The sequence below is a fragment of the Streptomyces sp. NPDC002564 genome (genome assembly GCF_042889645.1).
Lineage (GTDB): Bacteria > Actinomycetota > Actinomycetes > Streptomycetales > Streptomycetaceae > Streptomyces.
Window position 1 is genome coordinate 367704 of sequence record NZ_JBIARE010000005.1, and the last position, 56939, is coordinate 424642.

Below are 56939 nucleotides of genomic sequence, written 5' to 3' on the forward strand. Positions count from 1 at the left end.
GGGGGGGGCCCCCCCCCGGCCCCCCCCGGGGGGGGGGGGGGGGGCGCCCCCCCCCCCCGGGGGGGGGGGGGCCGGCCCGGGCCGCCGGGCCGGCCCCCCCCCCCCCCCCCCCCCCCCGGCCGTGGTCCGCACCGGTCACGCGGATTCGAGGCCTCCGGAGCAGGCGGCACCCGGCTCCGGAGTCTGCGGGCCCTGCACGTACTTGCTGAAGAACTCGCCGACGCGGGGGTCGGACGCGCTGTCGACGGTGATCTGGTGTCCCCAGGCGGAGAGCATGATCGGGTCGCGCTGTGCGTCGACCGGACTCATCAGGCTGTACGGGGTGCCGGTGACCTTCTCGCCCAGCTTCTTGACGTCGGCGTCGGCGGCCTTGCCGTTGTAGGTGACCCAGACCGCGCCGTGTTCGAGGGAGTGCACGGCGTTCTCGTCCGGTATCGCCTTGTCGTAGACCTTGGCGTCGCAGGTCATCCACGCCTGGTGGTGGTCGCCGCCGACCGGCGGTGTCATCGGGTAGGAGACGGCCGCCTCGACGTGGTCGCGGCCCAGCTTCTTCGCGTCCCAGGTCTTCTCGCCCCGCACCGGCTTCTTGGCGGCGGCGGCGTTCCGCTTCTCCTTCTCGTCGGCGCTGTTGAGCGCGTAGGCCCCGAAACCGATGAGCCCGGCCACCACGGCGGTGGCGACCGAGACGGTGAGGACGCGGTTGCGCCGCTCGCGGGCCTGCTCGGCGCGGCGCATCGCCTCGACGCGGGCCTTGCGTTCGGCGGCGGCCGCCTTCTGGTGCGGTTTGTGGGCCTTGGCCTTGGCCATGGGTGTTCCTTGTCCCCGCCGCGCGGGGGCGCGGCGGTGGTGGCGGAGTGATGGGGGATGCCGACGGCGGGGCAGGCCGATGGCGCGGGCCGCCCTGCCGGGTTCCGCCTAGGTCCGCTGCACCTGGAGCATGTGGAGGTCGGGCGAGCCGCGGTTCGACGGGTCCGCCGCCGCGGGGCCGGGTGCCGCAGGGGGCTGCGGAGAGGGCATCCGGTGCCGTACCGCGGACAGTGCGGGGGCCCCGGGGGCGGGCACGGCGCGTGTGCCGTGGGCCATGGGGGCGCAACAGCGGTCGGGAGGCGGGCAGTCGGCGGTCACGGGTGCCGTGCAGTCCTCGAAGGACAGCGCCTCGGCGACGGCGGTGACGTGCCCGGTGCCGTGGTGGCCGCCGTCGGGCGCGACAGGACCCAGACACAGGAACAGGGTGACGAGGAGCGAGCCGAGCGCAGCGGCCAGGGCCGCCCGGCACGGGGCGTGCCGGGCGGCTCCGGACCACTGCGTCTGTCTCATCGCAGCGCATCGTAGCGACCATGCCCCACGCCGACGACGGCCGCCCCGGCCGGACTTCGGCGGCGGATCCTGCCCCTGCCCCTGCCCCTGCCCCTGCTCCTGCTCCTGCTCCTGCTCCTGCTCCTGCTCCTGCTCCTGTCCCTGTCCCGCGCGACCTAGCGGGGCACGGTCGCCGTCACCAGCAGGGCCGTGCTGCGCAACCGCAGCGCGCCGTCGGCCTCGTGGGGGCGCAGGAGTTCCGTCAGCCGGATGCGGGCACGCTCCCGGGCCGCGGGGGAGACCTGTCCGGCCAGATGGCGCCCGGGCCCCGAGCCGAGGAGGAATGCGGCGGCGTCGGCGGCGTCCCGGCCCCACGTCCCGTACGCCTCCACGCGCCGCGTCCCGATGTCGGCGAACCCGGCGGCGGACAGCACGGCACGCGTCCCGTCGGCGTCCGCCAGCGAGAACATGCCGGGCCCGCCCGGCACGCCGAAGTCCCCGACGGGCAGGATGCCGCGCAGTGCGGCGAACGCCTGCAGCCATTCGTTGTCCCGCGGGTACGCGCCGCAGAGGAACGCCGCCCGCCCGCCGGGACGCAGTGCCCCGGCGATGGTGCCGAAGCCGGCCACCGGGTCCGCGAAGAACAGCACGCCGTAGCGGCTGATGGCGACGTCGAACGAGGCCGGGGGCAAGGGGTGGACCTGGGCGTCCCCTTGCTCGAAGGAGACGTTGGCGAGGCCCTCCTCGCGTGCGGTGCCGCGGGCGCGCGCCAGCATCGGGGCCGACAGGTCGAGGCCGAGGGCGTGGCCGTGGACCGCCCGGCGCGCGGCCAGCCGGGTCGTCTGACCCGCGCCGCAGCCCACGTCCAGGACGCGGTCGTGCGCGCCGATCGACGCGGCCGCCAGGAGCGGGGAGTTGAAGCCCCCGTTGACCGCGTCCCAGCGGTCCTGGTTGTCGGCCCAGTGCTCCCCCTCGTAACCGTTCCACGCCTGTGCCTGCTCGGTGTTGACGACGTTCTGCACTTGGTGCCCCCTGACGCATGGCGGATGGGACGCCCTCCACGGCTAGAATGGGCGCCCGCCCAAACAGTATGGGCGAGCGCCCATTCTGGCAACGGGTTCTGCGCCGGGCGGCACCGGATCCGGCGTCGGGGCGCCCTGTCGCGTACGAGGAGAAACCCATGTCACCGCGCGGAGTTGCGATCCCCGACCTTCGCGAGCGGCTTTTCGACGCCGCCGAGCGCATCGTGGCCCGCGAGGGCGCGGCGGCGCTCACGAGCCGGGCCGTCACCGGCGAGGCGGGGTGCGCGAAGGGCGTGCTGCACACGCACTTCGGCGGTGTGGACGCGTTCGTCGCCGAGCTCGTGCTCGACCGGTTCGCGCGCGGCGCGGCACAGGCGCAGGGGCTCCCCGACAGGGCGGGGCAGGACACGGTCGCCGCGAACGTGACCCGAGTCGCCCTCGGGCTCCTGGATTCTTTCGACCCACGGGTCGTCGGCCTGGCCATGAGCAGCGACGCCACCGCCCGGCAGATCCGTGCCGCCCTGGCGGACGGCGCACCGGGCTTCACCGCGATCCAGGACGCCCTCGCCGCCTACCTGGACGCCGAACGGCGGCTCGGCCGCCTGCCCGAGGGCACCGACACGGACACGACGGCGCTCGCCCTGGTCGGCACCGTCCACCACCTCCTGATGACCGGCGGCTGGCCGGGCGCGCCCGACCCCCGCGAACAGGCCGGGAAACTGGTGGCACTCCTCGTGCCGTAGGGCCGTAGGGTCGTAGAGCCGCGCACGGGCCGGGGGTGTTCACTCGTCGCAGCAGGCCGCCACGGACTTCGTCAGCCGGGGACCGGCGAACCGGGTGCCGCTGACGAACCGCATCGCGGGCCCGAAGGCCGCAACGGCGGACGGTCCGGTGAAGTGCAGGCCGGGCACGCTGGAGGAGAACCCCTTGTCCAGTACGGGGTAACCGCCCACCCGTATGAGGTCGGCGCGCAGTTCGGGGGAGAGGAAGTCCAGCGCCTCCAGGTGGACGCGGTAGCCGGTGGCGGCCAGGACGTGGTCGGACTCCACGGTCTGCGTCCGCCCGTCCGGTGTCGTGGTCCGCAGGCTGACCGCACCGCCGCGGGCCTCCGCCGCCGTGATGTGCCGTTCGGCGAGGACCGGCACGCTGCCCTCGAACCGGTCCTTCAGCCACCACGCCCCGCGCGGCCGCCCCGCGCCCTCGGCGATCCGGAGCCGGGCGGCGGCGGGCAGCCGCCGGAACGCGGCGGGATGCCGGGTGAGCCCGTACAGCGACCACGAGCGGCCCGCCGGCGTGTCCGGCCGCCAGTGCGGTCCGGACGACGGCGGCGCCTCGAACCGGACCCGCGCGCCGCGCGCGAGCACCTGGACGTCGGCGCCCGCCTCGTGCAGCAGGGCCGCACTCTCCAGCGCTGCCTGCCCGGCCCCGACGACGGTCACGCTGCGCCCGGCGAAGTCCCGCGGGTCGGTCTGCTGCGAACTGTGCGAGATCAGGCCGAGCGCCGAGGGGCCGCCGGCGGCCGCCGCCGCGAGGGGCGCCGGCAGATGGGCGAAGCCGCTGAGGCCGGTGGCCACGACGACGGCGCAGGACCGGATCACCTCGCCCGACGACAGCTTGACGCGGAAGCCGTCCGGGGCCCGGTCGACGGTGGCCACCCGCTCGTCCTCGACGCGCGGCACCAGCCGGTCGCGGAACCACGTGCCGTACCGCAGGAAGAGCCCGACGGGCACCTGGTCGTCGGCGCCCAGCCTGCGCTCCCCAACGTCGCGGCAGTAGTCGTGCAGCGTGAAGCCCTCGCGCGGGGTGGCGAGGACGGAGGCGGCGGGCGAGGTCCGCAGGAGCATCCCGGCGGGCATCCGCCGCGACCAGCTCGCCACGGGCGCGCCGAAGATCCGCACGGGCAGCCCGCGGGCCCTCAGATGGGCGGCTGCGGACAGGCCGTACGGGCCCGCGCCGATGACGACGACGGTCTTGGACATGGGGGTCCCTCCTGGCGCCGCGCCCCGCGGGGCCGTCCGGGGACGGCTCGGGGCGGCACCGGAATCTGCGGTGGGGCGTGCGGGGTCGGGGGTGCCGGATCCGCTCCCGTCCCCGTGCGTCGGCGCGCCGGGCGCGCGTCGGTACGGGTCAGACGGAGAGCGGCGGGCACGCCGGGGGACCCCGTCGTACGACCGCGTTCGCGAGGAGGAGGGGCAGCCGCCGCGCACGCGTGGGCCGACCGGGACCGCGGGGCGGCACCGGGCGCGGCGGTGCGGCGGCCGGCGGCTCGTGCACCGGGCGCAGCAGGCGGGCCAGGAAGGCGCACAGCAGACGCAGCACGCGCAGCAAGGAGCCGTACGCCGAACGCGGTTCACGCGGCGCACCGTGCGGGCCGCCGTGCGGCGCCCGCGCGGACCGGGCCAGCTCCGACGGCCGCGCGGCGGCCGGTCGCCGGCCGTGCGGACGCGGGCGGGGCGTCGGTCTCGACATCTCCATGACCCACCCATCATGGGGCGTCACCTCACGGCCTGTCACCCCGGCGCGGACCGGATCCGGTCGGGAACCGCCATCACCCGTGGTCGGAACCGGCACGGTCCGAAAGGGAGTTGTCGGGAAGCAGCCGGAGGCGGGCGCCGCGGGGATCGCCGCGCACCGGCTCAGCGCTTGAGCACCGCCTCCATGACCGCCTTCGCGATGGGCGCCCCCAGCCGGCCGCCCGCGATCTCCGAGCGGGAGATGTCCATGTCCTCGGGGTCGACCAGGACCGCGACGGCCACCGGCGAGGTGCCGTCGGCCTGCTTGGCGTACGACACGAACCAGGCGTAGGGGCGTTCGTCGCGGACGTCGGCGCCGTGCTGCGCGGTGCCGGGCTTGCCGCCGACCGTGACGCCCGGTATCCGCACCTTGTCCGCCGTGCCGTCGGTCACCGTGTGCTCCATCATCGCCTGCACCTTCTCGGCGGTGTCCGCGGAGACGGCCTGCGCCAGCTCCTCCGGCTCGGCCTTCTCGATCAACCCGAGATCGGGGCCGCGCAGTTCCTGCACCATGTACGGCTTCATCACCTTGCCGTCGTTGGCGAGCCCGGCGACGGTCATGGCCATCTGCAGCGGCGTGCTGGTCACGCTGCCCTGGCCCATGCCGGTCAGCGCGGTCTGCGGCTTGTCGAGTTCCTCGGGGTAGCTGCTCGCGGCGGACCGCACGGGCGTGAACTGCTCCGCGTTGAAGCCGAACTTCTCCGCCGTCTCGCGCATCTTGTCCTTGCCGGTCTTCAGCGCGGCGTCGAGGAAGACGTTGTTGCAGGACCACTGCATGGCCGTCTTCATCGACACCTTGTCGCACTGTGAGTTCGGCACGACGTTGCCGATCTCCGTGCTGCTGAGCGGCAGCCGGTAGGGGGCGCGGGCGCCGGACGGCGCGTCGATGTCGGTGACCGTGCCGTGCTCCAGGGCGGCGGCCGCGGTGAGGATCTTGAAGGTCGAGCCGGGCGGATACGTCTCGCGCGTCGCCCGGTTGTTCAGCGGCTTGTCCTTGCGGCGGTCGAGCTTCTGGAACGCCTCGCCGTCCTTGCGGGAGATGCCGGCGAAGACGGAGGGATCGTACGAGGGGGTGCTCGCCATCGCGAGGATCCGGCCGGAGCGGGGGTCGAGGGCGACGACCGCGCCCTTGGCGTCGAGATCGGTCAGCCCCTTATAGGCGGCCTTCTGCGCCCTGGGGTCGATGGTGGTGATGACGTCGCCGGGGCGGGGCTTCTCGCGGGTCAGCACGTCCAGCGGACTGCCGAGCAGTCTGCGGTCCTTGCCGCTGAGCACGTCGTTCTCGACGCCCTCCAGGAACGTCGCGCCCTGGCCCTGCGAGAAGTAGCCGGTGACGGGCGCGTACATCGGGCCGTCGGTGAAGACGCGCTTGTACCTGAGGTCCGACCCCGGCGTCGCCACGGAGGAGGTGACCGGATCGCCGCCGACGATGATGTCGCCGCGCGGGCGGGAGAACGTGTCGATCTGCACCCGCCGGTTCTTCTCGTGGTCGGCGAGGCTGTCGCCCCGGCTGAACTGTACCCAGGTGGCCCGCACCAGCAGGGACAGCACAAGGACCCCACAGAAGACGGCTATGTGCCGCATTGTCCTGTTCATGGCCCGAGAAGAGCAGCTCCGTGCGCCGCATGTCCAAGATGGATATGAGCAATGGATCGATCAATCTGCGATATCGTCCCTGTTCGTGGACCTGATACTGCACCTGCGGTGCTTCGTGGCTGTTGCAGAAGAGTCACACTTCGGCCGTGCCGCGGCCCGCCTCGGCACGGCCCAGCCGCCGCTGTCGCAGCGCATCCAGCGCCTGGAGCGCGAGCTGGGGGTACGGCTCTTCGAGCGCAACAGCCGCCAGGTGACGATCACCAAGGGCGGCACGCTCCTGCTGGCCGACGCGCGCGAGCTGCTGGCCCGCGCGGAGGCCCTGATGGCCACCAGCCGCCGCATCCGGGACGGCGACGCCGGACTGCTGCGCGCCGCGCTGCCGCCCGACATCGCGGGCGAGACGGTCGCCGAGATCCTGGCCGAGTTCCAGCGGCGGCACGCGGACGTCGAGCTGGAGCTGCACGAACTGTCCACGTCCGAACAGCTCGCCCGGTTCGCCGCGCACGACCTGGACGTCGGCCTCATCCACCACCCCTGTGACGTCACCGGGCTCGGCCTCGGCCCGGTGCTGCGCCGCGAACTCGGCGTCCTGCTGCCACGCGGGGCACCCGCCGCCGCCCTGGACGAGGTCCCGCTCACCGCCCTCGCCGACCACGACCTGATCCTCTTCCCGCGCGCCGACGCCCCGGCCCTGCACGACGACCTGCTCACCACCTGCGCCCGCAACGGCTACAGCCCCGCCGCCATCCGGCACGGCAAGGGCCCGAGCTTCATCCGCGGCCTGATGCGCTCCGCCAACTCCGTGGCCTTCCGGCCCCGCGAGCCCCGGTCCCTGGACGCCGCCGACGCCACCGACGCCCCCGACGGCCCGTATGCCCCCGACGGCCCGGAGATCGTCTGGCGGCCGCTGGCCGGGGCGCCGCTCGCCCTGCGCCACTCGGTGGCCTGGCCGCAGGGACACAGCGACGCCGCCGTCACCGCCTTCGCCGAGGCGACCACCCACGCCCTGTGGAAAACTGCCGCGGTGACCACCGACCTGCCCTCGCACCCCGTGCACCTGCGCCCGGCGGCGGAGTACTTCCTGTGAGCGGCGCGACCGGCCTCCTGCGCAAGGCCTTCGCCGAAGCCGGGGTGACCGGGCGGCTGCACGCCCTCGACATCGACTCGGGGGCGGACCTCGACGACGGCGCCGACCGGCCCGTCGTCACCGCGAGCGTGCACAAGCTCTGCCTGCTCGTCGCCCTGCACCGGCAGGCGGCGGACGGCGCGCTCGACCTCACCGAGCAGACCGAGTGCCCCGCGGCGGGACGCACCCCGGGCCCGACCGGCCTGGCCGCCATGCTCGACCCCGTCCGCATGTCCCTGCGCGACCTCGCCTTCCTGATGATGACCGTCAGCGACAACACCGCGGCCGACGTACTCCTGGCGCGGGTCGGCCTGGACGCCGTGAACGCCACCACCGCGGCGCTCGGCCTCGACCGCACCCACGCGCGGCACACCTTCGGCGAACTCCTCGCCACCGTGCGGCAGGACGCGGGCCCCGGCGGCGCCCGGGCCCTCGTGGACCCGCACGTCATCGGCCGCCTGCGCGCGCTGGACCCGGCCCGCACCAACCACAGCACACCGCGCGACATGACCCGCCTGCTCCGCGCCCTCTGGCGCGACGAGGCCTGCACCCCCGAGCACGGCGCGGCGATCCGCCGCCTCCTCGGCCTCCAGGTGTGGCCGCACCGGATGGCCTCCGGCTTCCCCTTCGACGACGTGCACGTCGCCGGCAAGACCGGCAGCCTGCCCACCCTGCGCAACGAAGTCGGCGTCATCGAATACCCCGACGGCGGCCGGTACGCCGTCGCCGTCTTCACCCGCGCCGCAAGCCCCGCCGCCCTGCTGCCCGCCGCCGACGCGGTCATCGGCACCGCCGCGCGGATCGCCGTCGACGCACTGCGCGCACAGCCCGCGCGGAACACGCGCGAGGGAATCGGCTGACCCGTCCCGCGGGCGCGGCGGCCGGACCACGCGACCCGTACGGGTCACCAGAACGCGCCGCCACCCGGCACCCCGGCCTTGAATGGACGGGTGACCGCGCCCCCGGACGACTGCCTCGCGCGCAACGAGTGGATCTGCGGGGAGTACCTGAGCACCCGCCGCCAGATCCTCCTCGACGCCGTCGTCCAGCACCTGCAGCTGACGGCGCTCTCCGTGCTGATCGCGCTCGTCATCGCGGTGCCGCTGGCCGTGCTCGCCCGCCGCTGGGGCTGGGCCGCCGGACCGGTCCTCGCGCTCACCACCGTCCTCTACACCATCCCGTCGCTCGCGATGTTCTCGCTGCTGCTCCCGGTGTACGGGCTCTCCGCCTCACTCGTCGTCGCGGGCCTGGTCCTCTACTCGCTCACCCTGCTCGTACGGAACATCCTCGCGGGACTGCGAGCCGTCCCCGAGGACACCCGGCAGGCCGCCCGCGGCATGGGCTACGGGCCCGTCCGCCTGCTGCTCACCGTGGAACTGCCCCTCGCCCTGCCCGCCGCCATGGCCGGGCTGCGCATCGCCACGGTCTCCGCCGTCTCCCTCGTCACCATCGGCGCGATCGTCGGCTTCGGCGGACTCGGCAACCTCATCTACACGGGCATGAACACCTACTTCAAGGCGCAGGTGCTCACCGCCTCCGTGCTGTGCGTCGTCATCGCCGTCGCCGCCGACGTGCTGCTGCTCGGCGTGCAGCGCGTCCTGACCCCCTGGACGAGGGCGGTGCGCTCATGAAGACCCTCGGCGACGCCTGGGCCTGGCTCACCGACTCCGCGCACTGGGCCGGCGACGACGGCATCTGGCACCGGCTCACCCAGCACCTCGTCCTCACCGTCGTCTGCCTGCTGCTCAGCTGCCTGATCGCCCTGCCGATCGCCCTCGTCCTCGGCCACCTCGGCAAGGGCGGCGCGCTCGCCGTGAACATCTCCAACGTCGGCCGCGCCGTGCCGACCTTCGCGGTCCTCGTCCTGCTCCTGCTCACCCCGCTCGGCTCCTGGGGCGAGGGCCCGACCGTCGTCGCCCTGGTGCTGTTCGCCGTGCCCCCGCTGCTCACCAACGCCTACGTCGGGATGCGCGGCGTCGACCGCAGCGTCGTCCAGGCCGCCCGCGGCATGGGCATGACGGGGCGGCAGATGCTCTGGCGGGTCGAACTGCCGCTCGCGCTGCCGCTGGTGCTCAGCGGGGTGCGCATCGCCGCCGTACAACTGGTCGCCACCGCCACCATCGCCGCACTCGCGGGCGGCGGCGGGCTCGGCCGGATCATCACCGCGGGCTTCAATCTGGCGAGCACCCCGCAGGTCGTGGCCGGCGCGGTCCTCGTGGCCGTGTTCGCGCTGCTCGTGGAGGGAGTCTTCGAGGTGGCCGAACGGTTCGCGCCGAGCTGGGCGCGCGGGCGGGGGAGCGCCGGATGAGGCGGCGTGCGGGAGCGGCCGCCGCGGTGCTCCTCGCGCTGCTCACCGGCTGCGCGACCGGGCCGTCGCTGGAGAACCGGGGCGAGGTCACCGCGCCCCCCGGCGACAGCAAGCACCTCGTCGTCGGCTCGGCGGGCTTCACCGAGTCCGACCTGCTCGCCCAGATGTACGCGCTGCTCCTGAACAAGGCGGGCTACCACACGCGCATCCTCTCGGTGGCCAACCGCGAGCTGTACGAACCCGCTCTGGAGTCCGGGCAGATCGACGTGGTCCCCGAGTACGCGGCGACGTTCGCGGACTGGCTCAACGCCAAGAAGAACGGCGCCGACGCACCCCCCGTCGGCTCACCCGACCTCGACGCGACCATGAAGGCCCTGCGCCGCCTCGCCGCCCCCCGGGGCCTCAGCGTCCTGGACCCCGGCAAGGCCGTCGACCAGAACGCCTTCGCCGTCGCCGCGTCGTACGCCAAGGAGCACCACCTCAAGACGCTCAGCGACCTCGGCAGGTCGGGCCTCGAGGTGCGGCTCGCCGCCGGCGACGAATGCGTGCAGCGCCCCTACTGCGCCCCCGGGCTGAAGAAGGTCTACGGCATCGACATCACCGGCGTCGACCCCAAGGGCGTCGGCACGACCCCGGCCAAGAAGGCGGTCCAGAGCGGCCAGGACCAGATGGTCCTCACGACGTCGACGGACGCGACCCTCGACGACTTCGGCCTGGTGCTCCTCAAGGACGACAAACACCTGCAGAACGCGGACTACCTCGTCCCCGTGGTCAACCGCTCCCGAGCAGGCAGCGAGGGCGTCGCCAAGGCCCTGGCCCGCCTGAACCCGGTCCTGACGACGCAGGACCTGGCCTCCATGAACGAACAGGTCGACAGCTGGCGCCGCCTCCCCCAGGACGTGGCCCGCACCTACCTGCAGTCGAAAAACCTCCTCTGACCCCCCAGGGACGCGAGGAACGGCGCGCCAAGCCACACACCACCCGCACCGATCCGCAGCGGGCCGCCCCCGTCAGGGCCGCGAGGAACGGCGCGCCAAGCCACACACCTCCCGCACGGATCCGCAGCGGGCCGCCCCCGTCAGGGGCGCGAGGAACGGCGCGCCAAGCCACTAACCACCCGCAGACAAAACCGCCACCCACCCGCCCCGGAGGGGCCGCGAGGAACGGCGCGACACCCCGCCGCACCCAGCGGAGCGCTCACGCATCGGCGACCGAATCGAACTCCACCTCGTCCCGCCCCACCCCTTGCGCGTCCGCGTCCACCGACCGCCGCAGCGCCTCGTGCAGCTTCGCCGGGGTCAGGACGCCGAGGAAACGCGCCCCGTCCAGCACCGCGACCCAGCCCGCGTCGTGCTGGAGCATCACGCCGAAGGCCTGCTTGAGCGGGGCGCCGATCGGCACCCAGGAGTTCATCCGGTGGGCGAGGTCGCCGACGGTGCCGCCCGCGCCGGCCAGCGCGACCTCGTCGAGGCCCACCCAGCCGTGCAGATCGCCGCCCGCGTCCAGGACGACCGCCCAGCGCGCCTCCTCCTCGCGCATCCGCGCCGCGGCCTGCGCGGCGGGCTCGTCGAGGCGGGCGATCGGCGGCTCCTCCAGGTCGTCCGTCTGGATCTCGGTGACCGAGAGCCGCTTGAGGCCACGGTCGGCGCCCACGAACTCGGCGACGTACGGCGTCCGGGGCGCCCCGAGTACCGCTCCCGGGGTGTCGAACTGCTCGATGCGCCCCTGCCCGTACACCGCGATCCGGTCGCCGAGCCGGACCGCCTCCTCGATGTCGTGCGTGACGAGCAGGACCGTCTTGCGCACGGCCGCCTGCATCCGCAGGAACTCGTCCTGCAACTGCTCGCGCACCACCGGGTCGACGGCGCCGAACGGCTCGTCCATCAGGAGGACGGGCGGGTCCGCGGCCAGCGCCCGCGCCACGCCGACCCGCTGGCGCTGACCGCCCGACAACTGCTCGGGGTAGCGCGCACCGTACGTCTTCGGATCCAGGCCCACCAGGTCGAGCAGCTCCGCCGCCCGCGCCCGCGCCTTCGTCTTCTTCCAGCCGATGAGCGCGGGGACGGTCGCGGTGTTGTCGAGGATCGTGCGGTGCGGGAAGAGGCCGACCTGCTGGATGACGTAGCCGATGCGGCGGCGCAGGCGGACCGGGTCGACGTCGGCGATGTTCTCGCCGTTCACGAAGATGCGGCCCGACGTCGGCTCGATGAGGCGGTTGACCATCATCATCGTCGTGGTCTTGCCGCAGCCGGAGGGGCCGACGAGCGTGACCAGTTCGCCCTCGGCGACCTCGAAGGAGAGGTCGTCCACGGCCGTCGTGCCGTCCGGATAGCGCTTGGTCACCTGCTCGAACCGGATCATGGCCTCACGCTAGCCGCGCCCGTCACTCACCGCTCACCAGCACCACCTCCAGAGTGCGCGGTCCGTGCACGCCCTCGACCCGGTCCAGCTCGATGTCGCTGGTCGCGGAGGGTCCCGAGATCCAGGTGAGCGGACGGGCCGGGTCCAGCCGTTCGAGCGCCAGGGGGACGGAGGGGACGACCTGGGCGGGGACGCGGACGACACAGATGTGGTGGTCGGGCACCAGGGTGATGCGGCGGCGGCCCTGGTCCGCGGAGCCGTCGAGGACGAGCGTGCCGGTCTCCGCGACGGCGACCGCGCAGCCCGTGACGACGCTGTCGACCGCGTCGAGCTCGTGCGGGGTGCTCGCGGCGCGGTCGTGCACGCGGGTGGCGTCCACCGCCTTCAGCCAGTTCGGCGGCAGGCCCGGCGGGACGAGGACGGACCGCGCGCCGCGCTCCGCGAGCAGGCGCGCCAGCAGGTCGGACAGCTCCCCGTCCGTGCACCGGTGGACGATCGCGCGGTAGTCGGCGAGGTTCTCCGCCAGCAGCTCGACGGTCTGCCCGGGGGTGCGGTCACCGTGCTCGCGCGCGTAGCCGCGGTGCACCGCCGCCTCGTAGGGCGGGTCGTCGTCCGGCACGTCGGCCAGCGCCCGCCGCACCCGGCCCAGGATCCGGTCCCTGCTGCTCACCTGTCGCTCCCCTCGCCCGTGCCGACCGTGCCGCCGCGTGTGCGCTGCCACCAGTCGCGGAACGGCTCCGCGGGGACCTTCGGCAGGTCCCGGGTCGCGCTCCAGGCCCGCCCCGGTCCCGGCAGCGTGCGCGGATGGAACCGCCGGGTGCGCGACGCGATGCGCTGGCCCGCGCGCAGCGCACCCGGACGGGCGAACGCCAGACTGGCGGCGCGCATCGCGGCCCGCTCCGCCGCGTGCCCCTTCGCCGGCTTCAGCGTCACCTTCACGCCCCGCCGGCTCACCGCGCCGCCCTGGACGACCCGCTCCCGCAGGTGCACCAGGACCTCGGGGATGTCGATGGCGACCGGGCACACCTCGTAGCAGGCGCCGCAGAGCGAGGAGGCGTAGGGGAGCGAGGCGTCGATGGCGCTGCCCGTGCCCCGCAGCTGGGGGCTGAGGATCGCGCCGATCGGTCCCGGATACACCGATCCGTACGCGTGCCCGCCGGCCCGCTCGTACACCGGGCAGACGTTGAGGCAGGCCGAGCAGCGGATGCAGCGCAGGGCCTGGCGGCCCACCTCGTCGGCGAGGGTGTCGGTGCGGCCGTTGTCGAGGAGGACCAGGTGGAAGGTGCTCGGACCGTCCCCGTCCGACGTGCCGGTCCACATCGACGTGTACGGGTTCATCCGCTCGGCCGTCGAGGAACGGGGGAGGGTCTGCAGGAAGACCTCCAGATCGCGCCAGGTCGGGACGACCTTCTCGATGCCGACCACCGAGATCAGCGTCTCCGGGAGGGTCAGGCACATCCGGCCGTTGCCCTCCGACTCGACGACGACGAGGGTGCCCGTCTCGGCGACCATGAAGTTCGCCCCGGAGACACCGACCTTGGCGCGCAGGAACTTCTCCCGCAGGTGCAGCCGTGCCGCCTCGGCCAGCTCGGCAGGCGTGTCGGTGAGACCGTCCGGGGCGGGGCGGCCCCAACCGGCCATCTCCTTGCGGAAGATGTCACGGATCTCGCCGCGGTTGCGGTGGATCGCCGGGACGAGGATGTGCGAGGGGCGGTCCCTGCCGAGCTGCACGATGAGCTCGGCGAGATCGGTCTCGTAGGCGTGGATGCCCGCCGCCTCCAGCGCCTCGTTGAGACCGATCTCCTGGGTGGCCATCGACTTGACCTTGACGACCTCGCTCTCGCCGGTGGCCCTGACCAGGTCCGTCACGATGCGGTTCGCCTCGTCGGCGTCGGCCGCCCAGTGCACGGTCCCGCCGGCCCGCACGACCGACTCCTCCACCTGCGTCAGATAGTGGTCCAGGTGGCGCAGCGTGTGGTCCTTGATGCGCCGGCCCGCCTCACGCAGTGCGTCCCAGTCCGACAGCTCGGCGACGGCGCGGGCCCGCTTATCGCGGATGGTGTGGGTCGCGTGCCGCAGATTGGCCCGCAGCGTCGTGTCGCCCACCGCCTCGCGCGCGGCGGCGGGGAAGGCGGGCATGCCGACGAATGTGCCGCCGCTCATGACAGGGGCTCCTCTTCCGTGCTCGCCAGGATCTCCGCGATGTGGACGGGACGCACGGCGGTGCGCAGCCGGGCCATCGTGCCGCCGATGTGCATCAGGCACGAGTTGTCCGCGGCGCACAGCACCTCCGCCTCGGTCGACTCGGCGTGCCGCACCTTGTCGGCGCCCATCGCCGCCGAGACATCGGAGTTCTTCACGGCGAAGGTGCCGCCGAATCCGCAGCACTCCTCGGCGCCGGGCAGCTCCACGAGCTCCAGTCCCTTGACCGCCCGCAGCAGTCGCGCGGGCCGCTCGCCGAGGCCCAGGCTCCGCAGACCGTGGCAGGTCGGGTGGTACGTCACCGTGTGCGGGTAGTACGCGCCGACGTCGGTGACGCCGAGGACGTCCACCAGGAACTCCGTCAGTTCGTACGTCTTGGGCACCACCGGCGCGAGCGTGCGCGCGAGGCCGTCGCCGCGGCCCTCGGCACGCGCGCGCTCGCCCATGCGCGGGTACAGCTCGCGCACCATCGCCCCGCACGACCCCGACGGCGTCACCACCGCGTCGTACGCGTCCGAACCGAAGACATCGGAGAAATGCCGGGCGAGCGGCTCGGCCTGATGGCGATAGCCGGTGTTGTAGTGCGCCTGCCCGCAGCACGTCTGCGCCATCGGGAAGTCGACGTCAACTCCCAGTCTGGTCAGCAGTTTCACCACTGATCGGCCTGTTTCCGGATAGAGCGTGTCGTTGACACAGGTCAGGAACAGAGCGACACGCATCGCGCATTCCTCCTCGTCGGTCATCGGATGGGTGCAGCGTACGCGGGCGTGGCGCGTCGCGGGAGGCGCCCCGCGCGTCAGCGCAGGAACGCCGCCGCCACTCCCGCGTCGACGGGTATGTGCAGCCCCGTCGTGTGCGCGAGGTCCCCGCCCGTCAGGGCGAACACCGCGTTCGCCACGTGCTCCGGCAGGACCTCGCGCTTGAGCAGGGTGCGCTGGGCGTAGAACTCGCCGAGCTTCTCCTCGGGCACCCCGTAGACCGCCGCGCGCCGCGCGCCCCAGCCGCCCGCGAAGATGCCCGAGCCGCGTACCACCCCGTCCGGGTTCACGCCGTTGACCCGGATGCCGTCCTCGCCCAGCTCGGCCGCCAGCAGCCGCACCTGATGGGCCTGGTCCGCCTTGGCCGCGGAGTAGGCGATGTTGTTCGGTCCCGCGAACACCGCGTTCTTGGAGGCGATGTAGACGATGTCGCCGCCGAGGCCCTGGGTCCGCAGGAGCCGGGCGGCCTCCCGGGAGACCAGGAAGGAGCCGCGCGCCATCACGGCGTGCTGCACGTCCCAGTCGCGGGCGGTGGTCTCCAGGAGCGGCTTGGACAGGGAGATCCCGGCGTTGTTCACGACCAGGTCCACCCCGCCGAAGGCGAGGGCCGCCGCCTCGAACGCCGCGGAGATCTGCGCCTCGCTCGTCACGTCCATGGTCACGGCCACCGCCCGGTCGGGCCCGCCCAGTTCGCCGGCCACGTCCGTCGCGCGCCGCGCGTCCACGTCCGCGACGACCACGCACGCGCCCTCGGCGGCGAGGCGGTGCGCGATGGCCCGGCCGATACCGCTGCCCGCACCCGTCACGAGCGCCACCCGGGTGGCGAGGGGCTTCGGCGCGGGCATCCGGCGCAGCTTGGCCTCCTCCAACTCCCAGTACTCGATACGGAACTTCTCGGACTCCTCGATCGGGGCGTACGTGGAGACGGCCTCGGCACCCCGCATCACATTGATCGCGTTGACGTAGAACTCGCCGGCCACGCGCGCGGTCTGCTTGTCCTTGCCGAAGCTGAACATGCCCACGCCGGGCACCAGGACGATCGCCGGGTCGGCGCCGCGCATCGCGGGCGAGCCCGGCTCCGCGTGCCGTGCGTAGTACGCGGCGTACTCCGTGCGGTACGCGGCGTGCAGTTCGCGCAGGCGGGCGACCGCCTCGTACACGGGCGCGGTCGGTGGCAGGTCCAGGACCAGGGGCCTGACCTTCGTGCGCAGGAAGTGGTCCGGGCAGGAAGTGCCGAGCGCGGCCAGGCGGGTGTGCTCGGCGCGGGCGAGGAAGTCGAGGACCGGGGCCGCGTCGGTGAAGTGGCCCACCTGCGGGCGGTCCTGGGAGGCGAGACCGCGGATCACCGGGGCCAGCGCGGCCGCTCGCGCGTGCCGCTCGGCGGCCGGCAGCGGGCCGAACCCGGGCAGCTCCGCGCCGAACGGCTCCGGCCTGCCGCGCTCGGCGAGGAACCGCTCCGCGGCACGGATCATGTGGAGGGAATTGCGGGCGCACTCCTCGGACGTGTCGCCCCACGCGGTGATGCCGTGCCCGCCCAGGACGCAGCCGATCGCCTCCGGGCGCGCCGCCCGCACGGCCGCGATGTCCAGGCCCAGCTGGAAGCCGGGGCGCCGCCACGGCACCCACGCCACCGTGTCGCCGAAGCACTCGGCGGTCAGCTTCTCGCCGTCGGCCGCGCAGGCGAGGGCGATACCGGAGTCGGGGTGCAGATGGTCGACATGGGCCGCGTCGACCAGGCCGTGCATCGCGGTGTCGATGGACGGCGCGGCGCCCCCCTTGCCGTGCAGGCAGTAGTCGAAGGCGGCCACCATGTCGTCCTCCCGCGCCACGCCCCCGTACACCTCCCGCAGCGCGCGCAGCCGGTCCAGGCGGAGCACCGCGAGGCCCGACTCGCGGAGCGTGCCGAGGTCGCCGCCGGATCCCTTGACCCACATGAGGTCGACGGGCGCGCCGGTGACCGGGTCGGGGGCGCTGCCCTTCGCCGATGCGTTGCCCCCCGCGTAGTTCGTGTTGCGCGGGTCCGCGCCCAAGGTGTGGGCGCGGTCGAGGAGCTCCGCCACACGCTCGTGCCTGTCGTGTGCCATGTCGCTCATGCCCCCCATCCGGCCTGCTCGCCGCCGACCCGTTCCTTCACGATCCGCTCCTGCCAGCCTGACCTGTCGTAGGCCCCCAGCGGATCAGGGGCGAGCCCCAAGTCCTCCCTGACATCCGCCAGTAGGGGACGCACGTCCGTGCTGAAGGCGTCCATCAGCACGCCGTTGGCCGCGAGCACGTCACCCGTGCGCTGGGCGTCGGCCAGGGCGTCGGCGTCCACGAGCAGCGCCTTCGCCGTGGCCTCCTGGACGTTCATCACCGAGCGGATGATCGCGGGGATCTTCGCCTCGATGTTGTGGCACTGGTCGAGCATGAAGGCCACGCCCGCCGCGGGGTCGAGGCCGCCGCCGCGCACCACCTCGTACATGATCCGGAACAGCTGGAAGGGGTCGGCGGCGCCGACCATCAGGTCGTCGTCCGCGTAGAAGCGGGAGTTGAAGTCGAAACCGCCGAGCCTGTCCTCGCGCAGCAGCGTCGCCACGATGAACTCGATGTTGGTGCCCGGGGCGTGGTGCCCGGTGTCGACGACGACCCGGGCCTTCGGGCCCAGCTTGAGGCAGTGCGCGTACGCGGTGCCCCAGTCGGGGACGTCCGTGGCGTAGAAGGCGGGCTCGAACAGCTTGTACTCCAGGAGCATCCGCTGGTCGTCGCCGAGCCGGTCGTGGACCGCGCGCAGCGCGTCGGCCAGCCGTTCCTGGCGGGTGCGCAGGTCGTCCTGGCCCGGGTAGTTGGTGCCGTCGGAGAACCAGAGCTTGAGGTCACGGGACCCGGTCGCGTCCATGATGTCGACGCACTCCAGGAGGTGGGCCAGGGCCTTGCGCCGGATCGCCGGGTCGGGGTTGGTGACCGAGCCGAGCCGGTAGTCGTCGTCCTGGAAGACGTTCGCGTTGATCGCGCCGAGGCGCAGACCGCGCTCGGCGGCGTACGCGCCGAGCGCGGCGTAGTCGTCGACCCGGTCCCACGGGATGTGCAGGGCGACGGTCGGCGCGACGCCCGTGTGGGCGTGCACGCGGGCGGCGTCGTCGAGCTTCTCGCGCGTCGTACGGGGGACACCTGGCTGCGCGAAGACCTTGAAGCGCGTGCCGGAGTTGCCGTACGCCCAGGACGGTGTCTCAAGGGCCTGGGTGGTGAGTGCCGCTTTCACGGCGTCCTTGCTGGTTCCGGCGGTCATCGCGCAGCCCTTCAAAAGGTGGTGGGACGTGGGTCAGTGGGAGAAGCGGTGGGTGCCCGACGCGGCGGAGTAGACGGCGCAGCCGTCGTCCATCCGCAGGAACCGGGCCGAGCCGTGGCTCACCCGGGACGCCTTGTCGGCGGGGATCCACACCTCGGCGGTGGTGTGGGCGGGCAGCGTCAGGGTGAGCCGGAAGCCGTCCGGACCCGCCTTCCAGTCGGTCGTGATGGGTCCGCGCACCGAGTCGAAGCGGGCCTGCGCCTCGGTCACCCCGCCGCCGGGCCGCGGCCGCACGAGCACCTTGCGGAAGCCGGGCTCGGCCGGGGCGATGCCGCCGATGTGCGCGTACATCCACGCGCCGACCGAGCCGTAGGCGTAGTGGTTGAAGGAGTTCATGCCCGCGTCCTGGAAGCTGCCGTCCGGTTTGATGGAGTCCCAGCGCTCCCACATCGTGGTGGCGCCGCGGTCGATCTGGTAGCCCCAGCTGGGGAAGGACCGCTGGACGAGCAGGCGGTAGGCGACGTCGGTGTGGCCCGTCGCGGTGAGCACGGGCAGCAGCCGGGGCGTGCCGAGGAAGCCCGTGGACAGGTGCCACTGCTTGGACTTGATGAGCTCGACGAGGCGGTCGGCGGCGGGGCCGCGGTCGGCGTCGGCGAGCAGGTCCATGGACAGCGCCAGGACGTAGGCGGTCTGCGTGTCGCCCTTCACGCGCCCGCCGCCGGTGACGTAGGCGGCGCGGAAGGCGTCCCGGACACCGCGGAACAGCGCGGTGTGGGGCGCCGGGTCCTTGCCCAGCACCTCGGCCGTCTTGGCGACCAGGGCGGCGCTGTGCGCGAAGTAGGCCGTGCCGATGACGTCCTTGGGGGTCTCGTCCTGGATGTTCAGCCAGTCCCCGTAGCCCTCGGCGGGGCGCAGGTAGCCGTTGCTGTGCTTCTCCAGGTAGTCGAGCCACTTGAGCATCGATTCCCAGGCACGCTCCAGGACGCGGGTGTCGCCGTAGGCCTCGTACAGCGCCCAGGGGACCGTCACCCCCGCGTCGCCCCAGCCCGCGACCCCCTTGCCGACGGGGCCCACGAACGGCGCGACGTCGGTGAAGGCGCCGTCGTCCGCCTGGCCGTCGCGCAGGTCGTCCAGCCACTTGGCGAGGAAGCGGGCGGACTCCATGGTGTAGGCGGCGGTCGGCGCGAAGACGTTGATGTCGCCGGTCCAGCCGAGCCGTTCGTCGCGCGCGGGCGTGTCGGTGGGCACGGACACGAAGTTGCCGCGCTGGCCCCAGGTGATGTTGCTGTGCAGCTGATCGAGCATCGGGACGTTCGTCCGGAAGTCCATCGTGAACGGCGCCGCGGTGTGGACGACCCGGCCGACGACCGCGTCCAGCGGCGGCTTGCCGGGGTACCCGGTGACCTCGACGTAGCGGAACCCGTGGAAGGTGAAGCGCGGTTCGTACGTCTCCTTGCCGCCGCCCTTGAGGGTGTACGTGTCGGTGGCGCGGGCGGTGCGCAGGTTGGTGGTGTAGATCGTCCCGTCGGGGTTGAGGACCTCGGCGTGCCGGAGCCGGACCGTCGTGCCCGCCGTGCCGGAGACGGTGAGCCGGGCGACGCCGACCATGTTCTGGCCGAGGTCGTAGACGAACACGCCGGGCTTCGGCTCGGTCACCTTGCGGGCGGAGATCTGCCGCTCCACGCGCGTGGGGGCGTCGACTTCGGCGACCAGGGCCGCGGTCACCTTGTCGACGGCCTCCGCGGCGGCCCACCGGGAGTCGTCGTATCCGGCGCGCGTCCAGCCCGCGGTCTCCCGGCGCGCGTCGTACTCCTCGCCCGACATGAGGTCCGCGCCGGTCACCGGGCCGAGGGCGGCCCGCCACGGGGTGCCGGACAGCACGCGCTCCGTCGAGCCGTCGGTGTACGTGACCTCCAACTGGGCGAGCAGGGCGGGCCGGTCGCCGTACTGGTGGGGGCCGAACCAGCCGATGTTCCCCGCGTACCAGCCGGCCGCGAGCGTCACGCCGAGCGCGTTGGCCCCGGCGGAGACCAGCTCCGTCACGTCGTAGGTCTGGTACTGGACGCGCTTGCGGTAGTCCGTCCAGCCCGGTGCCAGGCGGTCCTCGCCCACGCGCGTGCCGTTGAGGTGCGCTTCGTAGAGGCCGAGCGCGGTCGCGTACAGCCGGGCCCGCGCCACCTTGCGGCGGCCCAGGCGGAACTCGTGACGGAGCTGGGCGGCGGGGGCGTAGGCGGCCACGACCTTGCCCCAGGGGCCCGCGCCCCAGGCGGCGAGGACCTTCGCGGCGGACCAGGAGCCGTCGTCGTGAGCGGGGGACCACCAGTCGCCCGAGGGCTCCTTGTCGACGGTCTTCCACGTGGCGTCGGTGACGACGGTGCGCACGCCGTCGGCGGTGGTCAGCTCCAGGAGGCCGAGGAGGCCCGCGGGCCCGGCCACGGCGTTGGTCGCGGCGACGGCGAGGACCGCGGCGCCGGGGCGCAGGTGCTCGGTCACGTCGACGACCACCGGACGGCGCCAGTTGTCGGCGGTGTTGTCGGCCTCGGTGTGCGCCACGCGCGTGCCGTTCACGTACGCGGTGAAGCCGTCGTCGGCGGTCACGACGAGCCGCGCCCGCGTCACGCCCCCCGGCACGTCGAGGTGGCCGCGGAACCAGCGGGTGGCGGCCGGCGCGCTGCTCGCCGGGTCGCCCTCCGGGAACCAGATCCAGGAGGCGCGGTCCAGGGACGGGGCGCCGATGAGGGAGGCGGGGGCGCCGATCCAGCGGGCCGTCCAGTCGGACGCCTTGGTGAGGCCGGTCTCCCACCAGGAGGCCTCGCTCCAGGCGGAGGGCCGCCCGGCCGCGTCCCAGACGCGGACCGTCCAGAAGTAGCGGGTGCGCGCCTTGAGTTCGGGCCCGTCGTACGGCACGAGGACCGAGTCGGGGGACGTCACCTTGCCGCTGTCCCACACGTCGGGCCGGTCGAGCAGGGCCGCGCCGGTGGCGACCCGGATCTGGTACGCGCTCTGCGCCTGGTCCGGCGCGTCGGACGCCAGCGGCCAACTCAGGCGCGGGCGGGGGGTGTCGAGGCCGAGCGGTTCCCGGGCGTACTCGACGGTGGGGCGGGTGACGCGGAGGGAGGCGCGGGCGCTGCCGGGGGCGGCGGGGGCGGTGGCCTGTGCCGGGGCCGTGCCCGCGACAGGTGCACCGAGGGCGATCGTGGTGGTGGTGCCGAGCAGTCGTCTTCTGCTGATCACAGGGAAGCTCCGTCACGACGCGGGGATGAATCGTTTCACGGACCGCGAAGTTAGGGAGCGGGTTTCCGGGTGTCAAGGGTTCTTGCTGTAAACCCCGGAAAATCAACGGATTAACAGGATTCTCAAGTCCACCCCATTGACGGTGCAGTTGACGTCGGTCTAGCTTCCCTGCCACTTGGTTGAAACCTTTCATGTCCTGCCCCGCCCGTGATCCCTCACCCCCGATCGGTGTTCCCCATGAGAGAGCCCCCCGTCCTGGCCGCGCACGGCCTGAGCAAGTCCTTCGGCGCCGTACGCGCCCTCAAGGACGTCTCCCTGCAGCTCCACGCCGGAGAGGCGCATGCCCTGGCAGGCGAGAACGGCGCCGGGAAGTCCACCCTCATCAAGACCCTGGCCGGGGTGCACAGGCCGGACTCCGGGGGCCTCTCGCTCGACGGCCGGCCGGTCGTCTTCCACGGCCCCGCCGCCGCCCGCGACGCCGGAGTCGCCGTCATCTACCAGGAGCCGACGCTCTTCCCCGACCTGTCCGTCGCCGAGAACATCTTCATGGGGCGCCGCCCGCGCCGCTCCCTGGGCCGCGTCGACCACAAGGCGGTGACCGGCGCCGCCCGCGCGCTCTTCGCGCGCCTGGCGGTCGACCTGGACCCCGGGCAGCCCGCGCGCGGCCTGTCCATCGCCGACCAGCAGATCGTCGAGATCGCCAAGGCGCTCTCCGCCGACGCGCGCGTGCTCATCATGGACGAGCCGACCGCCGCGCTCACCGGCAGCGAGGTGACGCGCCTCTTCCACGTCGTCCGCACCCTGCGCGAACAGGGCGCCGCGGTGCTGTTCATCTCGCACCGCCTGGAGGAGATCTTCGCGCTCTGCCAGCGCGTCACGACCCTGCGCGACGGCGCGCTGATCGCGAGCGAGCCGCTCGCCGGCCTCACCGAGGACGACCTGGTGCGCCGGATGGTCGGCCGCGACCTCGACGAGCTCTACCCGAAGCAGCACACGCAGGTCGGCGACGTCGCGCTCAGCGTGCGGCGGCTGACCCGCGAAGGCGTCTTCGCCGACGTGTCGTTCGACGTGCGCTGCGGGGAGATCGTCGGCCTCGCGGGACTCGTCGGGGCGGGCCGCAGCGAGGTCGCCCGGGCCGTGTTCGGCGTCGACCGGTGGGACGCCGGGACCGTCGAGGTCCAGGGCAGGGCGCTGACCAACGGCGCCCCCAGCACCGCCATGGCGGCCGGGCTCGCTCTCGTCCCCGAGGACCGGCGCGCCCAGGGCCTGGTGATGAACATGTCGATCGAGCGGAACATCGGCCTGACCGGACTGCGCACCACCGTCCGCGCCGGCCTGATGGACCGGGGCGCCGAACGCAGCCGCGCCCTGGACTGGGCGGTGCGCCTCCAGGTGAAGTACGCGCGGATCGCCGACGCCGTCGGCACGCTCTCCGGCGGCAACCAGCAGAAGGTCGTCCTCGCCAAGTGGCTGGCCACCGGCCCCCGGGTGCTGATCGTCGACGAGCCGACCCGTGGCATCGACGTCGGCACCAAGGCCGAGGTGCACCGGCTGCTGTCCGCCCTCGCCGCGGACGGCGTCGCGGTCCTGATGATCTCCTCCGACCTGCCCGAGATCCTCGGCATGGCCGACCGGGTCCTCGTCATGCACGAAGGGCGCCTCACGGCGGAGATCCCGCGGGCCGCGGCCACCGAGGAGTCCGTGCTGGCGGCGGCCACCGGGAGGGCGGCATGAGCGTCACCACCCGACAGCCTGCGCCCGCCGTCGACCCGGGGAAGGCGGGCGCCGCCCGCCTCGTCGACCGCGTGTTCAAGATGCGCGAACTCGCCATCCTGCTCGTCTTCCTGGTGATGATCGCCCTCACCCAGGCTGGCAACAGCGAGTTCCTCTCCGAGCAGGGCATCAAGGACCTGCTCCTGAACGCGACCATCCTCGTCCTCGTCGCCACCGGCCAGGCCCTGGTCGTCATCACCCGCAACGTCGACCTGTCCGTCGGCTCCACGCTCGGCATCAGCGCCTTCGCCGCAGGGAACCACCTCCAGGGCGGCGGCGGCTCCGGCACCGCGATCCTCCTCGCCGTCGCCCTCGGCGTCGGCTGCGGACTCCTCAACGGCGCCCTGGTCAGCCTCGGCCAGGTGCCCGCGCTCGTGGTGACCCTCGGTACGCTGTACGTCATCCGCGGCCTCGACTCGATCTGGGTCGGCTCGCGCCAGATCACCGCGTCCGACCTGCCCGGCGGCTTCGTCGACTTCGGCTCCGGCGGCCTCTGGGCCGTGCCCTGGCTCGCGCTCATCGCCCTGCTCGTCCTCGTCACCGTCGCGTACTACCTGCGGCACTACGGAGGCGGCCGCGAGCTGTACGCACTCGGCTCCAACCCGGAGGCGGCCCGCCTGGCCGGCATCCCGGTCCGCCGCCGCATCCTCCTCGCGTACACCGTCTGCGGCGCCCTCGCCGGACTCGCCGGAGCCCTCTACCTGGCCCGCTTCGGCAATGTCGACTCCGCGACCGGCAACGGCTACGAACTCACCGTCGTCAGCGCCGTCGTGGTCGGCGGCGTCGCCTTCACCGGCGGCGCCGGCAGCGTCTACGGAGCGGCGCTCGGCGCCCTCCTGCTGACCTCCATCAACAGCGTGCTGCCCGCCCTCGGCGTCAGCTCCGTGTGGGTGCTCGCCATCAACGGCGTGCTGCTCGTCCTCGCCATCGCCGTCGACCGGGTCGTCGCCCTGCGCGTCGCCCGCGCCCTGAAGAAGCGGGCCGCATCGAACCGAAGGAGTGGCAGCCTTGACTGACTCCCCGCTCACGCGTGCCGTCCGCTGGGACACCGTCGTCGGTGCCCTCCTCGTGGTCCTCCTGCTGCTCTCCTTCGGCTTCGTCGACGGCTTCGGGAACGCCCTCAACCTGTCCTTCCTCATCGGCAACACGCTGCCCATCGCCCTGATCGCGCTGCCCATGACCCTGCTCGTGGTCTCCGGGGAGATCGACCTCTCCGTGGCGTCCACGGCGGGGCTGTCCGGCGCCGTGATGGGCGCCCTGTGGAACGCGGGCATGGCCATCGAGACGATCATCCCGCTCTGCCTGCTCCTCGGTGTGGTCTGCGGACTCGTCAACGGCCTCCTGGTGACCCGTCTCGGGCTGCCGTCCCTCGCCGTCACCATCGGCACGATGGCCGCCTACCGGGGCATCGCCCAGATCGTCCTCGGGTCGGACGCCGTCACCGACTTCCCCACGCAGTACCTCGACTTCGCCGCGGGCCGCATCGGCGACACCTTCGTGCCGTACGCCTTCCTGCCCTTCCTGGTGCTGCTCGCCGTCGCCGTCGTGGCCCTGCACGCCACGCCGTTCGGGCGCTCGCTGTTCGCGATCGGCGCCAATGAGGAGGCCGCCCGCTTCGCCGGGGTGCGCGTGCGGCGGCACAGGCTGTGGCTGTTCGTCGCCACCGGCCTGATGGCCTCCCTCACCGGTATCTTCTGGGCCCTGCACTACGCCAGCGCCCGCTACGACAACGCCACCGGGCTCGAACTCTCCGTCGTCGCGGCCGTGCTGCTCGGCGGCATCGACTTCGACGGCGGCAAGGGCACCCTCGGCGGCGCGGTCGCCGGTGTCTTCCTGCTCGGCGCGCTGCAGAACGCGATGAGCCTGCTCAACGTCTCCGCGCAGTCCCAGATCGTCGTCACCGGCGTGCTCCTCGTGGTGTCCGTCCTCGGGCCGCGCGTGGCACGCCGGCTCGTCACCGCGCGCGCCGGACGCCGCCCCGCGCCGACCGCCCCCTGACCCCGCGCTCCACCACCCCTGCCGAAAGGGACCCACGATGTCCGCTCCCGCGCTCCGCACCCCGGCCGCACGCCGCCTGTGCGCCGTCCTCGCCGCCGCCTCGCTCGCCCTGGCCGCCACGGCCTGCGGCGGCACCACCAAGGACTCCACCAAGAACTCCGCCGAGGACGGCGGCGCCGCCGCGTCCGACGCCAAGGCCGACCCGAACGCCGCCACCAAGAAGGACCTCACCGTCGCCTTTCTGCCCAAGCAGGTCAACAACCCGTACTTCACCGTCGCCGACAAGGGCGGCGAGAAGGCGGTCGAGGAGCTCGGATCGACCTTCAAGGAGACGGGCCCCAACAGCGCCACCGACACCAGCGGGCAGGTCAGCTACGTCAACACGCTCACCCAGCAGCAGGTCGACGCGATGGCCGTCTCCGCGCAGGACCCCGGCGCCCTGTGCACCGCCCTCAAGCAGGCCATGAAGAACGGCGTCAAGGTCGTCACCTACGACTCGGACACCAAGCCCGGCTGCCGGCACGTCTTCGTCTCCCAGGCGAGCGCCGAGGCGCTGGGCCGCAGCCAGGTGCGGCTCCTGGGCGAACAGCTCGGCTACAAGGGCGAGATCGCGATCCTCTCCGCCGCGCAGACCGCGACGAACCAGAACACCTGGATCGGCTTCATGAAGGACGAGCTGAAGAAGCCCGAGTACAAGGACATGAAGCTCGTGAAGACCGCTTACGGCAACGACGACGCGCAGCAGTCGTTCCAGCAGACCCAGGGACTGCTCCAGGAGCACCCCGGGCTCGCCGGGATCGTCTCGCCGACCACCGTCGGCATCAAGGCGGCCGCCCAGTACCTGTCGGGGTCCAAGTACAAGGGCAAGGTCATGCTGACCGGCCTCGGCACCCCCAACGACATGCGCAAGTACGTCAAGAACGGCACGGTCGAGGGCTTCGAGCTGTGGGACCCCGCCAAGCTCGGCGCGCTCGCCGCGCACACCGCCGTCGCGCTGTCCTCCGGGCAGATCACCGGCCGGCAGGGCGAGACCTTCAAGGCCGGCGCGCTCGGCACCTTCACCATCGGCGACGACGGCGTGGTCGACCTCGGCGAGCCCACGGTGTTCGACAAGAAGAACATCGACCGCCACCGGTTCTGAGCCCCCGGCCCCCGGGCCTCAGTACGCTGGTCCGACGGCCGGGAACGGCCGCACAGCAGGATGGAGCACCTGGAACGCATGGTCGGCATCAAGGACGTGGCGAGACACGCCGGGGTTTCCGTCGGCACCGTGTCGAACGTGATCAACCGCCCCGACACGGTCTCCGAGGAGACCCTGCACCGGGTGCGCGCGGTCATCGACCGGCTCGGCTACGTACGCAGCGAGTCGGCGCGCCAACTGCGCGCGGGACGCAGCCGCATCATGGCGCTGCTCGTCCTGGACATGGGCAACCCCTTCTTCGTGGACGTCGCGCGCGGCGCCGAGCGCGCCGCGCGCGGGGCCGGGCTGCGCGTCATGGTGTGCAACAGCGGCCAGAGCCCCGCCGAGGAGGCCGACTACCTCTCGCTCTTCGCCGAGCAGCGGGTGCACGGCGTGCTGCTCACCCCCGCCGACGCCACCGGCGAGAACATCGAGGCGTTCCGCAGGCACGGCATCCCCTTCGTCCTCGTCGACCGGGTCGCCGAGGGCGCCACGGAGTGCTCCGTCTCGGTCGACGACGTGATGGGCGGCGCGCTCGCCGTCCGCCACCTGATCGACGCCGGGCACCGCAGCATCGCGTACGTGAGCGGACCGCCCGGCCTCAACCAGGTCGCCGACCGCCGCGAGGGCGCGCTCCAGGCGCTCGCCGAAGCGGGTCTGCCCGCCTCGGCGCTGCGCGAGCTGCCGACCGAGCACCTGGACGTGGCCGCGGGCCGCGACGCCGGGGCCCGCATCCTCGGCCTCGCCGAGCGCCCCACCGCCGTGTTCTGCGCGAACGACCTGCTGGCGCTCGGGGTCCTCCAGGCGATGTACGCGGCCGGGGTGCGCGTCCCCGAGGACGTGGCGATCGTCGGCTACGACGACATCGAGTTCGCGGCGGCCGCCGCCGTGCCGCTCACCTCGGTGCGTCAGCCCGCCGTCACCATGGGCGCGATGGCGGCCGAGCTCCTCCTGGAGGAGACGGCGGCGCAGGACGGCGACGCGCACGAGCACCGGCGGGTGGTGCTCGTGCCGGAGCTCGTGGTGCGGCGCTCCAGCCTGGCGCCGCGCTGACCGGATGCCGCACCGAGGCGCCACCGGGGTCCCCGGAGCGGGCAGGACCGGCACGTGTGCTGGACTGGGACCGGAAGATCCGCGCACCCGCCCGCACAGCGCCCAGGAGCAGCCTTGACCGTCACGTACCGCCAGCCGGGAGTCGTCCTCACCGACCGCCGCTTCAGCGTGCCGCTCGACCACGACGATCCGGCCGGGGAGCGGATCGAGCTCTTCGCGCGCGAAGTGGTCCCGGCCGCCCGCGGCGGCGCGGACCTGCCCTGGCTCGTCTACCTCCAGGGCGGCCCCGGCTTCGGCGCCACCCGCTTCAGCGGCCGCGAGTCCTGGCTCGACCGCGCCCTGCGGGACTACCGGGTCCTCCTGCTCGACCAGCGCGGCACCGGCAGCTCCACGCCCGCCAACCGGCAGACGCTGCCGCTGCGCGGCGGCCCGCGCGAGCAGGCCGACTACCTCGCCCGTTTCCGCGCCGACTCCATCGTCCGCGACTGCGAGACCATCCGCCCCGAGGTGACCGGCGGCGCCCGCTGGACCGTGCTCGGCCAGAGCTTCGGCGGCTTCTGCGCCACGCACTACCTCTCGGCTGCGCCCGAAGGACTGGCCGGCGCCCTCATCACCGGCGGCCTGCCCGCCCTGGACGGGCACGCCGACGACGTGTACCGCGCGGCCTACCCGCGGATGGCGCGCAAGAGCGCCGCGCACTACGCCCGTTACCCGCAGGACGTCGAGCGGGCGCGCGCCGTCGCCGCCCACATCGCCGAGCACGAGCCGGTCCTGGACGGCGGCTACCGGCTGACCGTCGAGGCCTTCCAGTCGCTCGGCATGCTCCTCGGCACCGGTGACGGCAGCCACCGCCTGCACTACCTCCTGGAGGACGCGTTCGTCCGCACCCCGGCCGGCACCGAACTCTCCGACGCCTTCCGGGAGAACCTGCGGACCGCCCTCTCGTACGCGGGCAACCCCCTCTTCGCCGTCCTGCACGAGGCGATCTACGGCCGGGACACACGCCCCACGGCCTGGGCGGCCGAGCGGGTGCGCGCCGAGTTCCCGCAGTTCGACCCGGCGAAGACGCTGGCCGGTGACGCGCCCCTGCTGTTCACCGGGGAAGCCGTGCAGCGCTGGATGTTCGACAGCGACCCGGCACTGCGCCCGCTGCGCGAGACCGCCGAGCTGCTCGCCGCGCGCACCGACTGGCCGCGCCTGTACGACCCGGAGCGCCTCGCCGCCAACGAGGTGCCGGTGGCCGCGGCGGTCTACCACGACGACCTGTACGTCGACACCGAGCACTCCCTGCGCACCGCCCGCGCCATCCGCGGCCTGCGCACCTACGTCACCGACGAGTTCGAGCACGACGGGCTGCGGGTCAGCGGTCCGCGCGTACTGGACCGGCTCCTGAAGCTGCTGCACGGCGAGGCCTGACCGGGCGGCGGGGGGAGGGCCCGGTCCCGGTCGTCCCCCGGCCGTCGTCGGACCCCGGGGATAAGCTGAGAATCATGACCGAGCCGCAGCATGCAGCCCCTCCCGCCGACCAGCTCACGCCCATGCCCGAGGACTGGCGGCGCGCGCTCGCCGTCGTCGCCCACCCGGACGACCTGGAGTACGGCTGCGCGGCGGCCATCGCGGGCTGGACGGACGGCGGCCGTGAGGTCACGTACGTGCTAGCGACCCGTGGCGAGGCCGGCATCGACACGCTCGACCCCGCCACCTGCGGACCGCTGCGCGAGCGCGAGCAGCGGGCGAGCGCGGCCGTCGTCGGCGTGGACGCCGTGGAGTTCCTCGACCACAAGGACGGCGTCGTCGAGTACGGCACCGCGCTGCGCCGCGACATCGCCGCCGCGATCCGCAGGCACCGCCCCGAGCTCGTCATCACGCTCAACCACCGCGACACCTGGGGCGGCGTCGCCTGGAACACCCCCGACCACGTGGCGGTCGGCCGCGCCACGCTCGACGCGGCGGCCGACGCGGGCAACCGCTGGATCTTCCCCGAGCTGATCGCGGAGCAGGGCCTGGAGCCCTGGAACGGCGTGCGGTGGGTCGCCGTCGCCGGTTCGGCGACGCCCACGCACGCCGTGGACGCGTCGGCGGGCCTCGAGCGCTCGGTGGCCTCGCTGCTCGAACACCGCACGTACATCGAGGCCCTGACGCAGGAGGACCCCGAGAAGTACTGCCGGACGTTCCTCACCGGCAACGCGCAGGCGGTGGCACCGCGCTTCGGCGGGAAGCCCGCGGTGGCGTTCGAGGTCTTCGGCCGCTGAGCCCCGGACCGCGGGTCCGGCGCGAGGCACGGGACCGGACCCGCCGCCGCGCCGGAGCCCTTCAGTCGGGACGCCCGCGCCCCTAGTCTGACGACCCATGGCCTGACGGGCCATCAGAAGCGTCGGTGCAGGGGAGCGCGGATGATCGACACCATCGGCACGGACATCCCGGCGGGCGAGGAGCGGCTGCGCCTCGACGTCGAGGACGGCCTGGGCGTCCTGACCCTCTGCCGCCCGGGCAAGCTCAACGCGTGGAGCTGGGAGTCCACCCGGCAACTCGGCCTGATGGCCGACCGGATCCGCTTCGACGACTCGATCCGGGCGGTGCTGCTGCGCGCGGAGGGCCGGGCGTTCTGCGCGGGCATCGACATCACGGCGCCGGGCGGCGCGATCACCGGCCGCTCCGGCGCGGAGCGCACCCGCAACTACTACGAGGCGATGCGCTGGGTGCACGAACGCTTCCGCGCCTTCGCGGAACTCCCGCAGCCGGTCGTCGCCGCCGTGCAGGGCTACTGCCTGGGCTTCGGCTTCGAGCTCGCGCTCATGGCGGACGTCCGGATCGCGGCGGACGACGCGGTCTGCGCGCTGCCCGAGGCGCAGCTCGGCGTCGCCGTGGACGCGGGCGGCGACCTGCGCATCGCGCGTGAGGCCGGCGCGGGCTGGGCCAAGCTGCTCGCGCTGACCGGGCGCCGGCTCGACGCGGCCACCGCCGAGCGGCTGCGCCTGTTCCAGCAGGTCGTCCCCGTCGCCGAGCTGGCGCGGACGGCCCGGTCCGTGGCCGCCGAGATCGCGGCGAACGCGCCGCTCGCCGTGCAGGGCATCAAGCGCGGCATCGACGCGTACGCCGACGCGGGGATGGCGGGCGCGCTCGACCGCGTCGCGATGAACGCGGCGATCACGCTCACCTCGGAGGACTCCCGCGAGGGGTACGGGGCGAAGGCGGCCCGGCGGCCGGCGTCGTTCCAGGGGAAGTAGGGCGGTGCGGCGGAGCCGGGGCGCGGTGGTCCGTGCCGTCAGCCGGTGAACGGGCCCCGGCCCAGTTGCTCCCGCACCGTCACCACCGGCGGGCTCACCAGGCCCCGGCGCTGCCAGTTCGCACCGTCGACGACCAGCGTGTGGCCCGTGACGAACCGGGCGTAGGGCGAGGCAAGAAACGTCGCGGCCCAGCCCAGTTCGCGGGGCAGGCCGACGCGGAGGGCGGGCTGCCTGCCGTCCTTGTCCCGCGCCCGGTCGAGGTTGCCGCGGATGTCCGCGGTCATGTCGTCGTGCGGCATCAGGCCCGGCACGAGCCCGTTGACCTGGATGCCGTACGGCCCCCACTCCACCGCGAGGGTCTCCACCAGGCTCTTCACCCCCGCCTTCGCCGCCGCGCTGTGGGCGAAGCCGGGCCCGCCCGTCCAGGCGTACGACGCCCCGACGTCGATGACCGAGCCGGGGGTGCCCGCGGCCAGATGGCGCCGGCCGAACTCACGCGTCATCAGGAACGTGCCGGTGAGCGTGATGTCGACGACCGAGCGCCAGGCGCCGGGGGACATGTCCTCGGCGGGGACGGGGAAGTTGGCGGCCGCGTTGTTCACCAGGACGTCGGGCAGGCCGTACGCCTCCTGCGCCGCGTCGAAGACCTCCGCGACGCGGTCCGCGTCCCGGATGTCGCAGACCGCGGTCGCCACGCGCCCGCCCAGCTCCGCCAGTTCGTCCCGTGCCGCCGCCAGCCGGTCCTCCTTGCGGCTCGCGATCACCAGATCGGCGCCGAGCCGCGCGAACTCGGCCGCGACGGCCTTGCCGAGCCCCGTGCCGCCCCCGGTGACCAGCACGACCGTGCCGTCGTACGTGCCGGGCGGCAGCGCGCTCGCGCCCGGCGGGGGAGGCGGGGGCAGACCGGGCAGGGCGCCCGCCGACGGCCCGGGGCCGCCCGGGTCGGCCCGGCCCTCCGCTCCGGTGTGCCGGGTGCCGCGCGGGCCCTGGCCTGTTCCGAGATCCGCTCCGTCGTCCGTCATGCGCGCATCGGTACCGCGTACGGGGCGAAACCGCCATGCCCGCGGCGGCCTCCATGCGGCGGCCCCGACGCGCCGACCGCCGTGCGGAGGGGCGGCGGGCGGAGGCCCTGGCTACGGCGCCACCAGCCCGTGCGCCCGCTCGCCCGCCACCGCGCGGGCCACCACGGCCTCCGTCCGCGGGGTGAAGACCCCCGCCCGGCGCAGGGCGGCCGTCGCGTCGATGTCGGCCATCACGAGCTCGGCGTTGATGGTGGTGCCCGCCCGGTGCCCCGCGCTCGCCGCGTTGATCACCTGCTCCATGGGGCCCGCGGCGTTGCCGACGGCCCAGACGCCCGGGACGCTGGTGCGGCCCGTCTCGTCCACCGCCGGGTACGGGCCGACCGGGGTGTCCCTGAGCCGGGCGCCGAGCGCGGTCAGCAGCCCGTCGCGCGGCACCGGCCGCGCGGCGACGAACAGCACCGAGCGGGGGACGATCCGGCCGTCGGCGAGCCGCACCCCGGTCAGTCCGTCGTCCCCGACCTCCAGGCCGGCGACCTCGCCCTCCACCACCTGGACCCCGGCGGCCGCGAGGCGCTCCCACTCGGCGTCCGGCAGGTCCCCGACGGTGTGCAGGAAGAGCGTCACGTCCTTCGACCACTGGGTGACCAGCAGCGCCTGATGGCTGTGGAACGGCTCGGACGCGAGCACGCCGAAGGGCTGGTCCCGCACCTCCCAGCCGTGGCAGTAGGGGCAGTGCAGCACGTCGCGGCCCCAGCGCTCGGCGAGCCCCGGCACGCCGGGCACCCGGTCGACCAGCCCCGTCGCCACGACGACCCGGCGCGCGTGCACCGCCCCGCCGTCGGCCAGCGACACCCCGAACTCCCCGGCCCCGTCCGGCGTCACTTCCTCCACCCGGTCCCGGACCACCTCCACCCCGTACCGCGCGAGCTCCCGCCGCCCCTCGGCGAGGAACTCGGCGGGCGGCATGCCGTCCCGCGACAGGTAGCCCTGCATGTGCGCGGCGGGCGCGTTGCGCGGCTCGCCCGCGTCGACCACGAGGACCCGCCTGCGGGACCTGCCGAGCACGAGCGCCGCGCTCAGCCCTGCCGCCCCGCCGCCGACCACCACCACGTCGTACGCCCGGACCTCTCCGTCGTTCCCGCCCTGCGCACGCCGTGCGGTGCCTCGTCCCACGCTCTCGTTCTCGTTCTCGATCTCGTTCCGGGTCACGGTGACCACCTCCACGGGCACTGTCGCCCCCGCGGTGCGATTTCGACAAGCAGCTTTGCTGTTCCCGCAACAAGGGGCATGATGGGGACATGAGCGAAGAGACGGCGGAGCCGGCAGCGATGGACCAGATCCTCACCGAGGTCGGCCCGCGGCTGCGGCGGATCCGCAAGGAGCGCGGCGCCACCCTCGCGGGACTCTCCGGCGCCACCGGCATCTCGGTCAGCACCCTCTCCCGGCTGGAGTCCGGCCACCGCAGGCCCAGCCTCGAACTGCTCCTGCCGATCGCCCGCGCCCACCAGGTCCCCCTGGACGAGCTGGTCGGCGCCCCGCCGGTGGGCGACCCGCGGGTGCGGGCCAAGCCGATCGTGCGGCACGGCCGCACCATGCTCCCGCTGACCCGCCAGCCCGGCGGCCTCCAGGCGTACAAGGTGGTCGAGCCCGCCCGCACCACCGCACCGCCGGACCCGCAGACCCACGAGGGGTACGAGTGGCTGTACGTCCTGTCCGGGAAGCTCCGCCTGATCCTCGGCGACCACGACGTGCTGCTCGGCCCCGGCGAGGCCGCGGAGTTCGACACCCGGGTGCCGCACTGGTTCGGGGCGACGAGCGAGGGCGGCGCGGAGTTCATCAGCCTCTTCGGGCCGCAGGGGGAACGCATGCACGTACGGGCGCGCCCCACACGCAAGGAGGACGCCGGCTGACCGGCCCCACGGGACTGTTCCCCTCAGGGCAAGCGACCGCTTAGTATGCGGACGAGCCCGGTCTACGACAGCCCCCGTGGAGGCCCCGCATGCAGGCATGGCAAGTGCACGAGAACGGCGAGCCGGGCGAGGTGATGCGCCTCGCCGAGGTGGACCGCCCCACGCCCGCAACGGGGCAGGTGCTGCTGAAGGTCCGCGCCGCGAACATCAACTTCCCGGATGCGCTGCTGTGCCGGGGGCAGTACCAGGTCAGGCCGCCGATGCCGTTCACGCCCGGCATGGAGATCTGCGGCGAGACCGAGGACGGGCGGCGCGTGATCGCCAACTCCGCACTGCCGTACGGCGGTTTCGCCGAGTACGCCGTCGCGGACGCCGCGGGACTCCTCCCGGCGCCGGACGCGCTCGACGACGCCGAGGCGTCGGCGCTGCACATCGGCTACCAGACCGGCTGGTTCGCCCTGCACCGCCGCGCCCACCTCCGGGCGGGCGAGACCCTCCTGGTGCACGCGGCCGCGGGCGGCGTCGGCAGCGCCGCGGTCCAGCTCGGCAAGGCCGCGGGCGCGCGGGTCATCGGTGTCGTCGGCGGCGCGGACAAGGCGCAGGTGGCCCGTGAACTCGGCTGCGACCTGGTCCTCGACCGACGCACGGACGACCTCGTCGGTGCCGTCAAGGAGGCGACCGGGGGCCGCGGCGCCGACGTGATCTACGACCCGGTGGGCGGCGACGCCTACGCCAAGTCCGCCAAGTGCGTGGCCTTCGAGGGCCGCATCGTCGTCATCGGCTTCGCCAGCGGCACGATCCCCACACCCGCGCTCAACCACGCCCTCGTCAAGAACTACTCGATCGTGGGCCTGCACTGGGGCCTGTACAAGACCAAGGACCCGGACCTGATCCTGCGCTGCCACGAGGAGCTGTCCCAACTGGCGGCCAAGGGCGCCATCAAGCCGCTGATCAGTGAGCGCGTGGAGCTGGCCGGTGCCGCGTCCGCCGTGCAGCGCGTCGCCGACGGCGTCACCACCGGCCGGGTCGTCGTGCTGCCCCACGGGCTCCCGCAGGAACTGCCGCACGGAGGTGCCGCATGACGACCGACGCCACAGAACTGCGCACGCGCACCCGGGAGTTCCTCGCCGCGCACCCGCCGGCCACCACGGACCGCGCCGACTTCCTCGCGGCCCGCTTCGACGCCGGTCTCGCCTGGGTGCACTACCCCGAGGGCCTCGGCGGCCTCGGCGCGCCCCGCTCGCTGCAGGCCGTCGTCGACGCCGAACTGGAGGCCGCGGCAGCCCCCGACAACGACCCGCGCCGCATCGGCATCGGCCTCGGCATGGCCGCGCCGACCGTGCTCGGCTTCGGCACCGACGAGCAGAAGCGCCGCTTCCTGCGCCCCCTGTGGACCGGCCGGGAAGTGTGGTGCCAGCTCTTCAGCGAGCCCGGCGCCGGATCCGACCTCGCCGCGCTCGGCACCCGCGCCGTCCGTGACGCGGCGAGCGGCGACTGGGTGGTCAACGGCCAGAAGGTGTGGACGTCCAGCGCCCACACCGCCCGCTGGGCCATCCTCATCGCCCGCACCGACCCGGACGCGCCCAAGCACCGGGGCATCACGTACTTCGTGTGCGACATGACCGACCCGGGCGTCGACGTACGGCCGCTGCGCCAGATCACCGGCGAGGCCGAGTTCAACGAGGTGTTCCTCACCGACGTGCGCATCCCCGACGCGCACCGCCTGGGCGAGGTCGGCGACGGCTGGAAGGTCGCCCAGACCACGCTCATGAACGAGCGCGTCTCCATCGGCGGCATGCGCATCCCGCGCGAGGGCGGCATGATCGGCCCCGTCGTCCGGGCCTGGCGCGAGCGCCCCGAGCTGCGCACCCACGACCTGCACCAGCGACTCCTGAAGCTCTGGGTGGACGCGGAGGTCGCCCGCCTCACCGGGGAGCGGCTGCGCCAGCAGCTCGTCGCGGGCCAGCCGGGCCCCGAGGGCTCCGGCATGAAGCTCGGCTTCGCCCGCCTCAACCAGGAGATCAGCGGCCTGGAGGTCGAACTCCTCGGCGAGGAGGGCCTGCTGTACGACGACTGGACCCTGCGCAGGCCCGAGCTCGTCGACTTCGTGGGCCGCGACGCGGGCTACCGCTACCTGCGCTCCAAGGGCAACAGCATCGAGGGCGGGACCAGCGAGGTCCTGCTCAACATCGTCGCCGAGCGCGTCCTCGGCCTGCCCGCCGAGCCGCGTACCGACAAGGACGTCGCGTGGAAGGACCTCGCCCGATGAGCGCGCAGAGCACCCAGGACCCGCAGCCCGACCTGCTCTACTCCGAGGAGGAGGAGGCGCTGCGCTCCGCGGTGCGCGACCTGCTCGCCGACCGGTGCGACGCCGGCGCCGTCCTCGCCCGCATCGAGTCCCCGGCGGACGGCGTGCCCTACGACCGTGGGCTGTGGAAGGCCCTCGCCGACGGCATGGGCCTCGCCGGGCTCCTCGTGCCTCAGGAGCGGGGCGGCCAGGGCGCCACCCACCGCGAAGCGGCCGTCGTTCTGGAGGAGTTGGGCCGCGCCGTGGCGCCCGTGCCCTACCTCACCAGTGCCGTCGTCGCCACCGAGGCGCTGCTCGCCTGCACCGGGAGCGAGGCCGCCGACCTGCTCGCGGCGCTCGCCGCCGGGCGCACCGTCGGCGCGCTCGCGGTGAGCCTCGCCGTCGCGCCCGGAGCCGCCTTCCAGCGGGTGCGGAGTGCGGCGGGCGCCCTGCACGGGGAGCTGACCGGCATCGCCGACGCGTCCTGCGCCGACGTCCTGCTCGTGCCCGCCGACGGCGGACTCTTCGCCGTCGACACGGCACAGGACGGCGTCACCGTCACCCCGCGGACCTCCCTCGACCTCACCAGGCCGCTCGCCACGGTCACCTTCGACGGGGCCCGCGCACGCGAGCTGGCGCCGGACGCGGGCCCGGCCGTCCTGCGGGCGCTGCGGGCCGGCGCCGCGCTGCTCGCCTCGGAGCAGCTCGGGCTCGCCGAGTGGTGCCTGACGGAGACCGTCCGGTACACCAAGGAACGCAAGCAGTTCAACCGGCCCGTCGGCTCCTTCCAGGCACTCAAGCACCGCCTGGCCCAGCTCTGGCTGGAGGTGGTCAACACCCGCGCCGCCGCCCGCAACGCCGCGGGCACCCTCGCCGCGGACGGCGCCGACGCGGATGTCGCGGCCGCCCTCGCCCAGGCCTACGCGGCCCCCGTCGCGGTGCGCGCCGCCGAGGAGGCGCTCCAGTTGCACGGCGGCATCGGCATGACCTGGGAGCACCCGGTGCACCTCCGTCTGAAGCGCGCCAAGGCCGACTCGATCGCCTACGGCACGGCGGGCCGGCACCGCGAGGCGCTGGCCGCCCTGGTCGACCTGCGGGCCCCCTGACCACCCCCGCCCTGTTCGATGCAGCCCGCACCTACCAGGTGCGGGCTGCGCGTTTTACGCCCCCATTACGTAAGGCATAATTGCGAGCTGTTCGCAATAACAGCTGATCTTCAGTAGGGGTGTGGAGCATGAGGGCCCGATCGATACGGGGCGCAGGCGCGATGGCGACGGTGGCCGCGATAGCGGTCGCCGCCTCCGCCTGCTCGGCGCCGGGCGACGGCGGCGACGGCGCGAAGGACTCCGCGGTCGTCGGCATCGCGTACGAGCCCGAGACCCTCAGCCCCCTCCTCGGCTACGGCAAGGACGGCAACTCGAAGATCTTCGACGGGCTGCTCACGCACGACGCCGACATGAAGCTCAAGCCCGCCCTCGCGGCCGAGCTGCCCAAGGTCGCCGACGACGGCAAGACCTACACCTTCCCGCTCCGCAAGGGCGTCACGTTCAGCGACGGCAAGCCCTTCTCGGCCAAGGACGTCGTCTTCACGTACGAGACGATCCTCGACAAGAAGACCAACAACGCCGCCAAGACCGAGCTGGACGCCGTCAAGAGCGTCGAGGCGAAGGGCGACGACACCGTCGTCTTCCACCTCAAGTACCCCTACGCGCCGTTCGCCGAGCGCACCGTCCTGCCCATCGCGCCCGAGCACGTCGCGGGCAAGCAGGACGTGAACAACGGCTCCTTCACCACCAAGCCCGTCGGCACCGGCCCCTACGAGCTGGTGAAGTGGTCCAAGGGCGAGAAGCTGACCTTCAAGGCCAACCCCGACTACTGGGGCGGCGCGCCGAAGGTCAAGAACTTCACCATGGCGATCATCAAGGACGACGACATCCGCGCCACCCGGCTCGACGCCGGTGAGCTCGACGGCGCGATCCTGCCGCCCAACCTCGCCAAGAAGTACAAGAACGACAGCGGCAAGAACAGCTACGCCGCCAAGACCTTCGACTACCGCGTGGTGACGCTGCCCACCGGCAACAAGGTCGCCGGCGACACCGCCGTCCGCCGCGCCCTGGACGTCGGCGTGGACCGCAAGGCCATGGTCGACTCGATCCTGTACGGCGAGGGCAAGGAGGCCTACGGGCCCGTCCCGACCGACAGCCCCTGGTTCACCAAGGGCACCGAGCGCACCTTCGACGCGGCCAAGGCCAGGAAGATCCTCGACGACGCCGGGTGGAAGCCGGGCAAGGACGGCATCCGCGAGAAGGACGGCGTCCAGGCGACGTTCCCGCTCTGGTACCTCTCCGGCGACAAGCTCCGCCAGGACCACGCCCTCGCCTACGCCTCGGACGCCAAGAAGCTCGGCATCAAGGTCAAGGTGCAGTCCGGCACGTGGGAGGTCATCGAGCCCCGCATGCCCAAGGACGCGGTCCTCGCGGGCGGCGGCTCCCCGGCCGACCCCGACTTCGACCAGTACACCCTGCTGAAGTCCTCCCTCGCGGGCGACGGCTTCAACAACATGGCGCACTACGACAACCCGAAGGTCGACAAGGCCCTGGAGGACGCCCGCAAGAGCGGCGACCACGCCGAGCGCCAGGCCGCCTACGACACAATCCAGCGCGAACTGGTGAAGAACCCGGGCTACACCTTCCTCACCCACATCGACCACCTCTACGTCGTCGACAAGAAGTTCGGCGACCTGAGCACCCAGGTCGAGCCGCACGACCACGGCCTGGCATCCGGCCCCTGGTGGAACGTCGAGGACTGGCAGCCCGAGAAGTGACACCGGCGATATCGAAGGCCCCGGGCCGGGCGGCGCGCCGTCGCCCGCCCTGGGGGCCGATGGCCCGGCTCGCTGGCCGGCGGGCCCTGTTCGCCGTGCCCGTGCTGCTCGTCGTCACCTTCGGCGTCTTCGCCGTCGCCGCCGCCTCGCCCTTCGACCCCGTCAAGGCGTACGCGGGCACGGCCGGGCTCACCGCGTCCCAGGAGAACCTCGACCAGCTGCGCGCCAACCTCGGCGTCGACCGGCCGCTCGCCGCCCGCTGGTGGGACTGGCTGACCTCGGCGCTCTCCGGCGACCTCGGCGACTCCAGCACCCTGCGCCAGCCCGTCGCGGACGCCATCGGCGAGCGCATCGGCTGGTCCGTGCTGCTCGCCGCGACCGCCTTCCTCGTCGCGATCCTGCTCGGCACCGCACTCGGCGTGCTCGCCGCCCGCCGCCCCGGCGGCTGGCTCGACCGTGCCGTCACCTCCCTCGCGTACACCCTGGAAGCGGCGCCGCCGTTCTGGCTCGGCCTGCTCGCCGTCTGGCTGTTCGCGCTGAAGCTGGGCGTGCTGCCCTCCGGCGGCCTCACCGACACCGCGAGCTCGACCGTGACCGCGGGACAGGTCGCGCGTCACCTGGTGCTGCCCGCGGGCGTCCTCGCCATCTCCCAGCTGCCCTGGTTCGTGCTGTACGTGCGCCAGGGCGTCGGCGACGCCCTCGGCGACGACCCGGTGCGCGGGGCACGCGCGCGCGGCCTCGCCGAGCGGACCGTGCTGCTCGGCCACGCGCTGCGCTCCGGCATGCTGCCCGTGCTGACCCTCATCGGCTCGCGGGTGCCCGAACTGATCACCGGGGCGCTCCTGGTGGAGACCGTCTTCAGCTGGCCGGGCATCGCCGCGGCCACCGTGCAGGCCGCGACCTCCGTGGACTTCCCGCTGCTCGCCGCGCTCACCGCGCTCGCCACCGTCGCGGTCCTGCTCGGCAACCTCGTGGCCGACCTCCTGTACGGCCTCGCCGATCCGAGGGTGGGTTTCGATGGCTGAGCCGGCCGGCATCGTCTGGCGCGCCCGGGGCGGCCCGCGCCGCTCCACGCGCGCGTGGCGGGTACGCACCTCCGCGGTCCTCGTCGCCGCCGTCGTCCTCGCCGTGCTGCTCGTGCCGCCGCTCGTCCACCTCGACGAGCAGGCCGTCGACCTCGCGGCGAAACTGCGGCCGCCCTCGCCCGCGCACCCCTTCGGGACCGACGACGTCGGCCGCGACCTGCTGCTGCGGTGCGTCTACGGACTGCGCGTCTCGCTGCTCGTCGGCGTCGTCGCGGCCGTCGTCGCCACCGTCATCGGCACCGCCGTCGGCGCGCTGGCCGCCGCCTCCGGCGGGTGGGTGGACCGGATCGTGATGCGGCTCGTGGACGTCTTCGCGTCCGTGCCGCACCTGCTGCTCGGCATCTTCATCGTCGCGATGTTCCGGCCCGGGGTCTGGCCCGTCGTCGTCTCCGTGGCGCTCACGCACTGGCTCTCCACGGCCCGCATCGTGCGCGCCGAGGTCCTCTCGCTGCGCTCACGGCCCTACGTCGACGCGGCGATCTCCGGCGGGGCCTCCCGGCTGCGCGTCGCCGTCCGGCACCTGCTGCCCGGCGTCCTGCCGCAGGCCGGCCTCGCCGCCGTCCTGATGGTGCCGCACGCCATCTGGCACGAGTCGGCGCTGTCCTTCCTCGGCCTCGGCCTGCCCACCCACCAGGCCAGCCTCGGCACGCTCGTGCAGAGCGCGCGCGGCTCGCTCCTCGCGGGCGACTGGTGGCCGACGCTCTTCCCCGGCCTGTTCATCATCGTGCCCACCCTGGCGATCGCGGGCCTCGCGGGCGCCTGGCGGGAGCGGATCAACCCCCGGCGCCGATCGGAGCTCATGCTGTGACGGTCCCTGCCCCGACCCCGGTCCTGTCCGTCCAGGGCCTGTCCGTACGGTTCCGCATGCGCGGCGGCCGGCACGTCAGCGCCGTCACCGACGCCACCTTCGACCTCGCCGCGGGGGAGTGCCTCGCCCTGGTCGGCGAGAGCGGCTGCGGCAAGTCCGTGCTCGCCTCCGCGCTGCTCGGCCTGCTCCCCGAGAACGCCGAGACCGCCGGTGCCGCCCTGATCGGCGAGCCCGGCGGCCGGGACCGCGTCGACCTGCTGACCGCCGACGAGCGCACCCTGGCCCGCACCGTGCGCGGGCGGCGCGTCGGCCTCGTACCGCAGAGCCCGGCCGCGCACCTGACACCGGTGCGCACCGTGCGCTCCCAGCTGGAGGAGACCCTGCGCGAGCTCACCGGGGCGCGGCGGCCGACGCTGCGGGCCGCCGCGGAGGCGGCGGCCGAGCGCGCCGCGTTCCCCGCGGGACACCTCGACCGCCACCCGCACGAGCTGTCCGGCGGCCTCGCGCAGCGCGCCGCCACCGCGCTCGCCCTCATCGGCGACGCGCCGCTGCTGCTCGCCGACGAGCCGACCACCGGACTCGACCGGGACCTGGTCGACCGCACCGTCGACGAGCTGCGCCGGCACGTCGGCGACCACCGCGCGCTGCTCCTGATCACCCACGACCTGGCCGCCGCCGAGCGCATCGCCGACCGGGTCGCCGTGATGTACGCGAGCCGGGTCGTCGAACTCGCCGACGCCGCCGACTTCTTCGGCACCCCGGGGCCCCGGCACCCCTATGCCCGGGGACTCCTGAACGCCCTGCCGGAGCGCGCGTTCACGCCCGTGCCCGGCATGCCGCCCGAGCTGGCCGCGCTGCCCGCGGGATGCGCCTTCGCGGCGCGCTGCGAACGGGCCGACGCGGCCTGCGGAACGCTGCCCGCGCTCACCGGCGGCACGGCCTGCCACCACCCCCACGCGGACGTGCTGGAGGCGCCCCGTGCTTGAACTGCGCGCCATCACCGCCGGATACGACCGGCGCGACCCGGTCTTCCGCTCCGTGGACCTCACGCTCGCCCCCGGCGAGTCCGTCGGACTCCTCGGGCCCAGCGGCTGCGGCAAGTCGACGCTGGCCCGGGTCGCGGCGCTGCTGCACCGGCCCGACGCCGGGCAGGTCGTCATCGACGGGGAGCGGGCCGCGGGCTGGCGCCACCGCGCCCCGCGCGAGCAGCGCACCGCCTTCGGCGTGGTCTTCCAGCAGCCACGGCTCTCCGCCGACCCGCGCCTGACCCTCACCGACCTCATCGCGGAACCCCTGCGCGCCGTGGGCCGCGGCGCCGAGGCGGCCGCCCGCGTCGCCGAACTGACCCCCGTCGTCGGCCTCGGCGTCGACCTCCTGCGGCGACGCCCCCACGAGGTCAGCGACGGGCAGCTGCAGCGGGCCTGCCTGGCGCGGGCCCTGGTGCTGCGCCCCCGGTGGCTCATCTGCGACGAGATGACCGCGATGCTCGACGCCTCCACGACCGCCGCGCTGGTGCACGCCGTGGAGGAGTACCGCGCCGAGTCCGGGGCGGGCCTGCTCGCCGTCGGCCACGACCGGGTCCTGCTGGAGCGCTGGTGCGGGCGCACCGTCCAGTGGGCCGACCTGGTCGCCTAGGGCGTGTTGCGAAAGTCCCGTCCTAGCGGGGCACCACCCGCACGTCGGTCCCGCCCCGGCGGATCGCCCCGACCTCCTGCTGCGCGAGCCCGTCGTCCACCACCAGCAGGTCGAAGTCGGAGAGCGGAGCCAGCGCGTACAGGCCGTCGCGGGTGAACTTCGTGTGGTCGGCGAGCAGCACCCGGCGCGTGGCCGCCGCCATCATCGCGCGCTTGACCTGCACCGTCTCCGGAGACGTGTGGTAGCAGCGGCCGCGCGTCACGGCCGTCGTCGACATGAAGAGGACGTCCGCGCGAAAGGCCTCCACACTGTCCGCGGTGTGCAGGCCCATGAAGGCGTCGTACGCCGGGAAGTAGCTGCCGCCGAGGGCGATCAGGGAGACGCCGGGCTCCTTGGCGAGCGCGGTGATCGCGGGCAGCGAGTTGGTGATGACGGTCAGCGGCGTCCGCTCGGTGAGCAGCCGCGTCAGGTGCAGACAGGTGGTGCTGTCGTCCAGGAGCACGGTCTGACCCGGCACCAGCTCCCGGGCGGCGGCGCGGGCCAGCTGCTGCTTCGTCTGCGCCATCGTCGACATGCGCTCGGCGACACTGCCGTGGAACTGCGCGGACGGCAGCCCCGTCGCCCCGCCCCGCACCTTGCGCAGCCAGCCCTGCGACTGCAGGAAGTCCAGATCCCGGTGGATCGTCATCAGGCTGACGCCGAACTCCTCGGCGAGATCTCCCGCGCGCACGAAGCCGTTCGCCACCACCGCCTCGCGGATGCGGCCGCGCCGCACCTCGCGCACGTCCGCCCGGTCCGCACCCGCCACGCCGTCCACCCGCCTTCGCCCGCGCCACCCGTGTGAAATGCCCGAGTGATGATCTCATGTATTTCACAGCGGGAGCGGGCCCGCGCCGGGACGGCACGGCGGTCGGCGGACCGGGACCCAAGTCCTTCTCACACGGCGAAAGTCCCTGGTCGCGGGAGATGACGGCAGGTCATTGACGACGTATTTCGGCCAACTGTTAGCTCGGCCCCGACGGCACACGCCGTCGCCATCGCCGACCACGCCGACCCACGTCAGCAAGGGGAGCTTCAATGACGAACACCCCGAACACCCCGAACACCCCGAACACACCGAGCGCCCCGAGTTCGGTCTTCACACGACTCGGCATACCGCCCGCCCTCTCCTGGGGGTACCTGGGGCTGCTGATCTTCATGACCGGGGTCGGCATCGAGGCCGGCTACCTCTCGCCGTACCTGGAGAGCCTCGGCATCCCCGCCGCCGGCGTCGCGATGGTCTTCACCGTGTACGGCGTCACCGGCGCCGTCGCCGCCTGGTTCGCCGGAGCCCTCTCCGACCTGTGGGGCCCGCGCCGCGTCATGTGGCTCGGGCTCGTCGCGTTCGCCGTCACCCACGTCTTCTTCCTGACGGTGGCGATCCCCAGCAAGGCGTACCCGCTGCTGCTCCTGGGCTACGGCCTGCGCGGCCTCGCCTTCCCGCTCTTCGCCTATGCCTTCCTCGTGTGGATCGCGGCGGTCGCCCCGCAGCGCCAGATGGGCAGCGCCATGGGGTGGTTCTGGTCGGCGTTCTCCGCCGGACTGCCCACCCTCGGCTCGCTCACCGCCAGCCTGCTGATCCCGCACATCGGGGAACTCGGCACCCTGTGGGCCGCGCTCGGCGTGGTCGTCGTCGGCGGACTCGTCCCGCTGCTCCTGATCCGCGAGCGCACCGGCTCCGCGCGGCTGGCACCGGCGGGGGAGAGCCCCCTGGCCGGCCTCGTCGGCAGCCTGACCATCCTCTACCGCAACCCCCGGGTGGGCGCGGGCGCGACCGTGCGGATGCTCAACACCGCGTCCCAGTTCGGCTTCCTGGTCATGCTGCCCACCTGGTTCGTCTCCGAGATCGGGCTCTCGAACGCCCAGTGGCTGCGGCTGCTCGCCCTGATGTTCGCCACCAACATCGTCACCAACCTCGTCTTCGGCATGGTCGGCGACAAGGTCGGCTGGCGCACCACCGTCGCCTGGTTCGGCGGCGTGGGCTGCACCCTGTCCACCCTCGTCCTCTACTACGTCCCCACCGCGGTCGGCTCGCAGTACGCCCTGTGCGTCCTGGTGGCCGTCCTGTACGGCGCGACGCTCTCCGGGTACGTCCCGCTCTCCGCGCTGATGACCGCCATCGCCCCCACCCACAAGGGCCAGGCCATGGCCGCCCTGAACCTCGGCGCCGGGGCCTCCACCTTCGTCGGCCCGCTCGTCGTGAGCCTCTTCCTCGGGCCGCTCGGGGTCGGCGGCGTCGTGTGGATCTTCGCCGGGTTCCACGCGGTCAGCGCGCTGCTCGCCCTCGCCCTGCGGACCACCGCCCCCGCCCCGGCCGCCGCCACCCCCGGCCCGGATCCCGTCGGCCCTGGCACCGCCACCGAGTCCGCGGTACGCCTGCCACAGCAGCTTCCCGCCGACACCCCGGCCCACGTCGGCGCCTCCGCCACGAAGGGACTGTGACCCATGTCCGTACTCGCCATCGACGTCGGCACCACAATGATCAAGTCCGTCGTCTTCGACGACCAGGGCAACGAACTCGCCGTCTCCCGGCTCGCCACCGAGGTGCACCGCCGTCACCCCGGCTGGGCCGAGCAGGACATGGACACCGTGTGGAACGCCGTCGTCTACACCGTCCGCAACGCCCTGTCCGACATCACCGACCCCGTCTGGCTGGTGACGTTCACCGCGCAGGGCGACGGCGCCTGGCTCGTCGACGCGGCGGGCCGCCCCACCGGACCCGCCATCCTGTGGTCCGACGGCCGCGCCGGCGACATCCTCTCCCGCTGGGAGCACGAGGGCGTCCTGGACGAGGCATTCCGCCGCAACGGCTCCCTCACCTGCAGCGGCATGCCCAACGCCCTCTTCAGCTGGCTCGGCTCCCACGACCCGCAGCGCCTGGCGCGGTCGGCCGCCTCGCTGACCGCTGCGGGCTGGCTGTTCCTGCGGCTGACCGGCGTCACCGCCATGGACGAGTCCGACGCCTCCGCGCCCTTCCTCGACCACGCCACCGGCGACTACGACCCCGGGATCGTCGCCCTGTTCGGTCTCACCGCGTACGCCAGGCTGCTGCCCAAGGTGCTCGGCGAGCAGGAGCGCATCAGCGAGATCACCACCGAGGCGGCGGCCCAACTCGGCCTGCCTGCCGGGCTTCCCGTCGTCATGGCGCCCTACGACATCGCCGCGACCGCCCGCGGCGCGGGCGTCGTCAACCCGGGTCAGGCGTGCAGCATCCTCGGCACCACCCTCTGCACGGAGATCGTCCGCAAGGACGTCGACACCAGCGGCGAGCCCTCCGGCATCAACATCGCCTACCGGGGCCGCGAGCGCGTCCTGCGGGCCTTCCCCACCCTCAACGGCGCCGAGGTACTGAACTGGGCCGCCCGCACCCTGCACGTCGAAGGCCCCCCGGAGCTCGCCTCGCTGGCGTTCACCGGGTCCCGGCCGGGCGCCCGCGGGCTGATGTTCCTGCCCTACCTCTCCCCGGCGGGCGAGCGCGCCCCCTTCCTCGACCCGCGCGCCCGCGGCTCCTTCTGGGGCCTCTCCCTGGAACACACCCGCGCCGACCTGGCCCGCGCCGTCTTCGACGGCCTCTCCCTGGTCCTGCGCGACTCCCTGGTCGCCTCCCGCACCGCGGTCACCGAACTGCGGCTGTGCGGCGGCGGCGCCAACAGCGCCGAGTGGTGCGCGCTCATCGCCGACGCCACCGGCGTCCCGACGGCCCGCTCCGGCGACACCGAACTCGGCGCCAAGGGCGCCTTCCTCACCGGCCTCGTGCTCAGCGGCGCCGAGTCCAGCATGCACAGCGCCGCCGCCAAGTACGTCCGCATGCGCGCCAGCTGGGAGCCGGACCCGGAGCGCTCCGCCTACTACGCCGGCCTCTACGAACAGTTCCTGACCTGGCGCACCCTGGCCCGCGACGCCGGCTGGAGCGCCGCCACCGCCACCGCCCCCGTACCCGCCCCCCGAACGGCACCCGAGCAAGGAGCACACCGTGCCTGACCAACCACCCCAGGGCGCCGCACTGCCCGAGGACGCCGTCTGGCTCGGCCTGGACCTCGGCACCCAGAGCGCCCGCTGCGTCGCCGTCGACTCCACCGGACAGGTGCTCGCCGCCGCCTCCCGGCCGCTCACCAGCCACCGCGAGGGCACCCGCCACGAACAGGACCCCGAACAGTGGTGGAGCGCCCTCGCCGAGGCCTGCCGCGCGGCCCTCTCCGGCATCGCCGCCGACCGGGTGCGCGGCCTCGCGCTCGACGCCACCTCCGGCACGATCCTGCTGGCCGACGCCACCGGCGCGCCGCTCACCCCGGGCCTCATGTACGACGACGGACGCGCCGCCGAACAGGCCGCCCGCGCCAACGAGTCCGGCGCCGAGGTCTGGCGCGCGCTCGGCTACCGCTCCATGCAGCCGTCCTGGGCGCTGCCCAAACTGCTCTGGCTCCTGGACCACGAACCCGCGGCGGCCGGTACGGGGGTCCGGCTGCTGCACCAGCCCGACCTGATCACCTGGCGGCTCGCCGGGCACCAGGTGGCGAGCGACGCGAGCCACGCCCTGAAGACCGGCTACCACCTCACCGAGGAGCGCTGGCCCGAGCGCGAGCTCGCCGGACTCGCCGTCCCACCGAGCCTGTTGCCCGAGGTCGTGCGGCCCGGCAGCGTCCTCGGCACGGTCTGCGCCACGGCCGCGGCCGCGACCGGCATCCCCGAGGGCACCGCGATCGTCGCGGGCATGACGGACGGCTGCGCCGCCCAGATCGGCGCGGGCGCCCTCACCCCCGGCGCCTGGAACTCCGTCCTCGGCACCACCCTCGTCTTCAAGGGCACGAGCCCCCACCTGGTCCGCGACCCGGGCGGCGTCGTCTACTGCCACCGCGGCCCCGGCGACACCTGGCTGCCCGGCGGCGCCTCCAGCAGCGGCGCGGGCGCCATCGCCCGCGAGTTCCCGGGCGCCGACCTGGACGACCTCACCGCCCGCGCGAGCCGGTGCGCGTCCGACGCGGTGGCCTACCCGCTGGTCTCCACCGGCGGCGAACGCTTCCCCTTCCGTGCCCCGGACGCCCGCCCGTTCGTCCTCGGCGACCCCGCCGACGACGCCGAGCGCTTCCACGCCCACCTCCTGGGCGTCGCCTGCGTCGAACGGCTCTGCTTCGACTACCTCGACCTGATCGGCGCCCCCGTCGACGGCCCGCTCACCCTGACCGGGGGCGGCGCCCGCAACCGGTACTGGAGCGGGCTGCGTGCCGACGTCCTCGGCCGGCCCGTACGGGTGCCCGAGCAGGCCGAGGGCGCCATCGGCATGGCGGTGCTCGCCGCGACCTCGGCGGGCGTCCGGGTCAGGGACGCCGCGGCCGCCATGGTCCGCATCGGCGAGGAGATCCTCCCCGACCCGGCGCGCACCGCCCGCCTGCTCCCCGTCTACCTCACCTTCGTCGACGAACTGGCCGCACGCGGCTGGCTGGAGACCGCCGTCGCCGACCACGCGCACCGCCGCGCCCACCCCACCCCGCACACTCCGGAAAGGCCAGGTCAGTGACCGACTTCATCCTCGTACGCCATGGGGAGACCGTCTGGCACGACGGCAACCGCTATGCGGGACGCACCGACATCGAGCTGACCTCGCGCGGCCTCCTGCAGGCCGCCGCGCTCGGCGCCTGGGCCGCGGGGGAGCGGATCGACGCCGTGGTCAGCTCCCCGCTCGGCCGCGCCCGGCGCACCGCCGAACCCGCCGCCCAGGCCCTCGGCCTCGTGCCGCGCGTCGAGGAACGCCTCATCGAGGTGGACTTCGGGCGCGGCGAGGGGCTGACCCGCGCCGAGATGCACGAGCGGTTCCCCACCGAGCTCGCCGCGTTCCTCCGCGACCCCGTCGCCCGCCACCTGCCCGGCGGCGAGGACCCGCGCGCGGCGGCCGAGCGGGCGAGCGAGGCCCTCACCGACCTCGCGGCCGCGTTCCCCGACGGCCGCGTCCTCGTGGTCGCCCACTCCACCCTCGTACGCCTCCTCCTGTGCCACCGGCTGGGCATACCGCTGGCCGACTACCGGCGCGTCTTCCCCGAGCTCCACAACGGCGCCCTCACCGAACTGCGGCTGCGCGACGGACGGATGTCGCTGCTGCGCCTGAACGCGCCCGCCGCCGTCGCCCCCGTCCCCGCCGTCTGACCCCCACCAGAAAGAAGCCCCCCATGAGCACCACCGTCCTTGCCGCAGGCGACCACTTCGTCCTCCCGCGCCTGCTGGGCGACGCGGTCCGTTCCGCCACCGCCGACTCCGGACCGGTCGACGTACGGGAGCTCACGCTGCCCTGGCCGCACACGCCCTTCGGGCCCGTCGGCGAGGTCGTCGAGGCGTCCGGCACCGAGGACGAGCTCATCGCGGCGCTGCAGGGCGCCCAGGTCTGCGTCACGCAGATGGCACCGCTGACCGAGCGCGTCCTCGCCCACTGCCCCGACCTGAAGCTGATGTGCGTCAGCCGCGGCGGACCCGTCAACGCCAACCTGGCCGCGGCCACCCGGCACGGCGTCGCCGTCTGCTACGCCCCCGGCCGCAACGCCGTCGCCACCGCCGAACACACCCTGACCCTGCTCCTGGCCGCCGCCCGCGGCGTCGGCGACACGCACACCGACCTGCGCCACGGCGTCTGGCGCGGCGACTACTACGACTACGACAACTGCGGCATCGAGATCGAGGGCGCCACCGTCGGCCTCGTCGGCTACGGCGCCATCGGCAGCCGCGTCGCCAAGGTCCTCGCCGCCATGGGCGCGCGGGTCCTGGTCCACGACCCCTACGTGCGCCCCGAGCAACTGGCGGGCGTCGCCGAGCAGGTGGACCTCGACACGCTGCTCACCCGCTCCCGCATCGTCTCCCTGCACGCCCGCGTGACCGACGAGACCACCGGCATGATCGGCGCCCAGCAGATCGCGCGGATGCCCCGCGGCTCCGTCCTCGTCAACTGCGCCCGCGGCGCCCTGCTCGACTACGAGGCGGTCTGCGACGCCCTGGACGCGGGCCAGCTCGCGGGCGCCGCCTTCGACGTCTACCCGCAGGAGCCGGTTCCGACCGACTCGCGCCTCCTGAAGACCCCCGGCATCGTCATGACCCCGCACATCGCGGGCGGCAGCCAGGAGGTCGCGCACAAGGCCGCCCGGATCGTGGCGGGCGAGGTCGGCCGCTTCCTGCGCGGCGAACCGCTCGCGCACTGCGCCAACCCGGAGGTGCTCGCCGCACGGGCGTGAACGCCGGGCGTCGATAGCGCCAACTCCCGTACGGACGGGGTGTTCCGGCACGGGCGGGGTGTTCCGGCACGGGCGGGGCCGCATACTCACTGGGGTTCCGCCCGTCGTCGTACCCGGGCGTCGCATCCGGCGCCGCCCCCACCCGCCCTTCGGGAGGCAGACATGGCCCTCACCACCCGTCGCAGAGCCCTCACCACCTTCGGTGCCGCCCTCGCCGGCAGCGTCGCGCTGCCCGCCCACGCCCACGCGGGCGGCCACCACCCCCGGCCCCGCCCGCTGATCCGCGCCCACGCCCACAACGACTACGAACACCCCCGGCCGCTGCTCGACGCGCTCGACCACCGCTTCGGCAGCGTCGAGGCCGACATCTACCTCGTCGACGGGCAACTCCTCGTCGCCCACGACCCGGTGGACCTCGACCCCACCCGGACCCTGGAGTCCCTCTACCTGAAGCCGCTGGCCGCCCGCGTGCGCGCCCAGCACGGCTCGGTGTACCGCGGCCACCACCGCACGCCGTTCCAACTGCTCGTCGACATCAAGACCGAGGGCGCCTCGACGTACGCCGAACTGCACCGCAGGCTGCGGCCCTACCGGCGGCTGTTCACCACGTACAGCCACGGCAAGGTGCGGCGCTCCGCGGTCACCGCCGTCGTCTCCGGCGACCGGGCGGCCCGCGCGCCGATGGCGGCGCAGCGCGTCCGGTACGCCTTCTACGACGGCCGCCTGGCCGACCTCGACGCGGCGGCGCCCGCCTCGCTGATCCCGCTCATCAGCGACAACTGGTCGCTCAACTTCACCTGGCAGGGCACAGGTCCGATCCCCGCCGCCGAACGCGACAAGCTGCGCGGCATCGTCTCCCGGGCCCACGCGCGCGGGCGCCGCGTGCGCTTCTGGGCCACGCCCGACCTGCCGGGCCCCCAGCGCGACGCGGTCTGGGACGAACTGCTCGCCGCGGGCGTCGACCACCTCAACACCGACGACCTCGCGGGCCTGGAGGCCTTCCTCGACGCGCGCGGCCGGTGACCGCCGGGAAGAGGGCTCCCCGCCAGTAACACCCGTTCGGGGGACAGGTCAGGAGCCCGGACGGGCCCTCCGCTACGCCACACTGACGGCCGAACGCCGCGGTGTCGCGTGGCGGAGGAGGTACTTCCGATGGCCGTTTCGATCTCTGTCTTCCTGCTGCTCCTGATCCTCGCGGTGGTCTTCCTGCGCAACGGAGCCCTGAAGCTCTCGCACGCGCTGGTCTGCACGCTGCTCGGCTTCTACCTGGCGAGTTCCAGCGTGGCCCCGACCATCCACGACGGGGTGACGGGGACCGCCCGCCTGGTCAGCACCATCCAGCCGTGAACCGCCGTCCCGCCGTGATCGTTCTTTGCGGCTTCGTGAACAACTGACGCTGTTTCATGGACACTTCAAGAGGTGGGCCCTAGCTTCGGCGCATGTCCAGCAGATTGCGCCGCCTCGTTCCCGTCAGCGCCGTGGCCCTGGCCGTGTCCCTCGCGGTCCCCGCGTACGCCGACGAGATACCCAGGGCCCCCGGGCACCGGCTCGTCGAGCAGTACCAGGGCGCGCCGGCCGACGCCCGTCCGCTGCCCGGCACCCCGCCGCCCCAGCACCCCTACCTCGCCGCCAACGGACGCAGCGGCATGCACGCCGACGCCGCGGGCAGCGGCACCTACCCCTGGAGCGGTCCGCTCGGGAAGCGGCCCGCCGTCGACAGCGAGAAGATGGCCGCCCTCGGCGGCGAGTGCGCGACGGTCACCTTCGACCGGGACGGGCGCATCGTCACCGTGTGCGGCACCTTCACCGGCTTCCTGGTCAAGCTGCTCGACCCCAAGAGCCTCGACACCCTCGCCGAGTACAAACTGCCGCAGCGCCCCTCGACCGTCGAGGCGATCACCCGCCTCGACTTCTCCAGGATCTTCAAGGACACCTCCGGCGGCGCCTATTCGTACCTCGACAACGAGGACCGGCTGGTCCTCGCCGACTCCCGCCAGCACATCGTCCGCCTCGCCCACGAGCGCGCCGCCGACGGCACCTGGCGGTTCGTCGTGGACAAGGACTGGGACCTCACCGGGCACGTCCCGCACGACTGCGTCAGCTGGACGAACCTCTACCCCAGCGGCGAGTGCGACCCCGTCACCTCGGTGATGCCGGACTGGGACGGGCGCATCTGGTGGGTGACCCGGCAGGGCCGCGTCGGCACCGTGGACCCCGAAAGCGGCGACATCCGCTCCATCCGGCTGGCGGGCGAGGAGATCCAGAACTCCTTCTCCGTCGCCAAGGACGGCGTCTCCATCGTCTCCGACCACGCCCTCTACAGCTTCGAGGCCACCGCGGACGGCACCCCGAAGGCCGTCTGGCGCCAGACGTACGACCGGGGCACCGGCACCAAGCCCGGCTCGGTGAACCAGGGCTCCGGCACCACGCCCGACCTGTTCGGCGCGCACGACGACTACGTGGCGATCACCGACAACGCCGACGACCGCATGAACGTCCTGGTCTACCGGCGCGGCGCCGACGTGCCGGACGACGAGCGCCTGGTCTGCAAGGTCCCCGTCTTCGGCTCCGGCGCCTCCACCACCGACAACTCCCTGATCACCTGGGGCGACAGCCTGGTGGTGGAGAACAACTACGGCTACGAGAACATCACCTCGCTCACCTTCGGGCGCAGCGTCGTCGGCGGCGTCAGCCGGGTCGACGTCCGCGCGGACGGCAGCGGCTGCGACACGACGTGGGAGAGCCCGGTGCGGGCCCCGTCCACGGTGCCGAAACTGTCCACCGCCAACGGGCTGCTGTACTTCTACACGAAGGAGCCCAACAGCCTCGGCATCGACGCCTGGTACCTGACCGCCGTCGACTTCCGCACCGGCGACACGCGCTGGAAGCAGCTCGCCGGTACGGGCATCGCGTACGACAACAACTGGGCGCCGGTGACGCTGGGTCCCGACGGCACGGCCTACGTCGGTGCCTTCAACGGGCTCGTGGCGGTGCGCGACACGCAGTGACCTGTCAGCTCCGGGAGAACACGCCGATGCCGTTCGGCACCGGGCGCTCCGCCCCGCCGCTGGGGTTGTTGCGCACGGTCACGGCATCGGCGCCCGGCGCGCGGGCGACCAGGGTGGACGTCGAGGACACCAGGGTGGAGGAACCGCCCCCGTCCAGGCTGAAGCCGTCCTGTGCGCCCATCTCCCGCAGGGTGTCCGCCACTTCGGCGATGGTGAGCCCGGTACGGAACTCCGGCGAGCCGTCGAGCGACAGCAGGAACAGGCGGCGGCCGTCGGCCGACATCCCCGCCGCGGTCCGCACCGCCGACGTCGTCGGGTCCAGGCCCGGCAGCGGCACGCCGCCCCGCAGCACGGGGTAGCCGCCGAGCGCGAAGCGGAACGGCACGTGCGAGCGGGCCGCGACGAGACGGTGGCTGACCCGCACCCGGTCGCCCTCCGACAGCTTCCGCAGTTCCTGCGCCCCCGCCTCGCGCCCGACCAGGACCGTGCTGCCCGGCTCGATCGGGCCGGAGCCCGGTGTGTCGGCCGCCGCCACGACGCGCCCGTCGCGGATCGTCACCTCGTGGGTGTCGGTGCTGCAGGGCGCGCCGCGGCTGGTGTCGGTGCCGCAGGTCGCGCGGACCCGGGAGACCGAACCCCAGTCGTGGGTGAAGGCGCCGACGGAACCGACCGGCAGGGCGTACTGGTTGAGGCCGCCCAGCGGCAGGCGGGATTCGGGCGTGCGGATCTTCCCGTCCAGGGCGAGGTTGTCCAGGCGGGCCCTGCGGTCGTAGCCCACGCCGATGACCGCCTCGGTGGTCACGCCCGGGGGCATCGCGGGGCCGAACCGCTGTCCGTCGGGGACGGCGGCCTTGAGGGCCCGGCCGTTCGCGATCGCCGGGCCCACGGACGCGCCGGTCGCCTCGACGCCGGGGTGCTGGGTCTCGCTGATGTTGAAGAAGTCGCCGTTGATGCCGCCGACGGCACCGACGCCGTCGGCGAGCGCGGAGACGGGGGCCCGCGCGGCGACCTTGCCCGGATACAGCAGTCCGACGCTCGTGTGCGGGTCGCGCAGATCGACGTCCAGCACATGGGCGCGGGCGGTGCCGTGCGGGGTGGGGATGTCGAAGTACCGGTACTCGACGCCGGGAGCTATGCGGCTCCCGGCGCGCGTGTCGTCGGCGACGGCGCCGCCGGCCGGGGCGGCCCCCAGGAGAGCGGCTCCGGCCAGTGTGCCGAGCGTCGTGACGAGGGTGCAGGCCGTTCGTAACCGTCCAGCGCGTTGCGTGTGACGTGCCACAGGATCCCCCTGATGTCGGCCGGTCAGCGAACCAACTGTCCCAGCAGTCAGGGGAGTCCACCAGATGCCGATGGCTACGTTCCGACCAGCCGCGAACGGATGAGGAAACGTACACCTTCCGGGGCCTCCAGCGAGAAGCCGCTGCCCCGGCCCGGCACCACGTCCACGATGAGCCGGGTGTGACTCCATACCTCGTACTGACTCCTGGACATCCAGAACGCTACGGGCTCCGCCACCCCCTCGACGGTCAGCGACGCGAGGCGGATGTCGGAGTCACCGGTTCGGAACTCGCCGTCCGGGTAGCACATGGGGGCGCTGCCGTCGCAGCAGCCGCCCGACTGATGGAACATCAGCGGCCCGTGCAGCTCCCGCAGGCGCCGCAGGAGCCCGGCTGCGGCAGGGGTGAGCTCCACCCGGGGGGCGTCGCCCGCGGTGTCATCGGCGTCCTCGGTCTCATGGCGGTCCATGGCACGACGGTGCACGGCGACACGTTGCAACAGGGTTGCGAGGGCGTACGAAGAGCACCCGTTCGGAGCAATCGTGTGATGGTCGTGCCGTGTCCGCCGGGCGCGCCGGCCCGCGGCGGTGAAGCTGGGGGGATGCGCTGGCTCCTCTCGTCGATCGCCGTCCTGTCCCTGGCCGTTCCCGCGTCGGCCGGCACCGCCCCGCACGCGGTGGCCGCTCCCCGCTCCGCCGAGCCGCCGTGCCGGGCGGGCACCGCGCCCTACCAGCGCGAGCTGGAGCGCGAGCTGCGGCTGCCGGTCGACGGACGCCAGTCCGCCGCCGACTGCGCCGCCGTACGCCGCCTCCAGCAGCGGCTCGGCATCCGCCCCGCGGACGGCAGCGCGACCCTGCGGACGTACCGGCTGCTCGTGGCGGACCAGGTGAAGAGGGACCCGGCCGCCCGGCGCGCCTGTCCGGTCCGGCCGTACCGGATCACCTGCGTCGACCTGACGCGGCAGATCCTGTGGGCGCAGAGCGGACGCCGGCTCGTCTTCGACCCGGTGCCGATCCGCAGCGGCCGGGACGGTCTGGAGACCCGCGGCGGCTGGCAGCGGATCCACTGGAAGAACCGCGACCACTACTCGACGATCTATCACGTGCCGATGCCGTACGCGCAGTTCTTCAACGGCGGCCAGGCGCTGCACGGCACCCGCACCGATCTCTTCTCGTCCGGTTCGGGCGGCTGCGTCAACCTGGCCATGGACGACGCCCGGCGGCTGTACGACCTGCTGCAGACGGGCGACCGCCTCTTCATCTGGGGCACGAAGCCGGGCACGGGCGGCTGACGCCACCCGTGCCCGGAGCGGGGCGGAGAGGGGTCACTTCCCCTTCTTGCCCCCGCCGCGCTGGTTGGTGAGCGTCACCGTGACGCCCTTGGCTGCGTGGCCCGCGGTGACCCGGTACGGGCCGCTGACCGGGTTCTTCGGCAGCACGTAACCGTCGGGCACGGCCGTCTCCCTGAGGTAGTACGCGCCGAGGTCGAGGCCCCGGTAGGCGCACCGGCCGCGGCCGTCCGTGGCGCAGCCCGGGTCGACGAGGGTGTCACGGCCCGCGCCGGACGCCTGCAGTCCCGGCCTGCCGTTGCTCTCGCGCCACAGCTGGAAGACGGCGCCCGCCAGTGGCTTGCCCGTCTTCTTGTCCTTCTTGACGACGGTGAGCGCGCCGTGCTCGTCCGGCTTGTCGTGCCTGCTGTTCAGCGCCACGACGGAGACGCCGTCCGCGGCGGTGGCGTCGGTGAGCTCCAGCGGGCCGAAGACCGCCGGGTCCGGCAGCTCGTACCCGTTGGGGGCCTTGGTCTCCACCCAGTAGTACGTGCCCGTCGCGACCTTCCTGCGGCAGTCGCCGGAGCCGTTCGTGGTGCAGGGGGAGCCGACGGAGGTGTCGGGGTCGGCGCCGCCGCGCTGCAGGCCGTCGACGCCGTTGGTCTCGCGCCACAGTTGGAAGACGGCGCCCGCCAGCGGCTTGCCCGTCTTCTTGTCCTTCTTGACGACGGTCACCTCGCCCTTGGTGACGTGCGGCTTCTTCTTGTTCGTCGCCTGGATCTCGGCGCCCGTGTCGGCGTTGGACTTGTCCAGGTCCAGCGGCCCGAAGACGTTCGGATCCGGCAGGTCGTAGCCGTCGGGCGCCTTGGTCTCGCGCCAGTAGTACGTGCCGAGCGGCACCGTCTTGGTGCACTCGCCCGGCGCCCGGGTGACGCAGGGGCTGCCCATCCTCCGGTCGGGGTCGTCGCCGTCGGTCTGCAGGCCGTCGACCCCGTTGATCTCGCGCCACAGTTCGAACGTGGCGCCGGTCAGCGGCTTGCCGGTGTCCTCGTCGGTCTTGACCACCTTGACCTGGCCCACCGTGGGGGCGAAGGCGCAGTCGGGCAGGTCGCCGTCGAAGGGGTAGTTGTGGATCTCCTGGCCGCCGCCGCCCGTGGCCGAACTGGTGTGGGTGAGCGAGCCGGTGGTGAAGAAGCGGCCGTTCATGCCCGGCACGCTGACCGTGGTCACGGAGGTCTGGTTGCCGACCAGGACGCTGCCCTGGAACTGTCCGGTGCCCTTGAACTCCACCGAGGTGGCGTCGGGGAAGTTCCACAGCAGGCGGCTGCGCAGCTTGTTGAGCTGGCTGCTGTCGTCGATGGTGCCGCTGTAGGTGTTGATGGTGCGCTGGGTGCCGAGGACGTTCACCAGGATCGTGGCGCCGTCCGGGATGCCCTCGAAACGGATGCCCTCCTGGCCGCCGCTGCCGCCCATCAGGTCGAAGTCGACGTTGAAGACCTGCAGCATGGAGGTGTTGTCGCCCCGGAAGAGGGTCTCGCCGCCCGCGTGGGTGGCCGTTCCCGTGGGCGGGCGGGTGCCGCCCGAGGGGTGGGCGTAGCACTGGCTGGCCGACGTCAGCTGGTCCCGCAGCGGGATGTAGGGCTTGGCCGCGTCG

The 56939-nt window shown here is 73.5% G+C and carries 50 protein-coding genes (1 of these 50 only partly in view); 32 read left to right on the forward strand and 18 right to left on the reverse strand.

Annotated features, from left to right (window positions below; all coding sequences use genetic code 11):
* Positions 1 to 135: 135 nt before the first annotated feature.
* From ACFYXE_RS20655 to ACFYXE_RS20665, 3 genes are all read right to left on the reverse strand, one after another.
* The gene (locus tag ACFYXE_RS20655) at positions 136 to 807 is read right to left on the reverse strand and encodes a DUF3105 domain-containing protein (protein WP_389314310.1); all 672 of its coding nucleotides are present in this window, start codon (positions 805 to 807) and stop codon (positions 136 to 138) included.
* 108 nt (positions 808 to 915) lie between these two features.
* Positions 916 to 1317: a hypothetical protein gene (locus ACFYXE_RS20660; protein WP_389314312.1), complete on the reverse strand. Its 402-nt coding sequence runs from the start codon at positions 1315 to 1317 to the stop codon at positions 916 to 918.
* A gap of 155 nt (positions 1318 to 1472) precedes the next feature.
* A complete protein-coding gene (locus tag ACFYXE_RS20665) occupies positions 1473 to 2318 on the reverse strand; it encodes a class I SAM-dependent methyltransferase (RefSeq protein WP_389314314.1) in 846 nt (281 codons plus the stop codon).
* Positions 2319 to 2476: 158 nt separating this feature from the next.
* Between ACFYXE_RS20665 and ACFYXE_RS20670 the strand changes: the two genes are divergently transcribed.
* Positions 2477 to 3061: a TetR/AcrR family transcriptional regulator gene (locus ACFYXE_RS20670; protein WP_389314317.1), complete on the forward strand. Its 585-nt coding sequence runs from the start codon at positions 2477 to 2479 to the stop codon at positions 3059 to 3061.
* Positions 3062 to 3100: 39 nt separating this feature from the next.
* Here the strand turns inward: ACFYXE_RS20670 and ACFYXE_RS20675 are convergent, their stop codons facing one another.
* Together ACFYXE_RS20675 and ACFYXE_RS20680 are read right to left on the reverse strand one after the other, a co-directional pair.
* Positions 3101 to 4297 (reverse strand): NAD(P)-binding domain-containing protein, encoded by a 1197-nt coding sequence (locus ACFYXE_RS20675; protein ID WP_389314319.1) that lies wholly within the window; start codon positions 4295 to 4297, stop codon positions 3101 to 3103.
* Between the two features lie 657 nt (positions 4298 to 4954).
* On the reverse strand, positions 4955 to 6427 hold the full coding sequence (locus ACFYXE_RS20680; protein ID WP_389314321.1) for a peptidoglycan D,D-transpeptidase FtsI family protein: 1473 nt from the start codon (positions 6425 to 6427) through the stop codon (positions 4955 to 4957).
* An 85-nt stretch (positions 6428 to 6512) separates the two neighbouring features.
* Between ACFYXE_RS20680 and ACFYXE_RS20685 the strand changes: the two genes are divergently transcribed.
* From ACFYXE_RS20685 to ACFYXE_RS20705, 5 genes are all read left to right on the forward strand, one after another.
* Positions 6513 to 7514: a LysR substrate-binding domain-containing protein gene (locus ACFYXE_RS20685; protein ID WP_389314323.1), complete on the forward strand. Its 1002-nt coding sequence runs from the start codon at positions 6513 to 6515 to the stop codon at positions 7512 to 7514.
* Positions 7511 to 8413 (forward strand): serine hydrolase, encoded by a 903-nt coding sequence (locus tag ACFYXE_RS20690; protein WP_389314324.1) that lies wholly within the window; start codon positions 7511 to 7513, stop codon positions 8411 to 8413. Before ACFYXE_RS20685 ends, ACFYXE_RS20690 begins: the two co-directional genes overlap by 4 nt.
* A 90-nt stretch (positions 8414 to 8503) precedes the next feature.
* Positions 8504 to 9184 (forward strand): ABC transporter permease, encoded by a 681-nt coding sequence (locus tag ACFYXE_RS20695; RefSeq protein ID WP_389314326.1) that lies wholly within the window; start codon positions 8504 to 8506, stop codon positions 9182 to 9184.
* A complete protein-coding gene (locus tag ACFYXE_RS20700; RefSeq protein WP_361177256.1) occupies positions 9181 to 9861 on the forward strand; it encodes an ABC transporter permease subunit in 681 nt (226 codons plus the stop codon). The genes ACFYXE_RS20695 and ACFYXE_RS20700 overlap by 4 nt, the downstream gene beginning before the upstream one ends.
* Entirely contained in the window at positions 9858 to 10799 is a 942-nt protein-coding gene (locus tag ACFYXE_RS20705) for an ABC transporter substrate-binding protein (protein ID WP_389314328.1), read from the forward strand. The genes ACFYXE_RS20700 and ACFYXE_RS20705 overlap by 4 nt, the downstream gene beginning before the upstream one ends.
* Before the next feature lie 259 nt (positions 10800 to 11058).
* Here the strand turns inward: ACFYXE_RS20705 and ACFYXE_RS20710 are convergent, their stop codons facing one another.
* The 7 genes from ACFYXE_RS20710 to ACFYXE_RS20740 all read right to left on the reverse strand — a co-directional run bounded on the left by ACFYXE_RS20710 (position 11059) and on the right by ACFYXE_RS20740 (position 21681).
* Positions 11059 to 12222, reverse strand: coding sequence for a betaine/proline/choline family ABC transporter ATP-binding protein (locus tag ACFYXE_RS20710; RefSeq protein ID WP_389314330.1), 1164 nt, complete (start codon positions 12220 to 12222; stop codon positions 11059 to 11061).
* 22 nt (positions 12223 to 12244) lie between these two features.
* Positions 12245 to 12892, reverse strand: coding sequence for an LUD domain-containing protein (locus tag ACFYXE_RS20715; protein ID WP_361177250.1), 648 nt, complete (start codon positions 12890 to 12892; stop codon positions 12245 to 12247).
* A complete protein-coding gene (locus ACFYXE_RS20720; protein WP_389314333.1) occupies positions 12889 to 14385 on the reverse strand; it encodes a lactate utilization protein B in 1497 nt (498 codons plus the stop codon). The genes ACFYXE_RS20715 and ACFYXE_RS20720 overlap by 4 nt, the downstream gene beginning before the upstream one ends.
* Complete coding sequence (locus tag ACFYXE_RS20725) at positions 14382 to 15143, reverse strand: (Fe-S)-binding protein (RefSeq protein WP_389314335.1); 762 nt, start codon at positions 15141 to 15143, stop codon at positions 14382 to 14384. The genes ACFYXE_RS20720 and ACFYXE_RS20725 overlap by 4 nt, the downstream gene beginning before the upstream one ends.
* Before the next feature lie 77 nt (positions 15144 to 15220).
* A complete protein-coding gene (locus ACFYXE_RS20730) occupies positions 15221 to 17284 on the reverse strand; it encodes a bifunctional aldolase/short-chain dehydrogenase (RefSeq protein WP_389314337.1) in 2064 nt (687 codons plus the stop codon).
* Positions 17272 to 18447 carry an L-rhamnose isomerase gene (rhaI, locus tag ACFYXE_RS20735; protein ID WP_389314339.1) on the reverse strand — a complete coding sequence of 392 codons (1176 nt, stop codon included), beginning with the start codon at positions 18445 to 18447 and terminating at the stop codon, positions 17272 to 17274. Before rhaI ends, ACFYXE_RS20730 begins: the two co-directional genes overlap by 13 nt.
* A gap of 33 nt (positions 18448 to 18480) precedes the next feature.
* Positions 18481 to 21681 (reverse strand): alpha-L-rhamnosidase, encoded by a 3201-nt coding sequence (locus tag ACFYXE_RS20740; protein ID WP_389314341.1) that lies wholly within the window; start codon positions 21679 to 21681, stop codon positions 18481 to 18483.
* A gap of 237 nt (positions 21682 to 21918) precedes the next feature.
* Between ACFYXE_RS20740 and ACFYXE_RS20745 the strand changes: the two genes are divergently transcribed.
* The 8 genes from ACFYXE_RS20745 (at position 21919) to ACFYXE_RS20780 (ending at position 30912) form a co-directional block, all read left to right on the forward strand.
* Positions 21919 to 23415 (forward strand): sugar ABC transporter ATP-binding protein, encoded by a 1497-nt coding sequence (locus tag ACFYXE_RS20745; RefSeq protein ID WP_389314343.1) that lies wholly within the window; start codon positions 21919 to 21921, stop codon positions 23413 to 23415.
* On the forward strand, positions 23412 to 24470 hold the full coding sequence (locus ACFYXE_RS20750) for an ABC transporter permease (protein ID WP_389314345.1): 1059 nt from the start codon (positions 23412 to 23414) through the stop codon (positions 24468 to 24470). The genes ACFYXE_RS20745 and ACFYXE_RS20750 overlap by 4 nt, the downstream gene beginning before the upstream one ends.
* Complete coding sequence (locus ACFYXE_RS20755; protein ID WP_361177233.1) at positions 24463 to 25452, forward strand: ABC transporter permease; 990 nt, start codon at positions 24463 to 24465, stop codon at positions 25450 to 25452. Before ACFYXE_RS20750 ends, ACFYXE_RS20755 begins: the two co-directional genes overlap by 8 nt.
* Positions 25453 to 25489: 37 nt before the next feature.
* Entirely contained in the window at positions 25490 to 26593 is a 1104-nt protein-coding gene (rhaS, locus tag ACFYXE_RS20760; protein ID WP_389314347.1) for a rhamnose ABC transporter substrate-binding protein, read from the forward strand.
* Between the two features lie 69 nt (positions 26594 to 26662).
* Positions 26663 to 27685 carry a LacI family DNA-binding transcriptional regulator gene (locus ACFYXE_RS20765; RefSeq protein WP_389314668.1) on the forward strand — a complete coding sequence of 341 codons (1023 nt, stop codon included), beginning with the start codon at positions 26663 to 26665 and terminating at the stop codon, positions 27683 to 27685.
* Between the two features lie 114 nt (positions 27686 to 27799).
* The gene (locus ACFYXE_RS20770; RefSeq protein WP_389314349.1) at positions 27800 to 29101 is read left to right on the forward strand and encodes an alpha/beta fold hydrolase; all 1302 of its coding nucleotides are present in this window, start codon (positions 27800 to 27802) and stop codon (positions 29099 to 29101) included.
* 74 nt (positions 29102 to 29175) lie between these two features.
* Entirely contained in the window at positions 29176 to 29937 is a 762-nt protein-coding gene (locus tag ACFYXE_RS20775; RefSeq protein WP_389314351.1) for a PIG-L deacetylase family protein, read from the forward strand.
* 141 nt (positions 29938 to 30078) lie between these two features.
* Entirely contained in the window at positions 30079 to 30912 is an 834-nt protein-coding gene (locus ACFYXE_RS20780) for an enoyl-CoA hydratase/isomerase family protein (protein ID WP_389314353.1), read from the forward strand.
* A gap of 38 nt (positions 30913 to 30950) precedes the next feature.
* On the opposite strand, the gene ACFYXE_RS20785 is transcribed toward ACFYXE_RS20780, so the two are convergent.
* Together ACFYXE_RS20785 and ACFYXE_RS20790 are read right to left on the reverse strand one after the other, a co-directional pair.
* On the reverse strand, positions 30951 to 31934 hold the full coding sequence (locus ACFYXE_RS20785) for an SDR family oxidoreductase (protein WP_389314355.1): 984 nt from the start codon (positions 31932 to 31934) through the stop codon (positions 30951 to 30953).
* Between the two features lie 111 nt (positions 31935 to 32045).
* Positions 32046 to 33107, reverse strand: a complete 1062-nt coding sequence (locus ACFYXE_RS20790) for an NAD(P)/FAD-dependent oxidoreductase (protein ID WP_389314670.1) — start codon at positions 33105 to 33107, stop codon at positions 32046 to 32048.
* 125 nt (positions 33108 to 33232) lie between these two features.
* Between ACFYXE_RS20790 and ACFYXE_RS20795 the strand changes: the two genes are divergently transcribed.
* From ACFYXE_RS20795 to ACFYXE_RS20835, 9 genes are all read left to right on the forward strand, one after another.
* A complete protein-coding gene (locus ACFYXE_RS20795; RefSeq protein WP_361170938.1) occupies positions 33233 to 33844 on the forward strand; it encodes an XRE family transcriptional regulator in 612 nt (203 codons plus the stop codon).
* Positions 33845 to 33933: 89 nt separating this feature from the next.
* Positions 33934 to 34926 carry an NADPH:quinone oxidoreductase family protein gene (locus ACFYXE_RS20800; protein WP_389314358.1) on the forward strand — a complete coding sequence of 331 codons (993 nt, stop codon included), beginning with the start codon at positions 33934 to 33936 and terminating at the stop codon, positions 34924 to 34926.
* A complete protein-coding gene (locus tag ACFYXE_RS20805) occupies positions 34923 to 36113 on the forward strand; it encodes an acyl-CoA dehydrogenase family protein (protein ID WP_361170931.1) in 1191 nt (396 codons plus the stop codon). Before ACFYXE_RS20800 ends, ACFYXE_RS20805 begins: the two co-directional genes overlap by 4 nt.
* On the forward strand, positions 36110 to 37237 hold the full coding sequence (locus ACFYXE_RS20810; RefSeq protein ID WP_389314360.1) for an acyl-CoA dehydrogenase family protein: 1128 nt from the start codon (positions 36110 to 36112) through the stop codon (positions 37235 to 37237). Before ACFYXE_RS20805 ends, ACFYXE_RS20810 begins: the two co-directional genes overlap by 4 nt.
* Positions 37238 to 37365: 128 nt before the next feature.
* Positions 37366 to 38955: an ABC transporter substrate-binding protein gene (locus tag ACFYXE_RS20815; RefSeq protein WP_389314362.1), complete on the forward strand. Its 1590-nt coding sequence runs from the start codon at positions 37366 to 37368 to the stop codon at positions 38953 to 38955.
* Positions 38956 to 39014: 59 nt separating this feature from the next.
* Positions 39015 to 39980, forward strand: coding sequence for an ABC transporter permease (locus ACFYXE_RS20820; RefSeq protein ID WP_389314364.1), 966 nt, complete (start codon positions 39015 to 39017; stop codon positions 39978 to 39980).
* Positions 39973 to 40848 (forward strand): ABC transporter permease, encoded by an 876-nt coding sequence (locus ACFYXE_RS20825; RefSeq protein ID WP_361170919.1) that lies wholly within the window; start codon positions 39973 to 39975, stop codon positions 40846 to 40848. Before ACFYXE_RS20820 ends, ACFYXE_RS20825 begins: the two co-directional genes overlap by 8 nt.
* A 56-nt stretch (positions 40849 to 40904) precedes the next feature.
* A complete protein-coding gene (locus tag ACFYXE_RS20830) occupies positions 40905 to 41834 on the forward strand; it encodes an ABC transporter ATP-binding protein (protein ID WP_389314672.1) in 930 nt (309 codons plus the stop codon).
* Positions 41827 to 42483 (forward strand): ABC transporter ATP-binding protein, encoded by a 657-nt coding sequence (locus ACFYXE_RS20835; RefSeq protein WP_389314367.1) that lies wholly within the window; start codon positions 41827 to 41829, stop codon positions 42481 to 42483. Before ACFYXE_RS20830 ends, ACFYXE_RS20835 begins: the two co-directional genes overlap by 8 nt.
* Positions 42484 to 42505: 22 nt before the next feature.
* Here ACFYXE_RS20835 and ACFYXE_RS20840 read toward each other — a convergent pair whose 3' ends face one another.
* The gene (locus ACFYXE_RS20840; protein WP_389314369.1) at positions 42506 to 43291 is read right to left on the reverse strand and encodes a DeoR/GlpR family DNA-binding transcription regulator; all 786 of its coding nucleotides are present in this window, start codon (positions 43289 to 43291) and stop codon (positions 42506 to 42508) included.
* A 269-nt stretch (positions 43292 to 43560) separates the two neighbouring features.
* On the opposite strand from ACFYXE_RS20840, the gene ACFYXE_RS20845 reads away from it, so the two are divergent.
* The 8 genes from ACFYXE_RS20845 (at position 43561) to ACFYXE_RS20880 (ending at position 52741) form a co-directional block, all read left to right on the forward strand.
* Entirely contained in the window at positions 43561 to 44964 is a 1404-nt protein-coding gene (locus ACFYXE_RS20845) for an MFS transporter (protein WP_389314371.1), read from the forward strand.
* Between the two features lie 3 nt (positions 44965 to 44967).
* Positions 44968 to 46503, forward strand: coding sequence for an FGGY family carbohydrate kinase (locus ACFYXE_RS20850; protein WP_389314373.1), 1536 nt, complete (start codon positions 44968 to 44970; stop codon positions 46501 to 46503).
* Positions 46496 to 48037, forward strand: a complete 1542-nt coding sequence (locus ACFYXE_RS20855) for an FGGY-family carbohydrate kinase (protein ID WP_389314375.1) — start codon at positions 46496 to 46498, stop codon at positions 48035 to 48037. Before ACFYXE_RS20850 ends, ACFYXE_RS20855 begins: the two co-directional genes overlap by 8 nt.
* Positions 48034 to 48660, forward strand: a complete 627-nt coding sequence (locus ACFYXE_RS20860; RefSeq protein ID WP_389314377.1) for a histidine phosphatase family protein — start codon at positions 48034 to 48036, stop codon at positions 48658 to 48660. The genes ACFYXE_RS20855 and ACFYXE_RS20860 overlap by 4 nt, the downstream gene beginning before the upstream one ends.
* Positions 48661 to 48683: 23 nt before the next feature.
* The gene (locus ACFYXE_RS20865; RefSeq protein WP_389314379.1) at positions 48684 to 49733 is read left to right on the forward strand and encodes a 2-hydroxyacid dehydrogenase; all 1050 of its coding nucleotides are present in this window, start codon (positions 48684 to 48686) and stop codon (positions 49731 to 49733) included.
* Between the two features lie 162 nt (positions 49734 to 49895).
* Complete coding sequence (locus tag ACFYXE_RS20870; protein ID WP_389314381.1) at positions 49896 to 50756, forward strand: phosphatidylinositol-specific phospholipase C/glycerophosphodiester phosphodiesterase family protein; 861 nt, start codon at positions 49896 to 49898, stop codon at positions 50754 to 50756.
* A gap of 129 nt (positions 50757 to 50885) precedes the next feature.
* Positions 50886 to 51080 carry a hypothetical protein gene (locus ACFYXE_RS20875; protein WP_361170907.1) on the forward strand — a complete coding sequence of 65 codons (195 nt, stop codon included), beginning with the start codon at positions 50886 to 50888 and terminating at the stop codon, positions 51078 to 51080.
* 92 nt (positions 51081 to 51172) lie between these two features.
* Positions 51173 to 52741, forward strand: a complete 1569-nt coding sequence (locus ACFYXE_RS20880; protein ID WP_389314383.1) for a hypothetical protein — start codon at positions 51173 to 51175, stop codon at positions 52739 to 52741.
* Positions 52742 to 52745: 4 nt separating this feature from the next.
* Here the strand turns inward: ACFYXE_RS20880 and ACFYXE_RS20885 are convergent, their stop codons facing one another.
* Positions 52746 to 54020: a phosphodiester glycosidase family protein gene (locus ACFYXE_RS20885; RefSeq protein WP_389314385.1), complete on the reverse strand. Its 1275-nt coding sequence runs from the start codon at positions 54018 to 54020 to the stop codon at positions 52746 to 52748.
* A 74-nt stretch (positions 54021 to 54094) separates the two neighbouring features.
* The gene (locus ACFYXE_RS20890) at positions 54095 to 54487 is read right to left on the reverse strand and encodes a DUF779 domain-containing protein (RefSeq protein ID WP_389314387.1); all 393 of its coding nucleotides are present in this window, start codon (positions 54485 to 54487) and stop codon (positions 54095 to 54097) included.
* Positions 54488 to 54619: 132 nt separating this feature from the next.
* Here ACFYXE_RS20890 and ACFYXE_RS20895 point away from each other — a divergent pair, with 132 nt between their 5' ends.
* A complete protein-coding gene (locus ACFYXE_RS20895) occupies positions 54620 to 55309 on the forward strand; it encodes a L,D-transpeptidase (protein ID WP_389314389.1) in 690 nt (229 codons plus the stop codon).
* 33 nt (positions 55310 to 55342) lie between these two features.
* On the opposite strand, the gene ACFYXE_RS20900 is transcribed toward ACFYXE_RS20895, so the two are convergent.
* Positions 55343 to 56939 carry the 3' portion of a choice-of-anchor A family protein gene (locus ACFYXE_RS20900; RefSeq protein ID WP_389314391.1) on the reverse strand. The gene runs 521 nt beyond the window's last position, so the window shows 1597 of its 2118 coding nt (coding positions 522-2118); its start codon lies beyond the right edge, outside the window; it ends in the stop codon at positions 55343 to 55345.

Bases quoted from the DNA above. Each gene is read 5' to 3' on its own strand.
- ACFYXE_RS20720 (WP_389314333.1), bottom strand. From the start codon at position 14,385: ATGAGCGGCGGCACATTCGTCGGCATGCCCGCCTTCCCCGCCGCCGCG.
- ACFYXE_RS20875 (WP_361170907.1), top strand. From the start codon at position 50,886: ATGGCCGTTTCGATCTCTGTCTTCCTGCTGCTCCTGATCCTCGCGGTG.
- ACFYXE_RS20820 (WP_389314364.1), top strand. From the start codon at position 39,015: ATGGCCCGGCTCGCTGGCCGGCGGGCCCTGTTCGCCGTGCCCGTGCTG.
- ACFYXE_RS20705 (WP_389314328.1), top strand. From the start codon at position 9,858: ATGAGGCGGCGTGCGGGAGCGGCCGCCGCGGTGCTCCTCGCGCTGCTC.
- ACFYXE_RS20675 (WP_389314319.1), bottom strand. From the start codon at position 4,297: ATGTCCAAGACCGTCGTCGTCATCGGCGCGGGCCCGTACGGCCTGTCC.
- ACFYXE_RS20825 (WP_361170919.1), top strand. From the start codon at position 39,973: ATGGCTGAGCCGGCCGGCATCGTCTGGCGCGCCCGGGGCGGCCCGCGC.
- ACFYXE_RS20815 (WP_389314362.1), top strand. From the start codon at position 37,366: ATGAGGGCCCGATCGATACGGGGCGCAGGCGCGATGGCGACGGTGGCC.
- ACFYXE_RS20710 (WP_389314330.1), bottom strand. From the start codon at position 12,222: ATGATCCGGTTCGAGCAGGTGACCAAGCGCTATCCGGACGGCACGACG.
- ACFYXE_RS20730 (WP_389314337.1), bottom strand. From the start codon at position 17,284: ATGGGGGGCATGAGCGACATGGCACACGACAGGCACGAGCGTGTGGCG.
- ACFYXE_RS20800 (WP_389314358.1), top strand. From the start codon at position 33,934: ATGCAGGCATGGCAAGTGCACGAGAACGGCGAGCCGGGCGAGGTGATG.
- ACFYXE_RS20805 (WP_361170931.1), top strand. From the start codon at position 34,923: ATGACGACCGACGCCACAGAACTGCGCACGCGCACCCGGGAGTTCCTC.
- ACFYXE_RS20745 (WP_389314343.1), top strand. From the start codon at position 21,919: ATGAGAGAGCCCCCCGTCCTGGCCGCGCACGGCCTGAGCAAGTCCTTC.
- ACFYXE_RS20655 (WP_389314310.1), bottom strand. From the start codon at position 807: ATGGCCAAGGCCAAGGCCCACAAACCGCACCAGAAGGCGGCCGCCGCC.
- ACFYXE_RS20890 (WP_389314387.1), bottom strand. From the start codon at position 54,487: ATGGACCGCCATGAGACCGAGGACGCCGATGACACCGCGGGCGACGCC.
- ACFYXE_RS20780 (WP_389314353.1), top strand. From the start codon at position 30,079: ATGATCGACACCATCGGCACGGACATCCCGGCGGGCGAGGAGCGGCTG.
- ACFYXE_RS20700 (WP_361177256.1), top strand. From the start codon at position 9,181: ATGAAGACCCTCGGCGACGCCTGGGCCTGGCTCACCGACTCCGCGCAC.
- ACFYXE_RS20895 (WP_389314389.1), top strand. From the start codon at position 54,620: ATGCGCTGGCTCCTCTCGTCGATCGCCGTCCTGTCCCTGGCCGTTCCC.
- ACFYXE_RS20865 (WP_389314379.1), top strand. From the start codon at position 48,684: ATGAGCACCACCGTCCTTGCCGCAGGCGACCACTTCGTCCTCCCGCGC.
- ACFYXE_RS20845 (WP_389314371.1), top strand. From the start codon at position 43,561: ATGACGAACACCCCGAACACCCCGAACACCCCGAACACACCGAGCGCC.
- ACFYXE_RS20660 (WP_389314312.1), bottom strand. From the start codon at position 1,317: ATGAGACAGACGCAGTGGTCCGGAGCCGCCCGGCACGCCCCGTGCCGG.
- ACFYXE_RS20830 (WP_389314672.1), top strand. From the start codon at position 40,905: ATGCGCGGCGGCCGGCACGTCAGCGCCGTCACCGACGCCACCTTCGAC.
- ACFYXE_RS20850 (WP_389314373.1), top strand. From the start codon at position 44,968: ATGTCCGTACTCGCCATCGACGTCGGCACCACAATGATCAAGTCCGTC.
- ACFYXE_RS20795 (WP_361170938.1), top strand. From the start codon at position 33,233: ATGAGCGAAGAGACGGCGGAGCCGGCAGCGATGGACCAGATCCTCACC.
- ACFYXE_RS20870 (WP_389314381.1), top strand. From the start codon at position 49,896: ATGGCCCTCACCACCCGTCGCAGAGCCCTCACCACCTTCGGTGCCGCC.
- rhaI (WP_389314339.1), bottom strand. From the start codon at position 18,447: ATGACCGCCGGAACCAGCAAGGACGCCGTGAAAGCGGCACTCACCACC.
- ACFYXE_RS20725 (WP_389314335.1), bottom strand. From the start codon at position 15,143: ATGCGTGTCGCTCTGTTCCTGACCTGTGTCAACGACACGCTCTATCCG.
- ACFYXE_RS20775 (WP_389314351.1), top strand. From the start codon at position 29,176: ATGACCGAGCCGCAGCATGCAGCCCCTCCCGCCGACCAGCTCACGCCC.
- ACFYXE_RS20670 (WP_389314317.1), top strand. From the start codon at position 2,477: ATGTCACCGCGCGGAGTTGCGATCCCCGACCTTCGCGAGCGGCTTTTC.
- ACFYXE_RS20750 (WP_389314345.1), top strand. From the start codon at position 23,412: ATGAGCGTCACCACCCGACAGCCTGCGCCCGCCGTCGACCCGGGGAAG.
- ACFYXE_RS20810 (WP_389314360.1), top strand. From the start codon at position 36,110: ATGAGCGCGCAGAGCACCCAGGACCCGCAGCCCGACCTGCTCTACTCC.
- ACFYXE_RS20785 (WP_389314355.1), bottom strand. From the start codon at position 31,934: ATGACGGACGACGGAGCGGATCTCGGAACAGGCCAGGGCCCGCGCGGC.
- ACFYXE_RS20680 (WP_389314321.1), bottom strand. From the start codon at position 6,427: ATGAACAGGACAATGCGGCACATAGCCGTCTTCTGTGGGGTCCTTGTG.
- rhaS (WP_389314347.1), top strand. From the start codon at position 25,490: ATGTCCGCTCCCGCGCTCCGCACCCCGGCCGCACGCCGCCTGTGCGCC.
- ACFYXE_RS20880 (WP_389314383.1), top strand. From the start codon at position 51,173: ATGTCCAGCAGATTGCGCCGCCTCGTTCCCGTCAGCGCCGTGGCCCTG.